Annotated in this window: 51 protein-coding genes (2 of these 51 cut by a window edge); 24 read left to right on the top strand and 27 right to left on the bottom strand. The window is 68.7% G+C overall.

The genetic code is table 11. From position 1 onward, the window contains the following. The 3 genes from DFO63_RS11065 to DFO63_RS11055 all read left to right on the top strand — a co-directional run. Positions 1-1,932: the 3' portion of a DPP IV N-terminal domain-containing protein gene (locus DFO63_RS11065; protein WP_119006909.1), read on the top strand. 294 nt of this gene lie to the left of the window's left edge; 1,932 of the gene's 2,226 nt are visible here — the last part of the coding sequence; its start codon lies beyond the left edge, outside the window; its stop codon occupies positions 1,930-1,932. A 25-nt stretch (positions 1,933-1,957) separates the two neighbouring features. After that, positions 1,958-2,473: a cytochrome c oxidase assembly factor Coa1 family protein gene (locus tag DFO63_RS11060; RefSeq protein WP_101766276.1), complete on the top strand. Its 516-nt coding sequence runs from the start codon at positions 1,958-1,960 to the stop codon at positions 2,471-2,473. 67 nt (positions 2,474-2,540) lie between these two features. Further along, positions 2,541-4,340, top strand: coding sequence for a DUF885 domain-containing protein (locus tag DFO63_RS11055; RefSeq protein ID WP_119006908.1), 1,800 nt, complete (start codon positions 2,541-2,543; stop codon positions 4,338-4,340). Between the two features lie 105 nt (positions 4,341-4,445). Here DFO63_RS11055 and DFO63_RS11050 read toward each other — a convergent pair whose 3' ends face one another. Next, entirely contained in the window at positions 4,446-4,910 is a 465-nt protein-coding gene (locus DFO63_RS11050) for a hypothetical protein (protein ID WP_014038879.1), read from the bottom strand. Between the two features lie 186 nt (positions 4,911-5,096). Here DFO63_RS11050 and DFO63_RS11045 point away from each other — a divergent pair, with 186 nt between their 5' ends. The 4 genes from DFO63_RS11045 (at position 5,097) to DFO63_RS11030 (ending at position 7,697) form a co-directional block, all read left to right on the top strand. Continuing rightward, complete coding sequence (locus DFO63_RS11045; protein WP_005420185.1) at positions 5,097-5,345, top strand: hypothetical protein; 249 nt, start codon at positions 5,097-5,099, stop codon at positions 5,343-5,345. A gap of 123 nt (positions 5,346-5,468) precedes the next feature. After that, positions 5,469-6,386, top strand: coding sequence for a bestrophin family ion channel (locus DFO63_RS11040; protein WP_049444225.1), 918 nt, complete (start codon positions 5,469-5,471; stop codon positions 6,384-6,386). Positions 6,387-6,405: 19 nt separating this feature from the next. Further along, a complete protein-coding gene (gene hemB, locus DFO63_RS11035) occupies positions 6,406-7,395 on the top strand; it encodes a porphobilinogen synthase (RefSeq protein WP_075675896.1) in 990 nt (329 codons plus the stop codon). Positions 7,396-7,427: 32 nt separating this feature from the next. Then, positions 7,428-7,697 (top strand): hypothetical protein, encoded by a 270-nt coding sequence (locus DFO63_RS11030; protein ID WP_049444222.1) that lies wholly within the window; start codon positions 7,428-7,430, stop codon positions 7,695-7,697. An 83-nt stretch (positions 7,698-7,780) separates the two neighbouring features. Here the strand turns inward: DFO63_RS11030 and DFO63_RS11025 are convergent, their stop codons facing one another. Further along, positions 7,781-8,644 carry a PD40 domain-containing protein gene (locus tag DFO63_RS11025; protein WP_119006907.1) on the bottom strand — a complete coding sequence of 288 codons (864 nt, stop codon included), beginning with the start codon at positions 8,642-8,644 and terminating at the stop codon, positions 7,781-7,783. Between the two features lie 48 nt (positions 8,645-8,692). Here DFO63_RS11025 and aroE point away from each other — a divergent pair, with 48 nt between their 5' ends. From aroE to dinG, 3 genes are all read left to right on the top strand, one after another. Further along, positions 8,693-9,538 carry a shikimate dehydrogenase gene (gene aroE, locus DFO63_RS11020; RefSeq protein ID WP_101766272.1) on the top strand — a complete coding sequence of 282 codons (846 nt, stop codon included), beginning with the start codon at positions 8,693-8,695 and terminating at the stop codon, positions 9,536-9,538. Between the two features lie 3 nt (positions 9,539-9,541). Beyond that, complete coding sequence (locus tag DFO63_RS11015) at positions 9,542-9,895, top strand: hypothetical protein (RefSeq protein ID WP_049444215.1); 354 nt, start codon at positions 9,542-9,544, stop codon at positions 9,893-9,895. Positions 9,896-10,050: 155 nt separating this feature from the next. After that, complete coding sequence (gene dinG / locus DFO63_RS11010; RefSeq protein WP_119006906.1) at positions 10,051-12,153, top strand: ATP-dependent DNA helicase DinG; 2,103 nt, start codon at positions 10,051-10,053, stop codon at positions 12,151-12,153. A gap of 67 nt (positions 12,154-12,220) precedes the next feature. On the opposite strand, the gene DFO63_RS11005 is transcribed toward dinG, so the two are convergent. Together DFO63_RS11005 and ilvD are read right to left on the bottom strand one after the other, a co-directional pair. Beyond that, positions 12,221-13,393 (bottom strand): DUF418 domain-containing protein, encoded by a 1,173-nt coding sequence (locus DFO63_RS11005; protein WP_119006905.1) that lies wholly within the window; start codon positions 13,391-13,393, stop codon positions 12,221-12,223. 108 nt (positions 13,394-13,501) lie between these two features. Next, on the bottom strand, positions 13,502-15,340 hold the full coding sequence (ilvD, locus tag DFO63_RS11000; protein ID WP_119006904.1) for a dihydroxy-acid dehydratase: 1,839 nt from the start codon (positions 15,338-15,340) through the stop codon (positions 13,502-13,504). 409 nt (positions 15,341-15,749) lie between these two features. Here ilvD and DFO63_RS10995 point away from each other — a divergent pair, with 409 nt between their 5' ends. Genes DFO63_RS10995 through DFO63_RS10985 form a run of 3 tightly spaced genes read left to right on the top strand, consistent with a single transcriptional unit; the run spans position 15,750 to position 18,167 of the window. Next, positions 15,750-16,322 (top strand): DUF1190 domain-containing protein, encoded by a 573-nt coding sequence (locus DFO63_RS10995; protein WP_014038869.1) that lies wholly within the window; start codon positions 15,750-15,752, stop codon positions 16,320-16,322. A 7-nt stretch (positions 16,323-16,329) separates the two neighbouring features. Beyond that, on the top strand, positions 16,330-17,508 hold the full coding sequence (locus DFO63_RS10990; protein ID WP_049444208.1) for a glutathionylspermidine synthase family protein: 1,179 nt from the start codon (positions 16,330-16,332) through the stop codon (positions 17,506-17,508). Next, positions 17,508-18,167: a hypothetical protein gene (locus DFO63_RS10985; protein WP_049444206.1), complete on the top strand. Its 660-nt coding sequence runs from the start codon at positions 17,508-17,510 to the stop codon at positions 18,165-18,167. Before DFO63_RS10990 ends, DFO63_RS10985 begins: the two co-directional genes overlap by 1 nt. A gap of 408 nt (positions 18,168-18,575) precedes the next feature. Here DFO63_RS10985 and DFO63_RS10980 read toward each other — a convergent pair whose 3' ends face one another. The 10 genes from DFO63_RS10980 to baeS form a co-directional block, all read right to left on the bottom strand. Next, on the bottom strand, positions 18,576-19,874 hold the full coding sequence (locus DFO63_RS10980; RefSeq protein ID WP_049444204.1) for a DUF58 domain-containing protein: 1,299 nt from the start codon (positions 19,872-19,874) through the stop codon (positions 18,576-18,578). Beyond that, complete coding sequence (locus DFO63_RS10975; protein ID WP_049444203.1) at positions 19,871-20,857, bottom strand: MoxR family ATPase; 987 nt, start codon at positions 20,855-20,857, stop codon at positions 19,871-19,873. The genes DFO63_RS10980 and DFO63_RS10975 overlap by 4 nt, the downstream gene beginning before the upstream one ends. Continuing rightward, entirely contained in the window at positions 20,854-22,038 is a 1,185-nt protein-coding gene (locus DFO63_RS10970) for a DUF4350 domain-containing protein (protein ID WP_049444200.1), read from the bottom strand. The genes DFO63_RS10975 and DFO63_RS10970 overlap by 4 nt, the downstream gene beginning before the upstream one ends. Continuing rightward, on the bottom strand, positions 22,035-23,651 hold the full coding sequence (locus DFO63_RS10965; RefSeq protein WP_049444199.1) for a DUF4129 domain-containing protein: 1,617 nt from the start codon (positions 23,649-23,651) through the stop codon (positions 22,035-22,037). The genes DFO63_RS10970 and DFO63_RS10965 overlap by 4 nt, the downstream gene beginning before the upstream one ends. Further along, positions 23,641-24,633 carry a stage II sporulation protein M gene (locus DFO63_RS10960; protein WP_049444197.1) on the bottom strand — a complete coding sequence of 331 codons (993 nt, stop codon included), beginning with the start codon at positions 24,631-24,633 and terminating at the stop codon, positions 23,641-23,643. Before DFO63_RS10960 ends, DFO63_RS10965 begins: the two co-directional genes overlap by 11 nt. Continuing rightward, the gene (locus DFO63_RS10955) at positions 24,630-25,319 is read right to left on the bottom strand and encodes an RDD family protein (protein ID WP_049444195.1); all 690 of its coding nucleotides are present in this window, start codon (positions 25,317-25,319) and stop codon (positions 24,630-24,632) included. The genes DFO63_RS10960 and DFO63_RS10955 overlap by 4 nt, the downstream gene beginning before the upstream one ends. 124 nt (positions 25,320-25,443) lie before the next feature. Continuing rightward, positions 25,444-25,974: a gamma carbonic anhydrase family protein gene (locus DFO63_RS10950; protein ID WP_014038860.1), complete on the bottom strand. Its 531-nt coding sequence runs from the start codon at positions 25,972-25,974 to the stop codon at positions 25,444-25,446. A gap of 167 nt (positions 25,975-26,141) precedes the next feature. Beyond that, positions 26,142-26,963 (bottom strand): nucleotidyltransferase domain-containing protein, encoded by an 822-nt coding sequence (locus DFO63_RS10945; RefSeq protein WP_049444193.1) that lies wholly within the window; start codon positions 26,961-26,963, stop codon positions 26,142-26,144. Between the two features lie 134 nt (positions 26,964-27,097). After that, the gene (locus DFO63_RS10940) at positions 27,098-27,787 is read right to left on the bottom strand and encodes a response regulator (protein ID WP_049444191.1); all 690 of its coding nucleotides are present in this window, start codon (positions 27,785-27,787) and stop codon (positions 27,098-27,100) included. Then, positions 27,784-29,187 carry a sensor histidine kinase efflux regulator BaeS gene (gene baeS / locus DFO63_RS10935; protein WP_049444189.1) on the bottom strand — a complete coding sequence of 468 codons (1,404 nt, stop codon included), beginning with the start codon at positions 29,185-29,187 and terminating at the stop codon, positions 27,784-27,786. Before baeS ends, DFO63_RS10940 begins: the two co-directional genes overlap by 4 nt. A 117-nt stretch (positions 29,188-29,304) precedes the next feature. On the opposite strand from baeS, the gene smeA reads away from it, so the two are divergent. Genes smeA through smeC form a run of 3 tightly spaced genes read left to right on the top strand, consistent with a single transcriptional unit; the run spans position 29,305 to position 35,075 of the window. Further along, positions 29,305-30,501, top strand: a complete 1,197-nt coding sequence (smeA, locus tag DFO63_RS10930) for a multidrug efflux RND transporter periplasmic adaptor subunit SmeA (protein ID WP_119006903.1) — start codon at positions 29,305-29,307, stop codon at positions 30,499-30,501. A gap of 12 nt (positions 30,502-30,513) precedes the next feature. Next, positions 30,514-33,663: a multidrug efflux RND transporter permease subunit SmeB gene (gene smeB, locus DFO63_RS10925; RefSeq protein WP_119006902.1), complete on the top strand. Its 3,150-nt coding sequence runs from the start codon at positions 30,514-30,516 to the stop codon at positions 33,661-33,663. Then, entirely contained in the window at positions 33,660-35,075 is a 1,416-nt protein-coding gene (gene smeC, locus DFO63_RS10920; RefSeq protein ID WP_049444184.1) for a multidrug efflux transporter outer membrane subunit SmeC, read from the top strand. The genes smeB and smeC overlap by 4 nt, the downstream gene beginning before the upstream one ends. 203 nt (positions 35,076-35,278) lie before the next feature. Here the strand turns inward: smeC and mnmG are convergent, their stop codons facing one another. Both mnmG and DFO63_RS10905 read right to left on the bottom strand, forming a co-directional pair. Beyond that, complete coding sequence (gene mnmG, locus DFO63_RS10915; protein ID WP_049444181.1) at positions 35,279-37,168, bottom strand: tRNA uridine-5-carboxymethylaminomethyl(34) synthesis enzyme MnmG; 1,890 nt, start codon at positions 37,166-37,168, stop codon at positions 35,279-35,281. Positions 37,169-37,702: 534 nt separating this feature from the next. Then, positions 37,703-38,194 carry a hypothetical protein gene (locus DFO63_RS10905; RefSeq protein ID WP_049444178.1) on the bottom strand — a complete coding sequence of 164 codons (492 nt, stop codon included), beginning with the start codon at positions 38,192-38,194 and terminating at the stop codon, positions 37,703-37,705. Positions 38,195-38,354: 160 nt separating this feature from the next. Here DFO63_RS10905 and DFO63_RS10900 point away from each other — a divergent pair, with 160 nt between their 5' ends. After that, positions 38,355-39,317 carry a pyridoxal-phosphate dependent enzyme gene (locus tag DFO63_RS10900; protein ID WP_049444176.1) on the top strand — a complete coding sequence of 321 codons (963 nt, stop codon included), beginning with the start codon at positions 38,355-38,357 and terminating at the stop codon, positions 39,315-39,317. After that, positions 39,314-39,946: a YdcF family protein gene (locus DFO63_RS10895; RefSeq protein ID WP_049444174.1), complete on the top strand. Its 633-nt coding sequence runs from the start codon at positions 39,314-39,316 to the stop codon at positions 39,944-39,946. The genes DFO63_RS10900 and DFO63_RS10895 overlap by 4 nt, the downstream gene beginning before the upstream one ends. Before the next feature lie 147 nt (positions 39,947-40,093). On the opposite strand, the gene bioC is transcribed toward DFO63_RS10895, so the two are convergent. From bioC to bioB, 5 genes are all read right to left on the bottom strand, one after another. Next, positions 40,094-40,978, bottom strand: coding sequence for a malonyl-ACP O-methyltransferase BioC (bioC, locus tag DFO63_RS10890; protein WP_049444172.1), 885 nt, complete (start codon positions 40,976-40,978; stop codon positions 40,094-40,096). Between the two features lie 12 nt (positions 40,979-40,990). After that, positions 40,991-41,770, bottom strand: a complete 780-nt coding sequence (locus DFO63_RS10885) for an SDR family oxidoreductase (RefSeq protein ID WP_119006901.1) — start codon at positions 41,768-41,770, stop codon at positions 40,991-40,993. A 29-nt stretch (positions 41,771-41,799) separates the two neighbouring features. Beyond that, a complete protein-coding gene (gene bioH, locus DFO63_RS10880) occupies positions 41,800-42,579 on the bottom strand; it encodes a pimeloyl-ACP methyl ester esterase BioH (protein ID WP_119006900.1) in 780 nt (259 codons plus the stop codon). Positions 42,580-42,597: 18 nt separating this feature from the next. Next, on the bottom strand, positions 42,598-43,821 hold the full coding sequence (bioF, locus tag DFO63_RS10875; RefSeq protein ID WP_119006899.1) for an 8-amino-7-oxononanoate synthase: 1,224 nt from the start codon (positions 43,819-43,821) through the stop codon (positions 42,598-42,600). Positions 43,822-43,888: 67 nt separating this feature from the next. Further along, positions 43,889-44,932, bottom strand: coding sequence for a biotin synthase BioB (gene bioB / locus DFO63_RS10870; RefSeq protein WP_119006898.1), 1,044 nt, complete (start codon positions 44,930-44,932; stop codon positions 43,889-43,891). A 159-nt stretch (positions 44,933-45,091) separates the two neighbouring features. Between bioB and DFO63_RS10865 the strand changes: the two genes are divergently transcribed. From DFO63_RS10865 to DFO63_RS10840, 6 genes are all read left to right on the top strand, one after another. Beyond that, positions 45,092-45,661 carry a DUF3658 domain-containing protein gene (locus DFO63_RS10865; protein ID WP_119006897.1) on the top strand — a complete coding sequence of 190 codons (570 nt, stop codon included), beginning with the start codon at positions 45,092-45,094 and terminating at the stop codon, positions 45,659-45,661. Between the two features lie 241 nt (positions 45,662-45,902). After that, positions 45,903-47,246, top strand: a complete 1,344-nt coding sequence (locus DFO63_RS10860) for a chloride channel protein (RefSeq protein WP_049444157.1) — start codon at positions 45,903-45,905, stop codon at positions 47,244-47,246. Next, entirely contained in the window at positions 47,243-47,905 is a 663-nt protein-coding gene (locus DFO63_RS10855) for a hypothetical protein (protein ID WP_119006896.1), read from the top strand. Before DFO63_RS10860 ends, DFO63_RS10855 begins: the two co-directional genes overlap by 4 nt. A 97-nt stretch (positions 47,906-48,002) precedes the next feature. After that, positions 48,003-48,698: a ComF family protein gene (locus DFO63_RS10850; RefSeq protein ID WP_049444152.1), complete on the top strand. Its 696-nt coding sequence runs from the start codon at positions 48,003-48,005 to the stop codon at positions 48,696-48,698. Positions 48,699-48,756: 58 nt separating this feature from the next. Next, on the top strand, positions 48,757-49,308 hold the full coding sequence (locus tag DFO63_RS10845; RefSeq protein ID WP_049400854.1) for an HdeD family acid-resistance protein: 552 nt from the start codon (positions 48,757-48,759) through the stop codon (positions 49,306-49,308). Further along, entirely contained in the window at positions 49,305-49,775 is a 471-nt protein-coding gene (locus DFO63_RS10840; RefSeq protein ID WP_119006895.1) for a hypothetical protein, read from the top strand. Before DFO63_RS10845 ends, DFO63_RS10840 begins: the two co-directional genes overlap by 4 nt. 52 nt (positions 49,776-49,827) lie before the next feature. Here the strand turns inward: DFO63_RS10840 and DFO63_RS10835 are convergent, their stop codons facing one another. From DFO63_RS10835 to DFO63_RS10810, 6 genes are all read right to left on the bottom strand, one after another. Then, entirely contained in the window at positions 49,828-51,606 is a 1,779-nt protein-coding gene (locus tag DFO63_RS10835) for an MFS transporter (RefSeq protein WP_119006894.1), read from the bottom strand. A 168-nt stretch (positions 51,607-51,774) separates the two neighbouring features. Further along, positions 51,775-52,902: an N-acetylglucosamine-6-phosphate deacetylase gene (nagA, locus tag DFO63_RS10830; RefSeq protein WP_119006893.1), complete on the bottom strand. Its 1,128-nt coding sequence runs from the start codon at positions 52,900-52,902 to the stop codon at positions 51,775-51,777. Beyond that, entirely contained in the window at positions 52,899-53,675 is a 777-nt protein-coding gene (locus tag DFO63_RS10825) for a DeoR family transcriptional regulator (protein WP_071227660.1), read from the bottom strand. The genes nagA and DFO63_RS10825 overlap by 4 nt, the downstream gene beginning before the upstream one ends. 33 nt (positions 53,676-53,708) lie before the next feature. Beyond that, a complete protein-coding gene (locus DFO63_RS10820; RefSeq protein WP_119006892.1) occupies positions 53,709-55,043 on the bottom strand; it encodes a D-tagatose-bisphosphate aldolase, class II, non-catalytic subunit in 1,335 nt (444 codons plus the stop codon). Positions 55,044-55,059: 16 nt separating this feature from the next. Continuing rightward, on the bottom strand, positions 55,060-55,998 hold the full coding sequence (locus DFO63_RS10815; protein ID WP_119006891.1) for an ROK family protein: 939 nt from the start codon (positions 55,996-55,998) through the stop codon (positions 55,060-55,062). Next, positions 55,991-56,474, bottom strand: the 3' end of a protein-coding gene (locus tag DFO63_RS10810) for an SIS domain-containing protein (protein WP_119006890.1). 671 nt of this gene lie beyond the right edge of the window; only the last 484 of its 1,155 coding nucleotides appear in the window; the start codon falls outside the window, past its right edge; the stop codon is at positions 55,991-55,993. The genes DFO63_RS10815 and DFO63_RS10810 overlap by 8 nt, the downstream gene beginning before the upstream one ends.

Raw genomic sequence — 56,474 nt, 5'->3', positions numbered from 1 at the left:
CGCCGCGAGCGCCAGCGCATCGCCGCGATGACCGGCATCGTCGATTACCAGTGGTCGCCGGACGCGCAGCGCCTGCTGTTCCCGTTGGGCGGCGAACTCTACCTGTACGACCTCAAGCAGCAGGGGGCGGCGGCCGTGCGCCAGCTGACCCACGGTGAAGGCTTCGCCACCGACGCCAAGCTGTCGCCGAAGGGCGGCTTCGTCAGCTTCATCCGCGGCCGCAACCTGTGGGTGATCGATCTGGCCAGCGGCAGGCAGCTGCAGCTGACCCGCGACGGCAGCACCACCATCGGCAACGGCGTGGCCGAGTTCGTCGCCGATGAAGAAATGGACCGCCACACGGGCTACTGGTGGGCGCCGGATGATTCGGCCATCGCCTTCGCCCGCATCGACGAGACACCGGTGCCGGTGCAGAAGCGCTACGAGGTCTACGCCGACCGCACCGATGTGATCGAACAGCGTTACCCGGCCGCCGGCGACGCCAACGTACGCGTGCAGCTGGGCGTGATCGCACCGGCTGCCGATGCGCAGCCGCGCTGGGTCGACCTGGGCAAGGAGCAGGACATCTACCTGGCCCGCGTCGATTGGCGCGATGCACAGCACCTGAGCTTCCAGCGCCAGTCGCGCGACCAGAAGCAGCTGGACCTGGTGGAAGTGGCACTCGATTCCAACCGCCAGCGCGTGCTCGCCCACGAGACCAGCCCGACCTGGGTGCCGCTGCACAACAGCCTGCGTTTTCTGGATGACGGCAGCGTGCTGTGGTCGTCCGAGCGCACCGGCTTCCAGCACCTGTACCGCATCGACAGCAAGGGCAAGACCACCGCGCTGACCCGCGGCAACTGGCCGGTGGACGAGCTGCTGGCGGTCGATGAAAAGGCCGGCAAGGCCTACTTCCGTGCCGGCATCGAGAGCTCGCGCGAAAGCCAGATCTACGCGGTGTCGCTACAGGGTGGCGAGCCGCAGCGCCTGTCCAAAGCGCCGGGCATGCACAGCGCCAGCTTCGCCCGCAACGCCAGCGTCTATGTGGACAGCTGGTCCAACAGCACCACGCCGCCGCAGATCGAGCTGTTCCGCGCCAATGGCGAGAAGATCGCTACCCTACTTGAGAACGATCTGGCGGACCCGAAGCATCCGTATGCGCGTTACCGCGATGCGCAGCGCCCGGTCGAGTTCGGCACGTTGATGGCTGCCGACGGCAAGACCCCGCTGAACTACAGCCTGATCAAGCCGGCCGGCTTCGATCCGTCCAAGCGCTACCCGGTGGCCGTGTACGTCTATGGCGGCCCGGCCAGCCAGACCGTCACCGACAGCTGGCCCGGCCGTGGCGACCACCTGTTCAACCAGTACCTGGCCCAGCAGGGCTACGTGGTGTTCTCGCTGGACAACCGTGGTACCCCGCGCCGTGGCCGTGACTTCGGTGGCGCGCTGTATGGCAAGCAGGGCACGGTGGAAGTGACCGACCAGCTGCGTGGCGTGACTTGGCTGAAGCAGCAGCCGTGGGTGGACCCGGCGCGCATCGGCGTGCAGGGCTGGTCCAACGGCGGCTACATGACCCTGATGCTGCTGGCCAAGGCGTCGAACCAGTACGCCTGTGGCGTGGCCGGCGCACCGGTCACCGACTGGGGCCTGTATGACAGCCACTACACCGAACGCTACATGGACCTGCCGGCGCGCAATGAAGCGGGTTACCGCGAAGCGCGCGTGCTGACCCACATCGATGGCCTGCGTTCGCCGTTGCTGCTGATCCACGGCATGGCCGACGACAACGTGCTCTTCACCAACTCGACCAGCCTGATGAGCGCGCTGCAGAAGCGTGCGCAGCCGTTCGAACTGATGACCTATCCGGGTGCCAAGCATGGTCTGTCCGGTGCCGATGCCCTGCATCGCTACCGTGTGGCCGAAGCCTTCCTGGGACGCTGCCTGAAGCCCTGATGGACAAACGGGAAGGAGCCCGCCGATGACCCTGCCACCGCCGATTCCCACCCATGGCCCGAGGCCCGCCGGCTGGTGGTGCCGTCACTGGCGCTGGGCGATGCCGCTGACCGTGCTGTTGGTGCTGGCCGGTGCGGGTGGCGTGGTGGCCTGGAGCGTGCTGCGCTGGAGCGAGGCGGCACGCGAGAGCCCGCCGATGCGCGAAGCGATGCGTCGCGCGGGGTGCAGCATCGAACTGGTGGAAGCCTTCGGCGAGCCGCTGCGCACCGAATCGATGCCGCTGGGCAGCATGCAGACCGCGCTCAACGGCCAGCGCGATGTCGGCCTGACCGTGGCCCTGGAAGGCCCCCGCGCACACGGCCGGTTGTTCGTGAAGGGCACCCGCAGTGACGACGTGTGGGACTACCCGGTGATGTACGTGCTGGGCGAGAACAAGCAGACCTTCGACCTGACCGCACTGGATGACGATGAAGCCGCGCAGGAATGCGAACTGCAGGCCTGCCGCGAACGCGGCGAATGCCCGCTGACCGCGGCGTTGTGACCTCCGGCCGATTGTCGCCACCGCGCTGAGCGCGTAGGGTGCGGGCAACCCTTTGCTGGAGTGTCCCATGAAGCCGATTGCATTGGCCGTTGCCCTGGCCCTGACCGCCGCCCCGTTGCTGTCCGCACCGCCGGCGCTGGCGGCACCCGCCGCCAAGGCCGCCACCCCGGCCAGCCCGGCCTGGGTCGCCCGCAGCAATGCACTGGCGCAGATCCTGCTGGATGCGCAGGGGCCGTTCCAGCCGGAAGAAACCGGCTTCTTCGGCGTGCCCGGCTACGACGACAAGGTGGCCGATCTCGGCCCGGACAACGGCAAGCGCTACCGCGCCGCGATGGCCAAGGCCCGCGACGAACTGAAGGCGAAGCTGGCCACCGAGCAGGATCCCAACGTCCGCCAGGACCTGGAGATCATGATCCACGCCGCCAACCAGAACATCGAAGGCAGCGAGCTCAACGAGAAGTACCTGCTGCCGTGGAGCGATGCGCCGCAGACGGTGTTCAGCGGCCTCAACCTCCTGCTGTCCGACCAGGTGCCGGCCGAGCGCCGGGCCAAGGCGATCGACCGCCTCAAGGCCTATGCCGGCCTGCAGCCGGGCGGCACCGCGTTCACCACGCTGGCCCGCCAGCGCTACGAGGAACGGCTGAAGGACAGCAGCCTGCTGCAGCCGACGAAGATCGAAGTGCAGCAGTCGCTGGACAACGTCGAGACCTATATCACCGGTATCGAGTCGCTGCTGAAGAAGTACCAGATCGCCGGTGCCGACGAGGCGATGAAGACCCTGGCCGGGCAGATGAAGGACTACGCTGCCTGGACCCGGAAGGAGGTGCTGCCGAAGGCGCGTACCGACGCACGGCTGCCGGCGCCGTTGTACGCCTACCAGCTCAAGCAGGTCGGCATCGACATCGACCCGAAGCTGCTGATGCAGCGCGCGCAGCTGGAGTTCATGGAAACCCGCTCGGCGATGCAGCAGCTGGCGCCGCTGGTGGTGAAGGACAAGGGCCTGAAGGTGGCCGACCCGAGCGACCCGGTGGCGGTGATCCGCGCGCTGAAGGCCGACAAGATCGCCGACGACCATCTGGAAGGCCACTACCGCAAGGTGATCGATGCGATCGATCCGCTGATCCGCGAGCACGCCATCGTCGATGTGCCCAAGCGCGCGATGCAGATGCGCCTGGGCTCGGCTGCCGAGAGCGCGGCCAGCCCGGCACCGCATTTCCTGCCGGCGCCGCTGGTCAACAACACCGGGCAGCAGGGCACCTTCGTACTGCCGCTGGGTAACCCGGCGGCGGGCCCGGGCGCGCAGTACGACGACTTCAACTTCGGTGCGGCGGCGTGGACGCTGAGCGCGCATGAAGGCCGCCCCGGCCACGAGCTGCAGTTCACCGCCATGGTCGAGCGCGGCGTGTCGCTGGCACGCACCATGTTCGCGTTCAATTCGGTGAACGTGGAAGGCTGGGCGCTGTATGCCGAAGCCGAGATGGTGCCGTACGAGCCGCTGGACGGGCAGATGATCGCCCTGCAGTTCCGACTGCTGCGCGCCGCACGCGCGATGCTCGACCCGATGCTCAATCTCGGCCTGACCGACCGTGCCAACGGCGAGCGCGTGCTGATGGAGCAGGTCGGCCTGTCCAAGGCGATGGCCACCCAGGAACTGGACCGCTACATGGTGCGAATGCCGGGCCAGGCCGGCAGCTACTTCTACGGCTACACCCGCATCCTGGAACTGCGCATGCAGACCGAGCTGGCACTGGGTGCGAAGTTCGATCGCCTGGCGTTCAACAACTTCCTGCTCGACCAGGGCCTGTTGCCGCCGGACCAGCTGGCCGATGCGGTGAACAAGGTGTTCGTGCCGAAGTACAAGCGCTGAGCATCATCGGGTAGTGCCGGCCGCTGGCCGGCATTCCCTTGGCGCAGGAAGCATTCCTGAGGTTGCCGGCCAGCGGCCGGCACTACCGGCGTTGACCCGGGAGGGTCAACGCTGCGGCTGCGGTGTGATCACCTGCGTCGGCAGCCGTGCCGGGGGGGCCGGGTTCGGTACCCAGATCGCGACGCCGGCGGCGCGTTTCTGCGTGGTCGGAATACCAATGCCGACGCCACCGCCGACATGCGAGCCGAACGTGCCGGCACCCACCGACATGCCCACCGGCGAACCACTGCTGCCCACGCCCATCAGCACCACGCCATTGGCGCCCAGCGCTGCGGCCTCGCGCTTCAGGCGCGCCACCGCCGCATCGGTCTGGCCCTGCGTGCCGAAGCCCACGGCAGACGCCGATTCCAGCTGGGCGATTTCCTGGGAGCCGGCCGGCGGCGTCGAATAGATCTGCACCAGTGCCGGATCGATCGGCGCGCGGGCGCGCCCCAGCATGACCTTGGAGGTGCTGGCACAGCCGGCGGCGACCAGCAGGATGGCCGCCAACGCGGCCCAACGGATGTTCATGGCACGACCCCTGTAGGACTGGTTGCGATCATCGGCGGGCCACTCTGAATCGGCGCCAACACCCGGGCCAGGGCACGCACGGCAGCACGCTAGCACGGTGCCGGTGACAGCCCCGCCAACGGCAGTAGGCGGCGACCGCGGGAACGACTATGGTGGACAGACAGGAACCAACTGCGGGAGAGCGGAATGGGTGTGATCAGTCTGTTGTGGGGCGTACTGGCGCTGTTGTGGATGATCCTGGCGCTGATTCCGCTGCTGGGCTGGGGCAACTGGTTCCTGATCCCGTTCGCCGCCGTGGGCGCGGTGATCGCCGCGCTGGGCATCCTGTTCACCCACCCGACCAAGCGCGGCCGGGCCTGGGCCGGGCTGGTGCTGAACGGCATCGTGGTGGTGGTCGGCATCCTGCGCCTGGGCCTGGGTGGCGGCGTGATCTGAGCCGCGTCGCCGGGTGCGACAGGGCGTCGCAGGTACACGGCCGCGGGCCGGGCAGGGGCGTACAATGAACGGCTGCGCGAGCCCCCCGCGTGCCTGTGAATCCGCGCCCGGCGCGGCTGCCCCATGATCATCCGACCCCGTCCCCACGGCTGGCAACTGCTGTACATCCTGCGCGGCTCGATCGTCAAAGCGATCGCGCCGAAGGTGCTGGCCATCCTGATCCTGTCCATCGCGGTGGCCGCGGTGGTGGAACTGGCGCCGCCGACCGGCATCGAACGCGTTTCCGTCACGCCGTTCACCCTGCTAGGCCTGGTCCTGTCGATCTTCCTCAGCTTCCGCAACAGCGCCTGCTATGACCGCTGGTGGGAAGGCCGCAAGCTGTGGGGCCAGCTGGTCTACGAATCGCGTTCGCTGGCCCGCCAGGTCAACCTGCTGCTGGCCGATGACGCCGGCCGCCGTCGCCGCGTCGCCTATCTCACCACCGCCTTTGCCCATGCGCTGGCCGCGCGCCTGCGGGGGCGCATCGTGGCCCTGGCGGCGTTGCCGTGGCTGGACAAGCCGCAGCGCGAGCAGCTGGGCCAGCGCGAGAACGTGCCGGACGCATTGCTGTCGATGATCGCTGCCGAGCTGGCCCAGGCCCTGCGTGCCGGTGAACTCGACCCGATCCTCTACACCCAGCTGGAAGAGCGCCTGCACGCGATGTCGTCGATCCAGGCGGGCTGCGAGCGCATCCTCACCACGCCGCTGCCGTTCGCCTACACCCTGCTGCTGCACCGCTGTGCGTGGATGTTCTGCGTGCTGCTGCCGTTCGGCCTGGCCAGTTCGCTGGGCTGGGGCACGCCGGTGCTGTCGGCGGTGCTCGCGTATGCCTTCTTCGGCCTGGACCAGCTGGGCGAAGAAATGGAAGACCCGTTCGGCCTGGAGCCGAACGACCTGCCGCTGGACGCGCTGGTGCGCACGATCGAGATCGACCAGCTCGACGCGCTCGGCGAACGCCCATTGCCCGAACCCCTGCTGCCGCAGGGTTACCTGTTGCAATAGCCACTCCTCGGAGCCTGCCATGTCCCATCCGCTTTACCGCCCGCGCCGCATGCGCCACGACGAGTTCTCGCGCCGCCTGATGCGTGAGAACACGCTGACCACCGACGACCTGATCTACCCGGTGTTCGTGCACGAACGGGCTGGCCGCACCGCAGTGCCGTCGATGCCGGGCGTGGAGCGGCTGTCGATCGAAGAACTGCTGAAGGTGGCCGAAGAGGCGCTGGAGCTGGGCATTCCGGTGATCGACCTGTTCCCGGTGATCGACCCGTCGCTGAAGTCGCTGGACGCGTCGGCGGCGTGGGCCGAGGACGGCCTGGCGCAGCGTGCGATCCGCGCGCTGAAGTCGCGCTTCCCGGAACTGGGGGTGATGACCGACGTGGCGCTGGACCCGTACACCACCCATGGCCAGGACGGCATCATCGATGACAAGGGCTATGTGCTCAACGACATCACGGTCGAAGCACTGGTCAAGCAGTCGGTATCGCACGCCGAAGCCGGCGTGGACATCGTCTCGCCGTCGGACATGATGGACGGCCGCATCGGCGCGATCCGCCGTGCACTGGATGCCGGCAATCACATCAACGTGCGCATCATGGCCTACTCGGCCAAGTACGCCTCGGCGTTCTACGGCCCGTTCCGTGATGCAGTGGGCAGCGCGGCCAGCCTCGGCAAGGCCGACAAGAAGACCTACCAGATGGACCCGGCCAACGGCGACGAGGCCCTGCGCGAGATCGCGCTGGACCTGGAAGAGGGCGCCGACATGGTGATGGTCAAGCCGGGCATGCCCTACCTGGACCTGGTGCGCCGGGTGAAGGAAAAATTCGGCGTGCCGACCTTTGCCTACCAGGTGAGTGGCGAGTACGCGATGATGAAGGCCGCCTTCGCCAACGGCTGGCTGGACGAACGCGCCTGCGTGATGGAGTCGCTGCTGGGCTTCAAGCGGGCCGGCGCCGATGGTGTGCTGACCTATTTCGCGCCGCAGGTGGCGCGATGGCTACGCGAGCGCTGACAATAGCGCCACGATAGACGGAGGAATACGCGATGGGACCCGAACTGGGATGGATGCAATGGCTGATCTGGGGCATCGGTACGCTGGTGTTCGGGGCCATCATCGTCGGTGTGTTCATCGCGGCCTGGCGGGCCGGCAAGCGCCCGCCGGAACAGCTCTCCGCCGCCCGTCACGTGGCCCGTGAGCAGGCGCTGCCGGACAGCGTGCAGGCCGAGCTGGCCGCGCTGAACCAGCGCAAGGACAACGGCCAGCTGAGCGAGATGGAGTACGAGCAGTTGCGCGCCAAGGTGCTGTCGCGCTGACGGGGCAATGCCCGGGGTCGGATCCCTTTCCGCAGGAAAGGGCTCTGACCCCTTCGCGGGCACCATCCACGCATGGCGTGGATCTACCGCACGCACCCCGGCACCGCCACCACCTTCGGCACGGCCAACCGGTACACATCCACGCCACCGGCACGCGGCGCCTTCGCCGCACTGCTGGCAACCATCATCTCGCCCGGCTTGGCGTTGTCGATCACCGGCGCGCCGGTCCAGCCGCCGGCCTGGTTGAACGACAGTCCCAGCGGCTGCAGCACCACGCCGGTCCACGCACAGCCGCTGCTCCACACCTGCGCGATCGTGCCGCTGCCGCGGCTGAACACCACGGCGCCGTCATGGCCCAGCCAGTCACCGTCGGTCTCGTCGTCGGCGCTGTTCAACGCGCTCAGTGCGCTGGCCGGGCCGCGCAGGCCCTGCGCATCCAGCGTCGCCACGAACAGGTCCCAGCCGGCGCCGCGGCCCTGCTGCCGGGCAAACAACAGCCGCTGGCCATCCGCGCTCAGGGCCGGCCCGCGCTCTTCCCGGCGACCTCCGTCACCGGCCAGCGGCTGCGCCGGGCCCAGTTGGCCGTCGGCGGCCAACGCGGCGCGGTACAGCGCCAGCGCGCCCTCGCGACCGGCCGCGAAGAGCAGCCAGCGGCCGTCACGGCTGAAGTAGGGATCGCGGGCCTCGCCAGCCACGCCCACCGGCAGCGCCTGTGCCTGCTGCCAGCGACCATCGACCACGCGTGCCTCCCACAGGCCCCAGCCGGCCTCGCCGCGGCGGGCGAAGACGATGCGCTGGCCATCGGCGCTGATCGTGGCGCGGCCCTCGTCGGCGCGGGTCGAGACCACGCCCATGCCTTCGATGCCGTACTCGTTCAACGCCATCGCCACGGGGGCAGAGAGTAGACTGGCGGCGAGCACCAGCAGGGGCGGGGTGATGCGCATCATCCGGTTCCGTGCACGAAAGAGCATCAGTCTAGCCAGCTTGAGGATTCCATGACCGACCGTTACGCCGTCTTCGGACACCCCGTTGCCCACTCGAAGTCGCCGCAGATCCACGCGACGTTCGGTCGCCAGGAAGGCATCGCCATCGACTACCGCGCGATCGACCTGGCCCCGGATGCGTTCCTGGCCGGCCTGGAGGCCTTCGCCGCCGAGGGCGGTGTCGGTGCCAACGTCACCCTGCCGCACAAGGAAGCCGCGTTCTCGGTCTGCACCACGCTGACCGCACGCGCGCGCCGCGCCGGCTCGGTCAACACGCTGCTGCGCAAGGGCGACCGCTGGCACGGCGACACCACCGATGGCATCGGCCTGGTGCGCGACCTCACCGACCGCCACGGCCTGGACCTGCGCGGCCGCCGCGTGCTGATGATCGGCGCCGGTGGCTCGGCGCGCAGCGTCGCCCCGGCACTGCTCGATGCCGGCATCACCGAACTGGTGGTGGTCAACCGCACGCCGGAGCGCGCCGATGAACTGATCGACGCGATGGGCGAGCCGGGCCGTGCGATCAGCCGCTACTGGGAGGACCTGCGCGACCTCGGCGACTTCGAACTGATCGTCAACGCCACCTCGGCTGGCCGCGACCGCGACGTCGAGTTCAAGCTGCCGCTGTCGCTGGTCAATTCGATGACCACCGCCGTCGACCTGAACTACGGCGAGGCGGCCATTGCCTTCCTGGCCTGGGCCCGTGCGGCGCAGTGCCGCAATACCGTCGACGGCCTGGGCATGCTGGTCGAGCAGGCCGCCGAGAGCTTCCTGCAGTGGCACGGCGTGCGCCCGCAGACCGGCGAGATCTACCAGGCGCTGCGCCAGGGCTCGGCCGTGCTGGCCGGCGAGGACTGACCGATGGACAGCACAACCCTGATGGTGACCGTGCTGAGCATGGTCGGCGTGCGCCTGCCGGTGCTGATCGCGCTGTGCGTCGGCCTGGTCTGGGTGGTCGGTGCGCCGCGCGATGCCACCCGCACCGGCGCGCTGGTCGGCCTGCTGTTGCTGCTGCTGTCCAGCCTGGGTGGCCTGGCGGCGGGCATGCTGCCGATGTGGCTGGTCAGCAGTGGCAACTTCAGCGCCATCTCGGGCATGAGCGCCATCTTCGGCGTGGTGCATTTCGCGCTGGCGATGGTCGAGGCCATCGGCGTGGTGCTGCTGGTGTGGGCACTGGTGCGCCTGCTGCGGCTGCGCGGCAACGCGGTGCAGTGACACCCGGGTGACGGCCCCGGGCCGTCGCCAGCAGCGTCCGGCGTGTTCATCCAGCCGCCGGGCGTCGTCGCTGCCCCGTTCAGGCAGCCAGCGGCGGCGGACATGGCCGGCCATGCGACAATGACCGGCCTGATCCAGCTACGGTAGTTCCCGGCGTGACCGAAACCGTCGCCGCTCCGCGCACGCTCGATGACACCTTGAAGGACGCGATCCGCAAGGCGTACACGACGCTGCAGGCCAACACCCCCGGCTTCTCCACCCGCCGCTCGCAGAGCCAGATGATCGGCGTGGTGTCGCGCGCGCTGTCGAAAAGCGGTGGCGTCGGCGTGGTCGAGGCGCCGACCGGCGTCGGCAAGAGCCTGGGCTACCTCACCGCGGGCGTACCGATCGCACTGGCCAGCAAGAAGAAGCTGGTGATCAGCACCGGCACCGTGGCGCTGCAGTCGCAGCTGGTCGAGCGTGACATCCCGAATTTCCTCAAGGCCACCGGCCTGGAAGCAACCGTGGCGCTGGCCAAGGGCCGTACCCGCTACCTGTGCACGCGCAATGCTGCCGAGGCGCAGGGCGAGGGCTCGCAGGGCGGCATGTTCGAGGATGACGCACCCTTGTTCGACCGGCCGCTGGCGCCGATCGAGATGGACATCGCCAAGCGCCTGACCGACGCCTTCACCGGCGGCAGCTGGGACGGCGACATCGACAACGCGCCGGAGACCATCAGCCCCGGCCTGCGCAGCCGCATCACCACGCCGGCTTCGGGCTGCGCCGGGCGCCGCTGTGCCTATTCTGCGCAATGCGCGGTGCTGCGTTCGCGCAATACGGTGCGCGACGCACAGATCGTGGTCACCAACCACGCGCTGCTGCTGTCGGCGCTGTCGATCGGTGACAGCGACAATGGCCAGCCGTTGATCGCGCCGCCCTCGGACATGCTGCTGGTGCTGGACGAAGGCCATCACATCGGCAACGTGGCGATCGACCAGGGTGCGGCCAGCCTCGCGCTGGACGAGATGGCCAAGCGCACCGGCCGTCTGCAGATCCTGATCGCCGGTGCCTACCGCGCGGTCGACAAGGACCGCCTGGGCAACCTGTTGCCGAACGAAGCGATCGAGGTGGCCAGCAGCGTGGCCAAGCAGCTGCGTGCGTTCCGCGACCACATCGAACGGGTGTGGATGCCGGCGCCGGCCGACGAGGAACCGATGTGGCGCGCGGCCAATGGTCGCCTGCCCGAGGCCTGGCGCGAGCCGATCGAAGCGCTGGCCGACGATACCCGCAGCCTCTACAACTGGGCGCATGCCGCCACCGCGCAGGTGGCCAAGGGCAAGCCGGACGATGCCGCGCGCGAGCGCCTGCAGCGCAACCTGGGCATGGCGCTGGAGATGATCGAGCAGCAGTACAACCTGTGGCAGGCGTGGCGCCGCGAAGACAAGGACGGCGCACCACCGATGGCACGCTGGGTGACTGCCACCCGCGATGGCGACCTGGTGCTGCACGGCTCGCCGGTGTCGGCCGCGCACGTGCTGCGCAAGCTGCTGTGGGACGAAGTGGATTCGGTGGTGATGACCTCGGCGACGCTGACCGGTGGTGGCGACTTCCAGTCGCTGGCGATCGACAACGGCATTCCGGAAGAGGCCGAGATGGTCTCGCTGTCGTCGCCGTTCGACCTGCCCAACCAGGCCGAGCTGATCGTGCCGAAGTTCCCGGTCACGCCGGACGACCGCGAAGGCCACCCGCGCGAAGTGGCGCGTTACCTCGACACCGAACTGGACTGGGCCAAGGGCTCGATGGTGCTGTTCACCTCGCGCTGGAAGATGGAGAAGGTGGCCGGGCTGATGTCGGCCGCGCGCCGCAAGCAGGTGCTGGTGCAGGGCGAGATGTCCAAGACCCGGCTGATCGACGAGCACCTGCGCCGCGTGGCGGCAGGCGAAGGCTCGGTGCTGTTCGGGCTGAATTCGTTCGGCGAAGGCCTCGACCTGCCCGGTGAAGCCTGCACCACGGTGGTGATCACCCAGGTGCCGTTCGCGGTGCCGACCGATCCGCAGACCGCCACCCTCAGCGAGTGGTTCGAGGGGCGCGGGCTCAACGCGTTCAACCTGATCGCCATTCCGCATGCGCTGCGCACGTTGACCCAGTTCGCCGGCCGCCTGATCCGCACCTCCACCGACACCGGCCGCGTGGTCATTCTCGATTCGCGGCTGCTGACCCGCCGCTACGGCAAGCGCATCATCGACGCGCTGCCACCGTTCAAGCGCGTGATCGGCTGAGAAAAGGGGACGGAGGGGATTAAGTCGCAAGTGGCACTAACGACCTGATCCCATCCGTCGCCGGTGGCTATCGCCGCAGCGGCAGCCATTGCCCTTCGCTGGCACTGCGCCATAGCCATTCGACCGGCCCGAAGCGATGGCCGCGCAGCCACCACGCGCTCGCCCACAGCTGCAGCGGGAACACCACCGCCGCCACCAGCAGCACTGGCCACAGCCCGTACTGCGGGCCGATAACCAGCCCGAAGCCGGCAAACAGCGGCACGCAGATCGCGCTTTGCAGCAGGTAGTTGCTCAGTGCCATGCGCCCGGCCGGCACGAACACGCGCAGCATGCGCTCGGCCCACGGGCGCAGATAGAGCAGGGTGAAGATCGCCGCCGCAGCAATGCCCAGTGCCAGCGGCGCAACGCGATAGGACACGCGCAGCAGATAGCCGGGCATGCCCGAACGCAGCGCCGGCCATGTCTGTTTGAGCGCATCGGCCTGGGCATCGATCCACAGGAATACCGCTGTCAGCAGCAGGCTGCCGATGGCGATCGAGCGCAGCAGCGGCAGATGCGCCTGCGGCTGCTGCAGCAGCCCGCGACGGCCGGCCCAGTAGCCCAGCAGGAAGCGGCCGAGCACGAAGAACAGCAGCGCCCAGTTGCTCAGCTTCAGCCATGCGGCCAGCTGCAGGTTGTGCCACCACGCCTGCGCCAGCGTGCCGTGCGCCAGAGCATCGAGCGCCATGGCGTTCATCTGCGCGCGCGGTGTGAGCAGGGCGACCCATTCGCGGATCCACGGCGACAGCAGCGGTGGCAGCAACAGGGCAATGAACACCCCGCTGAACAGCAGTGCGCGATCACCCAGGTGACGGAACAGCGGCAGCAGCAGCCCCACCAGCGCATACACCAGCAGGATGTCACCCCACCACAGCAGCACCGAATGCAGCAGGCCGATCACCAGCAGCACGCCCATGCGTCGCAGGTGCGCGGCCATGCTGCCCTGGGCATTGCCATCCATCTGCATCGCCACGCCCATGCCGAACAGCAGCGAGAACAGGGTGATCGCCTTCATGTCCACCAGCCATTCCATGCCGGTACGGATGGCGTGGTCGAGCGCCGCGCTGGGCAGTGCCTGCTGCGCGGCCTCGGTCATCAACGCATCGAGCGAGAAGAAGCGCAGGTTGACCAGGAACACGCCGAGCAGTGCGAACCCACGCAGGGCATCGATGAGGGGCTGGCGCGGCGGGCGATGGGTCATGCCGCGCAGCGTACCGGATCGGTAGTGCCGGCCGCTGGCTGGCAACCTCATTGATGTGCAGACGCATTGTGCAGATGCCGGCCAGCGGCCGGCACTACCGCACGGGGATCAATCGCCGAGCAGCGCGGTGTTGCGTACGGCGCCCTTGTCGGCGCTGGTGGCGAGCAGGGCGTAGGCCTTCAACGCGCTGGTGACCTTGCGCGGGCGCGGTGCGCGCGGCTTCCAGCCGCGGGCATCGGCGTCGGCGCGGCGCTGGGCAAGGGTGGCCTCGTCCAGCAGCAGATCGATGCGGCGGGCGGGGATGTCGATGCGGATGCGGTCGCCGTTTTCCACCAGGCCGATGACACCGCCGCTGGCGGCTTCCGGCGAGACGTGGCCGATCGACAGGCCCGAGGTGCCGCCGGAAAAGCGGCCATCGGTGAGCAGCGCGCATTGCTTGCCCAGCCCCTTCGATTTCAGGTAGCTGGTCGGGTACAGCATCTCCTGCATGCCGGGGCCGCCCTTCGGGCCTTCGTAGCGGATCACCACCACGTCACCCGGCTGCACTTCGTCGGCGAGGATGCCGGCGACGGCGGCGTCCTGGCTTTCGTAGACGCGCGCAGGGCCTTCGAACACATGGATCGACTCGTCCACGCCGGCGGTCTTCACCACGCAGCCATCCACGGCCAGGTTGCCGCGCAGCACGGCGAGGCCGCCTTCCAGTGAATACGCGTGCTGCAGCGAGCGGATGCAGCCTTCGGCGCGGTCCACGTCCAGGGTCGGCCAGCGCGTGGCCTGGCTGAAGGCCTCCTGGGTGGGGATACCGGCCGGGCCGGCCTTGAAGAAGGCATGCAGGGTGTCGTTGTCACTGCGCACCACGTCCCAGCGTTCCAGCGCGTCGGCCAGGCTGGTGCTGTGCACGGTCGGCACCGTGGTATCGAGCAGGCCGGCGCGGTCCAGCTCACCGAGGATGCCGAACACGCCGCCGGCGCGATGCACGTCTTCGATGTGGTACTTCGGCGTGTTCGGTGCCACCTTGCACAGCTGCGGGACGCGCCGCGACAGTGCATCGATGTGGGTCAGGTCGAAGTCGACTTCGGCTTCCTGCGCGGCAGCCAGCAGGTGCAGGATGGTGTTGGTGGAGCCGCCCATGGCGATGTCCAGGGTCATCGCATTGGCGAAGGCGGCCTGGGTGGCGATGCCGCGCGGCAGCGCGCTCGGGTCTTCGCCGCCATACCAGCGGTGGCAGAGTTCGACGATCAGGCGGCCGGCGCGGCGGAACAGCGCCTCGCGGTCAGCGTGGGTGGCCAGGGTGGTGCCGTTGCCGGGCAGCGACAGGCCCAGCGCTTCGGTCAGGCAGTTCATCGAGTTGGCGGTGAACATGCCCGAGCAGGAACCGCAGGTGGGGCAGGCGCTGCGCTCGAACGCGGCGACCTTCTCGTCGGAGGCGCTGTCATCGGCGGCCACCACCATCGCGTCGACCAGGTCCAGCTTGTGCTCGGACAGCTTGGTCTTGCCCGCTTCCATCGGCCCGCCGGAGACGAACACCACCGGGATGTTGAGGCGCAGCGCGGCCATCAGCATGCCGGGGGTGATCTTGTCGCAGTTGCTGATGCACACCAGCGCGTCGGCGCAGTGCGCGTTGACCATGTACTCCACGGCGTCGGCGATGATCTCGCGGCTGGGCAGCGAATACAGCATGCCGTCGTGGCCCATCGCGATGCCGTCGTCCACGGCGATGGTGTTGAATTCCTTGGCGACGCCGCCGACCTGTTCGATCTCGCGCGCGACCAGCTGGCCGAGGTCCTTCAGGTGCACGTGGCCGGGCACGAACTGGGTGAAGGAGTTGGCGATGGCGATGATCGGCTTGTGGAAGTCGCCGTCCTTCATGCCGGTGGCACGCCACAGGGCGCGGGCGCCGGCCATGTTGCGACCGGCGGTGGAGGTGCGGGAACGGTATTCGGGCATGGCTGGCGGAACGGGCGGGCCGTACGACGTGGGGGTCGCCTGATCATGGACAATTTTTTCGGTTGCTGCTGCAACCACCTTCACCGCTTGCAGCGGCTTGGTGGTCCGCGCATTTCCCCTTATCCCCGCGCCTTCGGCGCGCCCCCTTGAACAACAAGGGGGCTTCTTGCCGGAGACTTGGCTGCGCGCGCCGGGCCTAGCGGGGCGTCGCGGGGTGTGTGCCAACCAAGGTTGGCACACACCAGAGCGGTGCGCCGCCCGGGGTCGGATCCCATCGCGGCGCGATGGGCTCTGGCCCCAATAACCGACGAAAATGAAAGTCTGTTCATCTTTCCAACTTTGCCGATTCCGGTTGCTGGTCCGGATTTGGCATCATTGGGGCATTGATCCGTCGACAGGGCATGAGGCCATGAAACGTTCCCGCACCACCGCGCTGCTGCTGATGAGCGCCGCGCCGCTGCTGTTCACCGCCTGCCAGAAGGAGCCGGAGGTGAAGGTGCAGGAAGGCCTGTATACCTCGGTGGAGGCCTGCACCGAGGCCACCGGCGATCCGTCGTCGTGCCGCAATGCGTTCGCCGAAGCGCAGAAGCAGGCCGCCGATGCGGCGCCGAAGTACGCCAGCAAGGAAGCCTGCGAGAAGGACTACAAGCCGGAGCAGTGCGTGCAGCAGCACACCTCGGCCGGTACCTCGTTCATCGGCCCGATGATGATGGGCTTCTTCATGTCGCAGATGCTGAGCAACCGCGGCGGCCTCGCCCCGCAGGCGCCGGCGGCGTCGCCGGCCTACCAGGACAAGAGCGCCGGCTGGGCGCGCCCGGCCCCGGGCGGCAGCGGCGGCCTGAACACCGCCAGCGGCATCGGCGCGGGCAAGGCTGGCCTGGCCCCGGTCACCAGCGAGCCGAACCGTGCGGTCACTGCCAGCCGTGGTGGCTTCGGCAACACCAGCGCGCGCCGCAGCACCAGCGGCAGCTACGGCGGCTGATCGACCCATGCAGCGCATCCGGATTGCCGAGCGTGCCCAGTGGCGGGCACGCGCGGAAGAAGCGGGTTTCCGCTTCCACACCATCGACGGCCAGCCGTACTGGGATGAAAGCGCGTACTACGCCTTCACCCTGCGCCAGATCGAGCAGGACATCGAAGACCCCAGCGCCGAGCTGCACCAGATGGCGCTGGACCTGGTCGGTGATGTCATCGGCAGCGAACGGTTGATGGACCAGTTGGCGATTCCGTCGCACTACCGCGACTGGATCGCCGACAGCTGGCGCCAGCGCCAGCCGCATCTGTACGGTCGCCTGGATCTGGCCTACGACGGCACCGGCCCGGCCAAGCTGTACGAACTGAACTACGACACGCCGACCTCGCTGTTCGAGGCCAGCTTCTTCCAGTGGCAGTGGCTGGAAGACCAGCGCAACGCCGGTCGTCTGCCGCAGCACGCTGACCAGTTCAATGCGATCCATGAGGCGCTGGTCGAACGCTTCGGCGAACTGGCCACGCAGCTGCCGCCGCCGCTGTATTTCAGCGCCGTGGGCAGTTCGGAAGAGGACCGTGGCACCGTCGACTACCTGCGCGACTGTGCATCGCAGGCCGGCCTGCATGGCCAGGCCATCGCCATCGAGGATATCGGCCTGTCCGAGGACGGCCGCTTCACCGCGCTGGATGATTCGGTGATCGGCACGCTGTTCAAGCTGTATCCGCTGGAAGACCTGATGGCCGAAGAGTTCGGCCGCGCGCTGCCCGGTTCGGGCGTGCAGCTGCTGGAGCCGGCGTGGAAAGCGGTGCTGAGCAACAAGGGCATCCTGCCGCTGCTGTGGCAGCGCAACGTGGGTCATCCGAATCTGCTGGAAGCGCATTTCGATGACGGCAGCACGCTGGCGTCGGGCTGGGTACGCAAGCCGCTGTTCTCGCGCGAAGGTGCCAACATCGAGATGCACCTGGCCGATGGCAGCACCCAACGCAGCGACGGGCCCTACGACGGCCCGGCGATCATCCAGCGCGCGCATCCGCTGACCCGCTTCGAAGGCGGCTACCCGCTGATCGGCAGCTGGGTGGTAGGCGATCACGCCTGCGGCATCGGCATCCGCGAGGACGACAGCGCGATCACCCGCGACAGTGCGCGCTTCGTGCCGCACGCAATCGTTGATGAGGCGCCGACGCGGATCTACGTCTGATGACGGTGCGGCGCAATCGCGACCTGCGGCCTGCGCCGCTGCCGGGTCGGCATCTGGATGACGGCCACGCCCTGTGGCGCTATGCCGACCGTATCGCGGTGCGTTGCCACCGCTGCGATACCCCCGGCTGGGTGGTGGGTACGTCGGAATCGCGACGCTTCCGCTGCCTGGGCTGCAGCGAAGCACTGAACGGAGGCTGCGGCTGCAGTCGTTGTGGCCCGGGTGACTGGGTGGGACCGGTGCGCTACGGCGGCTACCGGCCTTGCGGCTACTGCGGCCACAAGTGGGTAAGCGCTGAAGTGCATCGTGCACGCGCGACGCCGCCACTGCGGACGCTGGCGGCGGACTGCAGTCAGTGCGGACGTAGCAGCGAGGTGGAGGTCACGCTGTCGCGATGGCGTGGCAATGAGGCGATCGACCCGCATTTCGGCCTGCCGCTGCGGTTGGTCGAAAAGACGGCGGCGGGCGTGCTGTGGGCCTACAACGAGGCCCATCTGCAGGCACTGCACGATTATGCCGCCGCGCCTCTGCGCGAGCGTGCGGGCGTCACCAATGGCTCCATGTTCTCGCGCCTGCCGCAGTGGATGAAGCTGGCCCGCAACCGGGTGTTGCTGCGGCGCGCGGTGGAGCGGTTGCAGCGGCGATTGCTGCAGGGGTGATGCCGGCCGCTGGCCGGCAATCGGTGTTGGTAGATGCCGACCTTGGTCGGCGCTGTGGGCTTCGTGCCAACCAAGGTAGGCACCTACCCGGGCGATGCGTCGGCTGTTGCAGGGGTAGTGCCGGCCGCTGGCCGGCAATCGGTGTTGGTAGATGCCGACCTTGGTCGGCGCTGTGGGCTTCGTGCCAACCAAGGTTGGCACCCACCAGAGCGATGCGGCGGTTGTTGCATGGGTAGTGCCGGCCGCTGGCCGGCAATCGGTGTTGGTAGATGCCGACCTTGGTCGGCGCTGTGGGTCTTGTGCCAACCAAGGTTGGCACCTACCCGGGCGATGCGCCGGTTGTTGCAGGGGTAGTGCCGGCCGCTGGCCGGCAACCGTTGCTGGCACCCACCAGAGCGATCGTTGGTATCAGAGCAGCCCTTCGCGCTTCACCGCCAGGTAGCGCTCCACCAGCGCGCCCGGCAGGGCATCGGCGGTGACGTCCAGCACCATCACCTTCTCACTGCGCAGCGCCTCATGCGCCTTCGCGCGCTGCTGCAGGTACAGCGCCGCGGCACCGGCCTGGGTCGCGTCTTCCAGCGTCTGCACTTCGCCCTCCAAGGCGCCGTCCAGCTCACGCTCGCGCAGGCTGGCCACGCACACCAGGTGGCGCCGCTGCAGCAGGCGCACCGCCGCCAGCAGGTCTTCGATGTCCTCGTCGCGCACGTTGCTGACCAGCATCACCAGCGCGCGCCGGCGCTGGCGCAGCGACACTTCGGTGGCGGCGGCCAGATAATCGGTGGCCACTGCACGTGGCTGCAGGTCGTAGCTGGCGCGCAGCAGGTGCTCGACGGTGCCCATGCCACGCTGCGGCGCCACCCAGCGGCGCTCGCCACCGGTGGCGAACAGGCCGGCGGCATCGCCCTGGCGCAACGCCAGGTAGGCCACCACCAGTGAGGCGTTCAAGGCATGGTCGAAGTGCGAGAGCCCGCCTTCGCTGGCCAGCATGCGCCGGCCACTGTCGAGCATCAGCAGCAGCTGCTGGTTCTTCTCGTCCTGGTATTCGCGCGAGATCAGCTTGCGCGCGCGTGCGGTGGCCTTCCAGTCGAGCTGGCGCAGGCTGTCGCCGATGCGGTACTCGCGCATCTGGTGGAAGTCGGTGCCTTCACCGCGGCGGCGCTTCACGTGCGCACCGACCAGCCGCGAGGCCTGGTCGGCACTGAACAGGGCGAAGCGGGTGAGCGGCACGAAGTTCGGATAGACCCGCACGTCCAGCGCCGGTGGCAGCGTGCGTTGCTGCCACCACAGGCGCCACGGCGAGCGCATGCGCAGGTGCACGCCTTCAAAGCGGAAGTGCCCACGCTGCAGCGGCTGCAGGTGGTAGTGCAACGTGGAGGCACTGCCGGCCTGCAGGCGCACGCGCTGCGGCAGCGCTTCCAGCGGCCAGCCACCGGGGACCAGATCGAACACCTGCACGGTCATCGATTGCTCGGCCTGCAGCCGCAGCGCGGCCTCGCGGCGCACGCCCAGCGCAAGTGCTTCGGGCAGCTCGCGTTGTACATGCGGCGACGGACGCCGCGACTGGCGCCACAGATCCATCAGCGCCGGCACGGCAATCGCCAGCGCCGCCAGCGCCCAGCTCCAGCGCGGCAGCAACCCGCCCAGCACCAGGCCACCCAGGGCAGCCCAGGCCAGCAGCAGCGCCAGCAGCAGCGGGGCCGGCCTCATCGGCGCGGCGCTTCCACCTTGGCCAGCAACGCGCCCAGCACATCGTCGGCGTCCTGGCCTTCGATCTGCAGTTCCGGGGCCAGTGCAATGCGGTGGCGCAGCGCGGGGCGCGCGATGTCGCGCACATCGTCCGGAGTGACGAAGTCACGGCCGGCCAGCACCGCCTGCGCGCGCGAGGCACGCACCAGCGCGATGCTGCCGCGCGGGCCAGCGCCGACCGCGATGCCCGGCCACTGCCTCGTGGCGGCCACAATCCGCACCGCGTAGTCGATCACTTCGTCATCGACGGTGATCGCCGCGGTCGCGCGCTGCAGTTCCAGCAGCTCGCCAGCCCCCAGTACACGCGGCACCCGGCTCAGGTCGAAATCGCTGGCGGCACGGCCGCTGGTGATCGCGGTCACCATGCGCTTCTCGTCCTCCAGCTGCGGGTAGTCGATCAGCACCTTCAGCAGGAAACGATCCAGCTGTGCTTCCGGCAACGGGTAGGTGCCTTCCTGTTCCAGCGGGTTCTGCGTGGCCAGCGCCATGAACGGCGGCGCCAGGGTGAAGGCCTTGCCTTCGATGGTCACCTGGCCTTCCTGCATCACTTCCAGCAGCGCGGACTGGGTCTTGGCCGGCGCACGGTTGATCTCGTCGGCCAGCAGCAGGTTGGTGAACACCGGGCCGCGGCGGATCTTGAAGCTCTCGCTCTTCGGGTCATACACCGCGTGGCCACTGACGTCGCTGGGCATCAGGTCGGGGGTGAACTGCACGCGGCCGTAATCCAGCTCCAGGGCCTGTGCCAGCGCACGCACCAGCAGGGTCTTGCCCAGCCCGGGCACGCCCTCGATCAGCACGTGGCCACCGGCCAGCAGCGCCACCAGGATCTGGTCCAGTACATCGGCCTGGCCAATGAAGGCGTGGCCGACGGCATCGCGGATGGCATCGACGCGTTCGATCAGGCGGGCGTTGGCGGCCGCCGGCAGCTCGGGGACTTCGGTCATAGCAGGGATCTCATCTGGAGCAGCAAGCGGATGCGCTCGCGCAGGGCGGAGGAATCGTGCGGCGGAGGGGGCGTGAGCGCGCTGGCAACGCGGCCCTGCGGCCACTTCAGCAGTTCGGCGATGGCCTGATCGCGCGGCGCGCCCTCCAGTGCGGCGGCCACCGGTGCGCGCAGGCGCAGGCGATGCAGGAACAGGGCGAGCACGGCGTCATACAGGCGCGCGCCGTGGCCGAAACGCAGCAGCAGCTCGCCGCTGGCACGCACGTGTTCCAGCAGCGAGCGACGCTCCAGCACCGGCGACGGCAGGCGGCTGCCGAAGCGTTGCGAACGGCCCCACAGCCAGCCCAGCAGGGCCAGCAGCAGTGGCGTCCACACCGGCCAGCCCAGGTAGAACACGCGCGCCCACAGCGACGGCGGGCGGCTGGCGTAGACCAGCCAGAAAGCGCCCTTGCCGTAGTTCGGATCGAGCAGGTAACGGGTCAGGTCGCGGTGCGAGAGATCGTGCAGGCCGTCGCTGGCCTTGCCCGCAGCCGACGCCAGGCGGGCCGCCGGCGAATCCACCTCGCCGCGCATGAATTCCATGTCGGCCAGCACGCTCACCTTGCCCTGGCCATGGCGCAGTCGCGCGAACACCAGGTTGCGCTCGTTGCCCCAGCGTCGTTCGGCCTGCGCACTGGCGGCAAAGCCCAGCGTGAAGCGACGGCCGCCGCAGAACTCCACATGGCTGGGATCGTCGATGACGTGGAACGGCTGGCAGTCGCTCTGCTGGTACAGGCTGTCCACACCCAGCTGGTCCAGCAGCGGGCCCTGCGTGCTGCTGGCGTCGTCCTCGGCCGGTGGCGGCGTGCGCACCAGCAGATGGCCACCACCATCGACCCAGGCCAGCAGGGCCCTGGCCGCCGGCGCCGGCAGCTCGCTGCTGTCCTGCAGCAGCACCACCGTATCGTGCGGGCCCAGCGCCATCTGCTGCAGGTCCAGCCGCGGCCGCGCGTGCACGTCGATGCCGTCAGCGCGCAGGGCCTGGCCGAGCACGTACAGCGGGTTGTAGCCCGCTTCGCCCTGCGGCGGCAGCTGCACGGTCTCGGTCACGCGTTCGTGCGTGCGCAGGTAAAGGATCGTCAGCGGCACGCCGAACAGCACCAGCGCGCCCAGCAGCAGCGACCAGAACAGGCGCGGGCTCATGCCAGCCACCTGTACTGCTGGCGCAGGGTATCGGCCAATGCATCGAAATCGGCGCGGCTGGGCAGGCGGCCACCGTAGGCGGCGTACTGCCACATGCGCACGATGCGCGCGAACAGGTCACGGTCGGTGGCATCGGGCATGCGCCGCGACGCGCGCAGGCATTGCGCTTCGGTGGCGCCGGGCGGAAGCGCGATGCCGCTGCGCTCGCCCACCGTGCGCACGCTGGCGCGGTACAGCAGGGCCAGCGCCTGCCGAGGCCGGCCCTGGTCCCACAGCAGGCCGGCCTGGGTGGCCACGTCCGGCGGCAGTACGACCGGCAGCTCCACCTGTTCTTCCACCACCTGCGGTGCAGCGTCGGCCTTGCGCCGGCCACTGCCGCGCAGCCACGGTAGCCACAGCCGTGCGGTCAGCAGCAGCACCAGCAGCAGGACGCCCAGCAGGCCCCACAGGCCCCACTCGGCCAGGCGCGCCAGCCAGGCGATGCCGGCCTTGCGGTTGCTGCGCTCGCCCTTGTTGCTGCTGTCGCCCTGCGGCGACGTGTCTTCCTTCTTCTTTTCCTCGGCCTGTTCGATCGGCTTCCAGCGCGTGACCTGGCGGGTCGGGCGCTGCAGCGGATCTTCATAGGCGCGGTTCACCGCCTGGCGGAAGCCGGCGGTGTCCACTGGCGCCGCACCGAAGATCATGGCCGGTGCATTGGCCGGATCGTTCGCCGCGGTGGCTGGTTCCTCCGCGCTGTCTTCGTCCTCGTCGGCATCGTCTGCCTGCTCCGTGACCGTCTGCGCGTCCTGCGCATGCGCCGGCATGGACACCAGCGGCAGCGCCAGGCACAGCAGCAGGGCCAGCGTCGACGCCGCCGGCAGCAGCCGCTCGCGCAGGCGGCGCAGGGCGATCTCCACGTCCCAGGCTTCCATCTGGGTGCGCCGGTTCAAGTACAGGCCGAAGCCGGCGCCGACGTAGAACGGCCCGATCAGCACCGACGCCAGCCAGCACGCCAGGTTGAAGCCCAGCCGCGCCCATGCAGGCGTGTCCTGGCCGATCATGTCCCATGCGGCCCGCCACGATTCGGACATCAGCTCCAGTGGCATGAACATGAACACCGCGCCGATCGCGCCGGACACCAGCACCGCTTCAAAGGCCATGCAGGCCACGGTCAGCACGACAGCGGCGCCCGCGGCACCGGCGACCACGGCGCGGCGGCGTGCACCGCGCTGGGCCGGTGCGTTGCCCTCCAGCAGGTTCACCGGCAGGCACAGGCTGCGCAGCACGCTGAAACGGCGCCAGCCCAGGTAGCCCCAGAATCCGCTGTTGCCCCAGTGACGTTGCGCGCGCAGCGCCGCCAGCGTACCGACCGGCTCGCCGAAGATGCCGCGCGACAGCACGTACAGCGGCGCACGTTCGAACAGCGGCTTGCACCACCACATCGCCAGCCAGGCCCAGCCGAACGCATCCAGCCACCAGCCCAGCGCGTTGAAGACCACGAACAGCGGCGCACTGGCCAGCAGCCAGCTGCCCCAGACCGCGCGTGCGTGACGGCGTGACAGGGCAGTGCCCAGCTCCATCGCTTCCCAGCCGCTGCGCGCGCGCAGCACCACGTCTAGGTGGTCAATGCGCATTGCCGCCTCCGCGTCCGCCGCGCCACAGCCACAGCAGCACGCCGGCCCAGAGCACACCGGCCACGCTGAACTTGCCCCACGCCGGTACTTCGGCAATCGACGACCAGAACGCTTCGATGAAGGCGGCCACCAGCAGCATGAACGCCACGCCCAGGCACAGGCGCGCACCGATGCGGCCGCCCTCGACCAGCGCATCCAGGCGGCTGCGCCGGCCGGGTGCCAGTAGTTTCATGCCCAGCTGCAGGCCGGCACCGCCGGCGATCACGATCGCGGTCAGCTCGAAGGCACCATGGCCTGCGACGAAGCGCCAGAACGGATCACCATGGCCGATGTGCTGCAGGTGGCCGGCCACCGAGCCGATGATCACGCCGTTGAACAGCAGCACCAGCAGCGTGCCCAGGCCGGCCAGCAGGCCGCTGGCGAAGGTACGCAGGGCGATGCTGATGTTGTTCAGGATGTAGTGGCCGAACATCATCCAGTCGGTGCCGCTGTCGCGCCCCAGGCGCTCGGCGGCAGGATCGTACATGCGCTCCATCTCGGCGATCTGGCGGTTGTCCATCACCATGTGGATCAGGTCCGGATAGACCTGCACCAGCACGAAGCAGGCCAGCGCCGGCAGCGCGAACATCGCCAGCGCCACCCACATGCTGCGCGCCTGGCTGCGCACCAGCAACGGGAAGTCGGCCACCAGGAATTCCAGTGCACCGCGCCAGCGCGTCGGCGGCGTGCGGTACAGCACGCTGTGGCCCTGCTGCATCAACTGCTGCAGGCGCTGCACCAGCTGCGGGCTGTAGCCGCGCTCGCGGGCCAGCGCCAATTGCTGGCACAGGCGCCGGTAGCGCTGCGGGAAGGCGGTATCGTCCAGCGCCAGCGCGCTGGCCTTGCGCCGCGTGCGGCGCGAAGCACCGGCGCGCAGCAGCAGCCAGTGTTCCAGGTCCTGCCATTCCTGCTGGTAGCGGGCGACGAACTGCTCCTGCTTCATCGTCGCCCCAGCAGCCAGTTGGCCATGGCATACAGGCGCAGCACGCCGATCTGGCCGTGGGTGCCGGTCAGCGGTTCGGCAATGCCGGCCAGTTCCTGCTGGCGCGCCGCCGACAAGCGCGGCGCGCGCTCGGCGAAGGCCATCAGCGCCGCCTGTTCTTCCGGCCGCAGCGGTTGCGGCGGGGCCAGCACGCTGTCGATGGTGGACGGAGGCGGCAGGTACAGCGCAGGCGCGTGCACCACCACGGTGCCAGCCACCAGGTCACCCAGGCGGCGGCCATGCGGGTCGAACAGACTGCTGATCAGGCCCAATGCATAGCCGAACGGCAGCATGTCCACGGTGCGCAGCAGGTTGCGGGTGATCGACGCCATCCAGCCCACCGGTGCGCCATCGCGCGACAGTACGCGCAGGCCCAGTGCGCGCTTGCCCAGGGTACGGCCCCACAGTGCCTCGCAGACGATCGGGTAGGCCCAGTAGACCAGGAACATCAGCACCAGGTAGAGGCCGGAGCCGAACTTGTCCAGCAATGCCAGCGGGATCGACATCATCACCAGCACCGCGATGCGCACGCCCAGATCCACCAGCCAGGCCATCGCCCGTGGCACCGGGCCGGCCGCCGGCAACTGCAGCGGCACACCCTCCGGCGTCACCACCTCGCGGTAGGTATCGAGCATCGGTGCGGCCATCAGTGCGATGGCCTTCGTTGTGGGCGGCGGAGTCCTCTCCGGCAGGCAGCCACAGGCATGGGGGGTCTCGACAGGTCCTGGTCGGGCCCAGACTTTAGCAGAGCCGCATGGCGGCGTTGGCCGCTCAGCCCAGGTATTCGTCCTTCAGCCGCACGTAGTGGTCGGCCGAGTAGTGCAGCGACTCGATCTCCTTGTCGCTCAGCGTGCGCGCCGGGCGGGCAGGGTTGCCGACCCAGAGCTCGCCTTCGCCGACCACCTTGCCCGGGCCGACCACCGCACCGGCACCGACGAAGCCATGGCGTTCCACGCGGGCGCCATCGAGGATGCAGGCGCCCATGCCGATCAGACTGTAATCACCGATGGTGCAGGCGTGGATGATGCAGCCATGGCCGACGGTCACGCCTTCGCCGATCAGGGTCGGGTAGCCGGCCTTGTTGTAAGGGCTGTGGTGGCTGACGTGGATGATCGTGCCGTCCTGCACATTGGTGCGCGCACCGATGCGCACGTAGTTGACGTCGCCGCGGATGATCGTGCCCGGCCACACCGACACATCCTCGGCCAGTTCCACGTCACCGATGAGGGTGCAGGCCGGATCGATGTACACGCGCTCGCCGAGGACGGGCATCTTGTCGCGGAAGGGGCGCAGCGGGTTCATCGGTGTCTCCGGAAATCAGGGCGTTCACCGCGATGATACCCGCGTGGTCCGCACGCCGCGTGCCTGCCGCGGGGTAGTGCCGGCCGCTGGCCGGGAACTACGGAAATCCAGGCGCGCCATGAGGTTGCCGGCCAGCGGCCGGCACTACCAGGCGCAGCTGCGGCGCTTCATGCAGGCGCGTGTTCGGCCAGCATCTTCCGGAACAGCGCGTCCAGCCACGCACTGTCGCCCTGTCCTGCCGGCAGCGCCGGGGCCTGCGCAGCGCGCACGGCCATTGCCTGGTCGATGTAGTCGCTGATGATGACGACGCGCGGACGGGCCGTGACTTCGGCGCTGGCTCGCTTCACCACCAGCAGGGCGTCGATGGCGTCGCGCACGGGACCGTCCGGCAGCAGCCGGTCCAGCAGGTCCTCGAAGGCCATGGGCGGCGGCGTGGGCTCGCTCTCGATCCACTGGCAGGCAAGCAGGGCACGCAGCACGTACAGGTACTTCTTGGTACTGATGGTGGGCTCGCCCAGATGGCGGTTGTACGTGGTCTTCGCCATGCTCATGTAGTGCCACCAGCTGCCCAGCGGCGAATAGAACTCCTTCGCCGCCTCCCACAGCTGCGCCACCGCAGCGTCCTCCTGCCGGTACACGATCGGCGAACGCAGCCACTCGATCAGCGTTGGATTGGATTTGGAGACCAGCCGCAGTGCCTTGCGCAGGTCCCAGCCGCTGACATCGAGCTCCTCGTCGATCGGCAGCTCGATCACATCGCGCTGTGCTTCGCCGGGGCCGGTGGATTCGTTGACGCTGAGGTACCACGACTGGCGATGCACGTAGATGAAGCGCGCATCGTAGTCGCTGTCCGGCGAAGAGAAGCCCCAGCCGCGGCTGCCCGATTCGCAGGCCAGCAGCACACGCACATCGTGGCGCTGTTCGATCCCGGCGAGGGTGGAAAGGAGGGCGGCGCGCTTGTCCGGCGCGATCGGGTGGATGTCGTCCATGCAGTCGTGATTCGTTGATGTCGAGCGTGCTCGACTGTAACGCAGTTGCGCACGGGTCGTGCCGGCCGCTGGCCGGCAACCTCATGGGCGCAGCTGGAAATCTGCGGTTGCCCGCCAGCGGCCGGCACTACCGGTTAGGGTTCGTAGCTGTAGCCCATCCCGTATACCGAACGGATCGGCTCGCCTTCCATGCCGGCGTCGGCCAGCTTGCGGCGCAGGTTGCGCACATGGCTGTCGACGGTGCGGTCGACCACCACGCGGTGGTCCAGATAGAGGCGGTCAAGCAGTTCGTCGCGTGCCCAGATCCGGCCTGGCGTGGCCAGCAGGGTGCGCAGCAGGCGGTACTCCACCGGCGTCAGGTCCAGGCCCTTGCCGTTCCAGGTGGCGCGTGCCGCCGGTTCGTCGATGTGCAGCCCGCTGTTGGCGCGTGCAGCGGGGTCCGGGCGATAGCGGCGCAGTACCGCCACCACCCGCGCGACCACTTCGCGCGGGCTGAACGGCTTGCAGATGTAGTCGTCGGCACCGATGTCCAGACCGAGCAGGCGATCGATCTCTTCCACCCGCGCGGTGACCATGATCACCGGCACGTCGCTGCTGGCGCGCAGTTCGCGGCACAGGTCCACGCCATCGCGTTGCGGCAGCATCAGGTCCAGCAGCACCAGGTCGGGCTGGTAGCGCGTGAACGCGTCGATCACCAGGCCGCCATCATCCACCCATTCGCTGGTCATGCCGGCGGCGGCCAGGTAGTCACGCAGCACCGAGGCCAGGCGTGGCTCGTCCTCGACGATCAGGATCTTCGCGGACGTGGCGGCGGACGTGCTCATGCAGACTCCGGCAGGGTGATGACCACGCGCAGCCCGCCCAGTGGCGAGGGTTCGGCGTGGATGTGGCCGTGGTGGGCGAGGATGATGTTGTGGCTGATGGCCAGGCCCAGCCCGCTGCCGCCGCTGGCACGGTTGCGCGAACTCTCCACCCGGTAGAAGCGCTCGAACAGCAGCGCGCATTTGTCGGCCGGCACGCCCGGCGCGGTGTCTTCCACGATCAGCTGCACGCCGGCAGGTACGTGTGCGGCCTGCACACGTACGCGGCCGCCGGTATGGGTGTAGCGCAGCGCGTTTTCCAGCAGGTTGGCCAGGACCTGCTGCAGGCGCCGTTCGTCGCCGGATACCTGCAGTGGCGTCGCGGGCAGCGCTTCTTCCAGGGCCAGCCCCGCCGCGGAGAAGCGTACGCGCATGCCATTGAGCTCGCTGCGCAGCAATGCCACCAGGTCCAGCGGGGCGAAGCGGTAGGCCAGGCCCCCGGACTGGGTCATCGACAGGTCGTGCAGGTCGTCGATCAGTTTGCCCAGCTGGCGGATCTCGCCCTGCAGGGCACCGAGATTGGCGCGGTCCAGCGGGCGGATGCCGTCCTCGATCGCCTCCAGTTCGGCGCGCACCACCGCCAGCGGCGTGCGCAGTTCGTGCGAGATGTCGGCGATGAAGGCGCGGCGGTTGCGCTCGGTGTCATCAAGCGCCTGCGCCATCCGGTTGAAGTCGTTGACCAGTGCATCCAGCTCGTCATCGCTGGTGCGCTCGATGCGGGTGGCGTAGTCGCCGGCGGCAAGCCGGTGGGTGGCGGCGGCCAGCTTGGCCAGGCGCTGGCGCAGCGCGCGCGACACCAGCCAGGCCAGCAGTATCGTCACCAGCAGCAGCGAGATGCCGATCACCCACCATGCGCGCATCTGGGTGTTGTAGAAATTCAGGTCATTGGTGGCGATGACGGTCTGGAAAGGCACCATGCCCAGCCAACCCACCGTGTGTCCGTCCACCTGCACAGCGTGCGGCTCGTCGTCGCTGATCGCGTCCGGGTTGCCGGCCACGAACCGATGCTGCGCATCGAACAGGCCCAGCCGCGAGGGAACGCCGGTCTGGTCGGACAGCGGCGGCACCGGGCCTTCGTGCCCATGGGCCAGGTCCGGGCGCAGCAGCCGTGCCCAGCGGTCACCGTCACCGCGCAGATGCTCCCAGCCGCCGTGTGCGCTGTACTCGCGCTGCAGGTGGGGCATCAGGCGCTGCATGCGCAGGTCGCCCTGGTCGTTGAGGTAGTCCAGGAAGCCGGTCTGGAACGCCACGCGGCTGGCAATGCCATTCACTGCCAGCACCAGCAGGCAGGCGGTGAAGATCGCGAGGAAGGTCTTCGCGGTCAGGCCGAATTTGAGTCGAATCTTCGCCATCGCGGGGGCCATTAGCGGCGCATGCGGCGCCGAAAGCAAGCGCCAGCTGAGCCGGTCGCACAATCTCCATATTCTCTGCACAGTTTCACGGCAGCGTGCGAGGGTCAACGAAAGGCCCCCACGCCCCCCATGTCACTCCTGCGTCCGCTGTCCCGCTCCCCCCGTCCGCTGTTGCTGCCCCTGCTGCTGGCCCTGGCGGCCTGCTCGGCGGGCAGGACCGAGGCCCCGGCCACCCCCGAAGTGGGCGTCATCACCGCCAGCGCGCAGCCGCTGGCACTGCAGCAGACCCTGCCCGGCCGGGCGGTACCGTACGAGGTATCCGAGGTGCGGCCGCAGATCGGTGGGCTGATCCGCCAGCGGTTGTTCACCGAAGGCCAGCAGGTCAAGGCCGGCCAGCTGCTGTACCAGGTCGATCCGGCGCCGTACCAGGCGGCCTTCGATACCGCGCGTGGCCAGCTGGCGCAGGCCGAGGCCACCGTGCTGTCGGCGCAGCCTAAGGCCGAGCGCACCCGCACGCTGCTGGGCATGGACGCAGCCAGCAAGCAGGACGCCGACGATGCCACCTCGGCACTGAAGCAGGCCCAGGCCAATGTGATCGCCGCGCGCGCTGCGCTGCAGGCCGCCCGCATCAACCTCGACTACACCCGGGTGACCGCTCCGATCGAGGGCCGCATCGGCACCTCCAGCGTCACCGCCGGCGCGCTGGTCGCCGCCGGCCAGGACGCGGCGCTGGCGACCATCCAGCGGTTGGACCCGGTCTATCTGGACGTGACCCAGTCCAGCACGCAGATGCTGGCGCTGCGCAAGCAGCTCGATGCCGGCCTGGTGAAGGCCATCGATGGCAAGGCGCAGGTGAAGGTGCTGCTGGAGGACGGCAGCACCTATGCCCATGAAGGCACGCTGGAGTTCGTAGGCAGTGCGGTCGATCCGGGCACCGGCAACGTGGTGCTGCGTGCGGTCATTCCGAACCCGGACGGCCTGCTGCTGCCGGGCATGTACCTGAAGGCGGTGCTGCCGATGGCCACCGATGCGCGCGCCCTGCTGGTGCCGCAGAAGGCGGTGGTGCGCAATGAACGTGGCGAGCCGCTGCTGCGCCTGCTCGACGCAAAGGATCGCGTGGTCGAGCGGCGGGTCAGCACCGGCCAGGTGGTGGGCAACCAGTGGCAGATCACGCAGGGCCTGAAGGCCGGTGAGCGGGTGATCGTCAGCAACGGCAGTGCGGTTTCGCTCGGCCAGCAGGTGAAGGCGGTGGCGGCCACCACCGCGCAGCTGGCAGCAATGCCGGCGGTCGACCCGAACGGCAACACCGACGAAAAGTCGCACTGAGGCCTGCCGCGCATGGTTCGTTTCTTCATCGACCGGCCGATCTTTGCCTGGGTGATCGCCATCGCGGTCAGCCTGCTCGGCCTGCTCGCGATCCTGATCCTGCCGGTGGACCGCTACCCGCAGATCGCCCCGCCCACCATCACCATCCGCGCCACCTACACCGGTGCCTCGTCGCAGACCGTGGAAAACGCGGTCACCCAGGTCATCGAGCAGTCCCAGCAGAGCCTGGACCACCTGATGTACATGACCTCCACCAGTGCCTCCGATGGCTCGGCGCAGGTCAACCTGGTGTTCGCCACCGGCACCAATCCGGACACTGCGCAGGTGCAGGTGCAGAACCAGCTGCAGGCCGCGATGGCCACGTTGCCGCAGGCGGTGCAGCAGAACGGACTGACCATCACCAAGTCCAGTGGTTCGATCTTCGAGGTGCTGTCGTTCACCAGCGAAGACGGCAGCATGGACAACTTCGATGTCGCCAACTTCATGGAAGCGCGCATCGACGACCAGATCAGCCGTGTCAGCGGCGTCGGCAACATCCAGCCGATCGGCCAGGAATACGCCATGCGTATCTGGCTGGACCCGGAAAAGATGCGCCAGTACGCACTGATGCCGTCGGACATCGAGACCGCACTGCAGGCGCAGAACACCGACGTGTCGGCCGGTGAACTCGGTGGCCAGCCGGCGCTGAAGGGCCAGCAGCTGGACGCGACCGTGACCGCGCGCAGCCGCCTGCACACCCCCGAACAGTTCGCGCAGGTGGTGCTCAAGGCCGATGCCAATGGCAGCGTGGTGCACCTGGGCGACGTGGCGACGATCGGCCTGGGGCCGGAGAGCTACGACAGCATCAGCACCTTCAACGGCAAGCCGTCGGCCTCGCTGGGCATCGAGCTCAACGCCGGTGCGAACGCCATCGCCGTGTCCAAGGCCATCGATGCACGGCTTCAGCAGCTGCAGAAGTACTGGCCGCATGGCTACACGGCCCACGTGGCATTCACCACCACGCCGTTCGTGACCATCTCGCTGAAGGAAGTAGTGATCACCCTGATCGAGGCGATCGCGCTGGTCGTGCTGGTGATGTACCTGTTCCTGCAGAACTGGCGGGCCACGTTGATCCCGACCATCGCGGTGCCGGTGGTGCTGCTGGGCACGTTCGGCGTGCTGGCGGCCTTCGGCTATTCGATCAACACGCTGACCATGTTCGCGCTGGTGCTGGCCATCGGCCTGCTGGTGGACGATGCCATCGTCGTGGTGGAGAACGTGGAGCGGGTGATGACCTTCGAAGGGCTGGCACCGAAGCCGGCCACGCTGAAGGCGATGGGCCAGATCACCGGTGCGCTGGTCGGCATCGTGCTGGTGCTGACCGCGGTGTTCCTGCCGATGGCGTTCTTCAGCGGTGTCACCGGCGTGATCTATCGCCAGTTCTCGGTGACGATTGCCGCGGCGATGATCCTGTCGGTGCTGGTGGCGATGACCATCACCCCGGCGCTGTGCGGCAGCATCCTGCACCAGATTCCCAAGGGCGGCCACCCGCATGGTGACCACGGCGGCGAGCCGAGCCTGCTGGGCAAGTTCTTCATCTGGTTCAACCACCGCTTCGAGCGCACCTCCAACGGCCTGCGCCATCGCGTGGATGGTTTCCTTGGCCGGCGCACGCTGGGCGTACTGTTCTACCTGGTGCTGAGTGTGGCCACCGGCCTGCTGCTGTGGCACCTGCCCGGCGCATTCCTGCCCGATGAGGACCAGGGCATGCTCAACGCGCTGGTGAAGCTGCCAGCCGGCTCCACCCTGGAGCAGACCCGTGCAGTGATGGATCGCCTCAGTGCCGCTGCGGTGAAGGACGACAGCGTGCTGTCGATCCAGGCCACCGCTGGTTTCAGTGTCACCGGCAGCGGCCAGAACGTCGGCCAGGCCTTCATCCGGCTGAAGGACTGGGATGACCGCAAGGACGATGCCGATACCATCGCCGCGCGCTTGACCGCGGCCATGGCCAGCGTGCCCGATGCGCAGGTGTTCATCACCTCGCCACCGGCCATTCTTGGCCTGGGCGATGCGGGCGGTTTCACCCTGGAACTGCAGGACGAAGGCGGTGCCGGCCATGCCGCCGCCGTGGCCGCGCGCAACACGCTGCTGAAGGAGGCGGCCAAGGATCCGAAGCTGGTCAACGTGCGTTATGCCAGCCTGGAAGACGCGCCGGTGTACGCGGTGAAGGTGGACGACGCGAAGGCACAGGCCATGGGCGTGAATCCGCAGGACATCAATGACACCTTGAACGCGGCGTTGGGCGGCGACTTCGTCAACAACTTCATCTACAAGGGCCGCATCAAGAAGGTGTTCATCCAGGGCACCGCTGAAGCGCGCATGCAGCCGCAGGACATCGAGCGCTGGAGCGTGCGCAACCAGGCTGGGCAGATGGTGCCGCTGTCGTCGCTGGTCAGCGCCCACTGGACCAGCGCGCCGGCCGCACTGCAGCGCTACAACGGCGTATCGGCGATGGAAATCACCGGCCAGCCGGCGCCGGGCGTCAGCTCCGGTGAAGCGATGGCCGAGATCGCGCGCCTGGCCGACACACTGCCGGAAGGCTTCAGCCATGCCTGGTCGGACATGGCCTACCAGGAACAGCTGTCGGGCAATCAGGCGCCGATGCTGTACGCCATCTCGCTGCTGTTCGTGTTCCTGTGCCTGGCCGCGCTGTATGAAAGCTGGGCGGTGCCGTTCGCGGTGATGCTGGCGGTGCCGGTGGGCGTGTTCGGTGCCGTGCTGATGATGAACCTGCGTGGCCTTAACAACGACGTGTACTTCCAGGTCGGCCTGTTGACCACGATTGGTCTGGCAGCGAAGAACGGCATCCTGATCGTCGAGTTCGCGCGCATCCTCGAACAGCAGGGCAAGAGCACCCGCGAAGCGATCCTGCAGGCGGTCTATCTGCGGCTGCGCCCGATCGTGATGACCTCGCTGGCGTTCCTGATGGGCGTGCTGCCGCTGGTGTTCGCCACCGGCGCCGGTTCGGCCGCGCGCCGTTCGCTGGGTACTGGCGTGGCCGGTGGTACGGTCGCCTCGATGGTGCTGGGCATGTTCTTCGTGCCGTTGTTCTACCTGCTGGTGCGCCGCCTGTTCCCGGGCCGCGCACCGGCCGAAGCCACTGCCACGGAGGCAAGTCCATGAAGCCGATGCTGCTGCGCGCCCTGGCGGCCGCAACGATGACCACCGTGCTGGGTGGCTGCGTGAGCATGGCACCGCACTACCAGCGCCCCGAGGCGCCAGTGCCGGCACAGTTCGGCAATGCCGCCACCGGCGAGGCCGGGCCGGCACTGGCGATGCCGGCCTGGCGCGAGGTGTTCCTGGAACCGCGCCTGCAGCAGGTGATCACGCTGGCGCTGCAGAACAACCGCGACCTGCGCGTGGCGGTGCTGCAGGTGGAGAAGGAACGCGCGCAGTACCGCATCCAGCGCGCGGCGCTGCTGCCGTCGGTGGATGCCAGCGGCAGTGTCACCCGCTCGCGGGTGAGTGATGCCAACAGCGAGATCGGCGTCAGCCAGGTGACCGAATCCGATGCCGTGCAGGTGGGCATCAGCAGCTGGGAGCTGGACCTGTTCGGGCGCATCCGCAGCCTGAAGAACGAGGCCCTGCAGAACTGGCTGGCCAGCGCCGAGAACCAGCGCGCCGCGCGCACCAGCCTGGTGGCCGAAGTGGCCACGGCGTGGCTGGCGCTGGCGGCCGACGAGCAGTCGCTGGCGTTCACCCGGCAGACCCTGGACAGCCAGCAGCAGACCCTGCAGCGCACCGAGGCCCGCCACGCACAGGGGTTGGCCTCGGGCCTGGACCTGTCGCAGGTGCAGACCAGCGTGGAAGCCGCGCGCGCTGCGCTGGCCAGGCTGCAGACCCAGCAGGCGCAGGATCGTGATGCGCTGCAGTTGCTGGTGGGCGCGCCGCTGGACGCGGCATTGCTGCCGAGCGCGCAGGCACTGGACGGCACCGTGGCGCTGGCGCCGCTGCCGGCCAACCTGCCGTCAAGCGTGCTGCTGCAGCGCCCGGACGTACTGTCTGCCGAACACGCGCTGCAGGCGGCCAATGCCGATATCGGTGCCGCGCGCGCCGCGTTCTTCCCGACGCTGACGCTGACCGCCAACTACGGCCACAGCTCCACCGCATTGTCGACGCTGTTCTCGGCCGGCACCCGCGGCTGGTCGTTCGCGCCCAGCATCACCGCGCCGATCTTCCACGCCGGTGCGCTGAAGGCCTCGCTGGATGCCTCGAAGATCGGCAAGGACATCGGCGTCGCCCAGTACGAGAAGGCGATCCAGCAGGCCTTCAGTGAAGTGGCCGATGCCCTCGCCTCGCGCGATCACCTGGCCACGCAGATGGACGCCCAGCGTGCACTGGTCGCCGCCAGCCAGCGCAGCTACACGCTGGCCGACGCGCGTTATCGCACCGGACTGGACGGCTATCTGCAGGCGCTGGATGCGCAGCGCAGCCTGTATGCCGCGCAGCAGGACCTGATCGCCCTGCAGCAGCAGGAGGCGGGCAACCGGGTGACGTTGTTCAAGGTGCTGGGCGGTGGCGCGGACGCACGGTAACGCGCCCGCCAATGTGTATATGTCTTCCGCTCCGGTGGGTGCCGACCTTGGTCGGCACAAATGCCTTCATCCACGCATGGCGTGGATCTACCGGGGGGAGGCCTTGGTAGGTGCCGACCTTGGTCGGCACAAATGCATGCAGCATCGCGATCTGATGATTCGTGCCGACCAAGGTCGGCACCCACCAGAGCAGGTGCGACCGCTTACGCCACGCGGCCGCGGCGTGCACGCTCCAGGTGCACCAGCAGCAGCGAGATCGCGGCCGGGGTCATGCCCGGGATGCGCTGCGCCTGGCCGATGGTCTGCGGGCGCACGCGCTCCAGCTTCTGCAAGGCTTCGGCCGACAGCCCGCGCACCGTCGCGTAGTCGAAGGCTTCGGCGATCGGGGTGGCTTCATGCCGCTGCTGGCGCTCGATCTCCTCGCGCTGGCGGTCCAGGTAGCCGGCGTACTTCACGCCGATCTCCACCTGCTCGGCCACCTTGGCGTCGGTCACGGCCGGGCCCAGCGATGGCACCTGCATCAGCTGCGCGTAATCCAGCTCCGGGCGCTTGATCAGGTCCAGCACGTTGGTTTCGCGGCTGACCGCCACGCCCAGCGCGTCCTGCACTTCGCGGCCGAGCGCATTGGCCGGGGTCGCCCACAGCGCGCCCAGACGTGCGCGCTCGGCGGCGACCGCGGCCTGCTTGGTCTCGAACGCGCTCCAGCGACGGTCATCCACCAGGCCCATTTCGCGGCCAGCGGGGGTCAGGCGCTGGTCGGCATTGTCCTCGCGCAGCTGCAGGCGGTACTCGGCGCGGCTGGTGAACATGCGGTACGGCTCGTTGGTGCCGTGGGTGATCAGGTCATCCACCAGCACGCCCAGGTACGCCTCGTCGCGGCGCGGGCACCAGCTGTCCAGCCCGCGCACCTGGCGCGCGGCGTTGAGGCCGGCCAGCAGGCCCTGCGCGGCGGCTTCTTCATAGCCGGTGGTGCCGTTGATCTGGCCGGCGAAGAACAGGCCGTTGACCAGCTTGGTTTCCAGCGAGGCCTTCAACCCACGCGGATCGAAGAAGTCGTACTCGATCGCATAGCCGGGACGGGTGATGTGCGCGTTGCCGAAACCGCGGATGCTGCGCACCATCTCCAGCTGCACGTCGAACGGCAGCGAGGTGGAGATGCCGTTGGGGTAGATCTCGACGATGCCCAGGCCTTCGGGTTCGACGAAGATCTGGTGGCTGGCCTTCTCGGCGAAGCGCACCACCTTGTCCTCGATGGACGGGCAGTAGCGCGGGCCGATGCCTTCGATCTGGCCGCTGTACAGCGGCGAGCGGTGCAGCGCGTCGCGGATGATCTGGTGGGTCTGTTCGGTGGTGTGGGTGATCCAGCAGCTGACCTGCTGCGGATGCTCGTCCACCGAGCCGAGGAAGGACATCACCGGCCGCGGTGTGTCGCCGGGCTGCTCGTCCATCACACTGTAGTCCAGCGAGCGGCCATCGATGCGCGGCGGCGTGCCGGTCTTCAGGCGGTCGACCTGGAACGGGCGCTCGCGCAGGCGCGCCGCCAGCGTGGTGGCCGGCGGATCGCCCATGCGGCCGGCGGCGTACTGGGTCGGGCCGACGTGGATCTTGCCGGCCAGGAACGTGCCGGCCGTCAGCACTACGGCCTCGGCGTCGAAGCGCAGCCCGGTCTGGGTGATCACCCCACGCACGGCGTCGCCTTCGATGACCAGGTCATCGACCGCCGCCTGGAACACGGTCAGGTTGGCCTGGCCTTCGACGATGGCGCGGATCGCCATGCGGTACAGGTTGCGGTCGGCCTGGCAGCGGGTGGCGCGCACAGCCGGGCCCTTGGAGGCGTTGAGCGTGCGCCACTGGATACCGGCGCGGTCGGCGGCATGCGCCATCGCACCGCCCAGGGCGTCGATTTCCTTGACCAGGTGGCCCTTGCCGATGCCGCCGATGGCCGGGTTGCAGCTCATTGCGCCCACCGTCTCGATGTTGTGGGTCAGCAGCAGGGTGCGCACGCCGGTACGGGCCGCGGCCAGCGCGGCTTCGGTGCCGGCGTGGCCACCGCCGATGACGATGACGTCGTAACGATGGAAGGACGGGTTCATGGGGGCTGTTCAGCTGGGGGCGGGCGCGGACCGGGGGCGGCGCCGGGGTGGCGATTTTAGCGCCATTCGGGGCCGGGGCGCCGGTGCCGGCCGGCCGGCGTCGAAATCAGCCCTAAAGTTGGCAGGATTTTTGCAGATAACCCAATAGCACCCACCGTGGCTGGCGCCGTAGGCGCCCGTGACCGGAATTGGAACAGGGGCCGGTACAGGCGCACGGTGGGGGAGCAGAGGGCCGGCAGTCGGGGGACTGTCCGGCCCTGTTTTTTGGGGCTGTCGGGAAGGCCCCATCCACGCATGGCGTGGATCTACTGATGCTGGGGCTCTCGCCGAAAACAAACGGCCCCGCATTGCGGGGCCGTCTGCCTTCAGAGGTGCCGACATCCGACAGGGCCGGAACAGGGGGGATCCAGATGTTCCTGTCGGATATCGACGTAGAGCTTTTTGCGGCGGCCCGTGTCGTTTTTGTCACTTTGTGACGCGGGCCGTCACTGGTCCCGTAGAGTGCGGCTTGGACCGCGTGAAATGCAAGACGGTTCAGCGCTCAACTGTGCGCTGCGTCCCACGATCCATGTTGCGCCAGGGGGAACCGTTCATCCTTGGCGCACTGGGCGCCGGGGCCGGACGGGCCTGCGGCGGAGGCGCCGACGGCTGGATGTTCGACTGCGGCGGGCGACGCATCGAGTCCATGTTCCGCCACGGCGAACCGCCGTTGTACGACGGCCGCGACGGCGGCGGCGGACGGTTCTCGCCACCATTGCCGGGCGGGCGCGGCGGCGGGCGGTGGTTGTGCGGCGGGCGGTAGACCGGGCGCGAGTAGTACGGATTGCCATAGCCGCCGTAGTAGCCGCCATAGCCGCCGTAGTACGGGTAGCCGTAGTTGTAGGGATAGCCGGCCGGGTAGCGGTATTCCACCGACGGCGCACCGTGGTAGTAGCTGCCGCTGCGGCCACCGCCGACGTAGTCGTAGGTGGTGCAGCCGGTCAGGGCCAGCAACAGGCCACCGGCAAGCATCAGGCGCGTTTTCATGGTGGGTCCCCCCAGAGGACGGGTTGTGCAGTCAGCTTCGTGCGCAGGCGTTGAATCGGCCCTTAACTTCACTGGCCAGGATGAATGGAGGTGAAGGCCCTCATGCTGGCATGACCTGTGCCGGGGTCGCCAGCGCGGAGCCATACGTTAATCTTGCGTCATGAGCGATTCACTGTTGCCCCGTGCCCACGATGTCCTGGCTGCCGCTGCGCGGATCGCGCCGCACGCCAGCGTGACCCCGGTGCTGCGCTCGCGCACGCTTGATGCGCTGGCCGGCGCGCAGCTGGCGTTCAAGGCCGAACACCTGCAGCGCGGCGGCGCATTCAAGTTCCGCGGTGCCTGCAACGCGGTGTGGTCTTTGGATGCCGATCGCGCCCGTGCCGGCGTGGTCACCCATTCCTCCGGCAACCACGGCGCTGCCCTGGCCCTGGCCGCGCGCACCCGTGGCATCCCCTGTCACGTGGTGGTGCCCGAAGGTGCGGTGGCGGCCAAGCTGGCCAACATCGCCCGGCACGGTGCCACCCTCTGGCGCTGCCCGCCGACCATCGCCGACCGTGAGGCCACCTGCGCCAAGGTGCAGGCCGATACCGGCGCGACCCTGGTTCATCCGTATGCGGACCCGGCGGTGATGGCCGGACAGGGCACCGCGGCGCTGGAACTGCTGCACAGCGACGGCCCGTTCGATGTGCTGGTGGTGCCGGTGGGCGGCGGTGGCCTGGCCAGCGGTAGCGCGCTGGCCCTGCAGCTCGCCAGCCCGCAGACCCGGCTGGTGCTGGCCGAACCGGCCGGCGCCGATGACACCGCACGCTCGCTGGCCGCAGGCGAGCGCCAGGCGGCCTTCACCCCGGACACGATCTGCGATGGCCTGCGTACCCTGATCGGCGCCCCCAACTTCGCGCTGCTGCGCGCGGCCGGCGCCGAGGTGATCGTGGTTGACGACGCTGCCACCACGGCCGCGATGCGCCTGCTCTGGGAGGTGCTCAAGCAGGTGGTCGAGCCGTCCTCGGCCACCGTGCTGGCCGCGGTGCTGGCACAGCCGCAGCGGTTCGCCGGCCTGCGCGTGGGCCTGGTGCTGTCCGGTGGCAATGTCGACCTGCCCGCGCTGCGCTGGGGGGCGCCTTGAGCCGCGACCGGCACCGGCATCGCACCGGCCTGCTGGGCTGGCTGTGGCGGCTGTTCGTGCTGCTGGTGATCTGGCTGCTGGGGGTGACCGCCTGGATCGTCTGGGTGGGTGAGCGCGACCAGGCGGCCAAGGCCGACGCGATCATCGTGCTCGGCGCGGCGGCCTATGACGCCAAGCCGTCGCCGGTGTTCGAAGAACGCATCCGCCATGGCCTGGATCTCTATGACGCACAGTACGCGCCACTGCTGATCTTCACCGGTGGCTATGGCGGCACCGGCGCGCGCTTTTCCGAATCGCAGGTGGCGCGGCGTTATGCGCTCAAGCATGGCGTGCCGGACGACGCGATCCTGATCGAGACCGCCTCGCGCAACACCGTGCAGAACCTGGTCGAAGCCAAGCGGCTGATGGACCAGCGCGACCTGCACCGGGTGATCATCGTCAGCGACCCGCTGCACATGGCGCGCGCGCTGCGCCTGAGCAAGGCGCTGGGCATCGATGCGCTGGCCTCGTCCACGCCCAGCACGCGCTTCCGCAGCTTCCACACCAGCTGGCGCTTCCTGGTGCAGGAGATCTATTTCTTCCACCGCGACCTGGTGCGCCCGCCGCTGAGTTCGCCGGCCAATACCTGATTGGTTGCAGTCGGTAGTGCCGGCCGCTGGCCGGCAACCTCATGATTCCATGGTGGACATCTGCCGGCCAGCGGCCGGCACTACCGGATGATCGGTAGAGGCCAACCAAGGTTGGCACCTACCAGAAGCAGGTGCGCGGTCGCGTGATCAGGTCTGCTTGCGCCGGATCGGAATCGCCGACACCGGTACCGAGGCCACGTCGTGCCCGCCTTCGCGGATCGGTGCGCCCGGGTCCGGTGCCCAGGCGTGGGCATAGATCACTTCCCAGCTGCTGGGCAGCTTGCCGTCGGCACGGCGCATCGGTTCATACGCCGCCGCAGCAGCGGCGAAACGGCCACGCCCGGTCAGCGTGTGGCGGCGGTCCACCCGCGCATTGGTCGCGCCCATCGCGCGCAGCTCGCGCATCAGCGAGGGCAGGTCGTCGTAGGTCAGGGTGAACAGATCGCGGTCCAGCACCGGGTCGCGGAAGCCGGCCATCATCAGCGCATCGCCGAACTGGGCGATCTGCGCGAAGCGGCTCACGTGCGGGCGGTCATCGGCGGCCGCGAAGGCTTCGTTGAGTTCGACCAGCGTGTCCGGGCCGAAAGTGGAGCACAACAGCAGGCCACCGGGCTTGAGCACGCGACGGAACCCGGCGAACACCGCCGGCAGGTCGTCCACCCACTGCAGGCACAGGTTGCTGAAGATCACGTCCACGCTGTTGTCGGCCAGCGGCAGCGCGGCGGCGTCGCCGCACAGGCGCTGGAACGGCTTCCACCAGCCAGCCTGGCGCTTGGCCTGGTCCAGCATCGGCAGCGCCACGTCCAGCGCGATCACCTGCGCCTTCGGCCAGCGCTTCTTCATCAGTGCACTGGCGTGGCCGGTGCCGGCACCGATGTCCAGCACCACTTCGGGCTTGCGTGCCTCCAGGTAGTCCAGCGATTCGATCAGCCGCGCCTGCACCTCGCGCTGCAGGGCGGCGGCGGCGTCATAGCTGTTGGCGGCGCGGGCGAACGCGCGGCGGACATGGCGGGCATCGAAGTGGGACGGCATTGCGAAAGTCTCTTAGAACGTACCGGGGTAGGCGCCGCCGTCGATCAGCAGGTTCTGCCCGGTGAGGTAACCGGCCTGTGCACTGCACAGGAAGGCGCAGGCGGCGCCGAATTCATCCGGCGTGCCGAAGCGGCCGGCGGGAATCTGCTGGCGGCGGCGTTCGGCCACTTCCGCAGCATCGCCGTCCTTGCCCGCAGAGTGGGCGAAGTTGGCGCGCAGGCGGTCGGTGTCGAACTGGCCGGGCAGCAGGTTGTTGATGGTGACGTTGTGCGCCACGGTGCGGCGCGACAGCCCGGCGACGAAGCCGGTCAGGCCGCTGCGCGCGCCGTTGGACAGCGCCAGGATGTCGATCGGGGCTTTCACTGCCGAGGACGTGATGTTGACGATGCGGCCGAAGCCGCGCGCGATCATCGCGTCCACGGTGGCGCGGATCAGCGCGATCGGCGCCAGCATGTTGGCGTCCAGTGCGGCGATCCAGTCGTCGCGCTCGAAGCTGCGGAAATCGCCAGGCGGCGGGCCACCGGCATTGGTGACCAGGATGTCCACCTGCGGGCACGCGGCGAGCGCTGTGGAGCGACCGGCCTCGGTGGTGACGTCGGCGGCGACCACGCGGACTTCGGCGGCGCCGGGCAGGGCACGCAGCTCTTCAGCGGCGGTCTGCAGGGCGGCTTCGCCCCGGGCCACGATCACCACGTTGACACCCTCGCGCACCAGTGCCCGCGCGCAGCCCAGGCCCAACCCCTTGCTTGCGCCGCAGACCAGTGCCCAGCGGCCGTTGATACCCAGATCCATGCGTCAATCCCGCGGAATGAGGAAGGCGCTCATTGTCCGCCATCGGCCGGTGACAGGCCGGCAACGAAGTGTTGCAGGGCCGCGGCGACCTCGTCGGCATGGCCGAGGAACGGCGCATGGCCGCCGTGGGCGATGGTCAGCGCCTGCCCGCCCGGGGCCAGTGCCGCAGCGGCCTGCATCGCCGTCGGCGACACCAGCCGGTCACGCTGGCCGGCGATCCACAGGCTGGGTTTGCCCAGCGTCGGCAGTGCGCCGCGCAGGTCGGTGCTTTCCAGCAGGCGCAGGCCTTCCAGCAGGGCGCGTTCGGTGGGTGCACCGCGCTCGACCAGGCGCTGGCGCAGCGTGCGCAGCTCCTCGCGGGCGTGTGCCGAGCCCATCACGTCCAGCGCCAGGAAGCGTTCCAGGGTGCCGCCGAAATCGCTGGCCAGCTCGCGCCCGAACTGTTCGAACACCGCCGGTTCCACCGCATGCGGCCAGTCTTCGCCACGCACGAAGCGCGGCGTGGCCGCGATCATTGCCAGCCCGCGCACCTTCGGCAGCGTTGCAGCGGCGTGCAGCGCAAACAGGCCGCCCAGAGACCAGCCGCACCACACCGCCGGCGGCGTGGCCGCGGCGATGGCGTTGACCACGAACGGCAGGCGCAGCGGCGTGCTGTCCTCGCGGCTGTGGCCGTGGCCCGGCAGATCAACCAGATGCAGGGTGAAGCGATCGGCCAGGCGTTGCACCAACGGCGCGAACACACCGCCCTGCAGGGCCCAGCCATGGATCAGTACCAGGTCCGGCCCCTGGCCGGTGACGTCGATATGCATGGGAAAACGGCAACAGGCTCAGGCAAAGACCGGCAGCGGCGGTGGCGCGGCCTCACGCGCGGCCAGGTCGACGCGATCGCGCGCGCTGGCAATGGCTTCGACCACGCCACGCACCTGCTCGGGGGTGTGCAACGCGGACAGGGTGACGCGCAGGCGCGCCTTGCCTTCGGGAACCGTGGGCGGGCGGATCGCGCCGACCAGCCAACCGGCCTGTTCCAATGCCTTGGACATCGCCACGGCGCGGTGGTCGTCGCCACACAGCAGCGGCTGGATCGGCGTTTCCGAGGCCATCAGGTCCAGGCCATGGCGGCGGGCTTCGCCGCGGAACAGCGCGATCAGGTCGGTCAGTTTCGAACGCCGCCAGTTGTCACGGCGTGCCAGGCGCACCGCTTCCAGTGCTGCGGCGGCCAGCGGCGGCGGCATCGCGGTGGTGTAGATGTAGGGGCGCGCGGTTTCGGCCAGGTGCTCGATCAGGTCGTCGCGGCCCAGCACCAGCGCGCCGGAACCGCCCAGTGCCTTGCCCAGCGTGACCAGCTGCAGCGGCACATCGTCCACGCCCAGTCCGGCAGCCGCGACCGCGCCACGGCCATCGCCCACCACGCCCACGCCATGCGCATCGTCCACATAGAACAGCGCCTGCTGCAGGCGTGCCACAAGCGACAATGCACGCAGCGGTGCGATGTCGCCATCCATGCTGAAGACACCATCGGTGGCCAGCATCGCCGCGCCATCGGGCGCGTGCTTGAGCTGGCGCATCGCACCTTCGGCATCAAGGTGCGGATAACGGCGCAGGCGCGCACCGGCCAGCCGCGTCGCATCGAGCAGGCTGGCGTGGTTGAGCTTGTCCTGCACGCACACATCGTTCTCTTCGCTCAGCAGCGCCTGCTGCACGGCCAGGTTGGCGGCGAAGCCGCTGCCGAACAGCAGCGCGCGCGGGTAGCCCAGCCACTCCGCCACTTCGCGCTCCAGCGCCTCATGCAGGGCGTGGTGGCCGCAGACCAGATGCGAGGCACCCGCGCCGGTGCCTTCGCGTGCGGCCGCATCCTGCAGTGCATTGACCACGCTGAACTGCTGGGCCAGGCCCAGGTAATCGTTGCTGCAGAAGCCGGTCAGCCACTGGCCGTCCACTTCCAGGCGGACGCCGTCACGACGGGTGACCGTGCGCCGCGTGCGGCGACGGCCTTGGGCATCGCGCAGGGCGCGTTGGGCGTGGAGGCGGGCGGTCAAGTCGGGGCGGGCCATGGCGGCTGAATGCGGCGACGGGGCGGCTAGGGTAGCGCGTTGCCGCGGCGCCTGCCTGCATCCCGTCTCAGGCCGCGTGAGCGCAGCCACAGGCGGGCGTATCGGCGCTGATATCGGCGTGCACGGTGCCGCCGTGGTCGTGGCCCTCGGCATCGACCTGCACCGCCATCGGTTGCAGCCCCAGCCGAGCGAACAGGGCCAGGTCGCGCTCGCTCTCCGGGTTGCCGGTGGTCAGCAGCTTGTCGCCGTAGAAGATCGAGTTGGCACCGGCCAGGAAGCACAGCGCCTGCAGTTCGTCGCTCATCGCCTCGCGCCCCGCCGACAGCCGCACCATCGAGCGTGGCATGGCGATGCGTGCCACCGCGATCATGCGCACGAACTCGAACGGGTCCAGCTCGGCGCTGCCGTGCAGCGGCGTGCCCTCCACCTGCACCAGCTTGTTGATCGGCACCGAATCGGGATGTGCCGGCAGCGTGGCCAGCGCCAGCAGCAGGCCGACGCGCTGTGCGCGTGTCTCGCCCATGCCGACGATGCCGCCGCAACAGGTCTTCAGGCCGGCATCGCGCACGTGCTCCAGCGTGTCCAGGCGGTCCTGGTACTGGCGCGTGTGGATGATCGAATCGTAGTAGTCCGGCGCTGTGTCGAGGTTGTGGTTGTAGTAGTCCAGGCCGGCGTCCTTCAGCGCACGTGCCTGTTCGCCGCTGAGCATGCCCAGCGTGGCGCAGGTCTCCAGGCCAAGCGCCTTCACCCCGGCGATCATTGCCGCCACCTTCGGAATGTCGCGGTCCTTCGGCGAACGCCACGCGGCACCCATGCAGAAGCGCGAGGCACCGGCGGCCTTGGCCTGGCGTGCCTTGGCCAGCACCGCATCGGTCTCCATCAGCTTCTGCGCGTTCACGCCGGTGCTGTAGCGCTGCGCCTGCGGGCAGTACGCGCAGTCTTCCGGGCAGCCGCCGGTCTTCACCGACAGCAACGTGGAGACCTGCACCTGCGATGGGTCGAAATGCTCGCGATGGACCGCTGCGGCGCGGAACAGCAGCTCGGGGAACGGCAGATCGAACAGCGCCTGCAGTTCGTCGTGTTGCCAGTCGTGGCGGATGGCAGCAGCCATGGCGGGACCTTGGGTACGAGTGGAGCGAGGGCGGCAGTGTGGGTGGGCTGGCGAGGCCTGTCAACTTAAATATTCTGGTGTAGTTTACAGAAATCGTCCGCCAGAAATGCGCGCTACGGTGTAAGTTCATTGCTGCATACGGACTCGCGAGCATGAGCCATGGACAGCTACCAGCCCTACCCGATCCGCCGCGATGCGGTGCTGTGCAGCCTGGCCGAACTGCCTGACGGCGGCCTGCGCGTGGTGATGGATGATCTGCGCCAGACGAGTGAACCCGGTCACTGGCAGAACCGCATCTTCGTGACCTTCAAGGACTACGCGGCGGGGCAGCTCGATCCGTCGACGCTGCCCGACGAGGAGTTGCAGGCGTTCGGTCTGTACGTGCTGGTTCGCCTGCTGGCCATCAATGGCTGCCTGCGCGACACCGAGGAGGAGCCCGACAGCGATGCCCACCTTACCGAGCAGCAGCGGCAGAACATCGCCGCGCTGACCGACGAGGACATCGCCTGGATCGATGCGCAACTGCTTTCCCACTGCGATGGGCAGTTCCGGAAAATCGCCTTCATCGTGGGCAACGCGATGTCGCTGGACCCGCAGCGCCGCCCCGGCATTGCCGATGTCTTCTACGCCCAGCGCGTGCGCAAACTGGTCGCGCGCGGCGTACTGGAAGCGCAGGGCGACCTGGCGCGCATGCGCCATGGCGAAGTGCGCATCCGGCAGCAGCCCTGACCGGTGATGCGAGCGATGATGAGTTGGCACATCTGCCGCGCTATCTGGAGTGGCTGCGGCAGCAGCCCAACGTGCGCAGCGTGGAAAAGCGCCGGTGGCGGGAGCGCCTGCCCGTCCAGCGGTGCACGCACGGGGCAGGCTGTCAGCAGGATCCATGGCCGGGCATTTCACCGCATCCTGCAAGGCCTTCAGCCACAGTAGCCGCTGTCCGCCTTCCTCCGCAGCGTCCAGACTGCCCCGCATGACCGATCTTCATCGCCTCCGCGGCCGTATCACCGCGCTGGTTCTCAGTGAGGCCTGGCGCCGCCGCGCCGCACTCTGGGGCGGCGCCGTGGCCGTGGCACTGGTGGCCATCCTGTTCGCCAAGGCCAGCGACGCGGCCTTCCACCTGTTCCAGCGCATCACCTCGCATTCGCCGTGGTGGGCCCTGCTGCTCACACCGGGCATCTTCGCGTTGTTGGCGTGGCTCACTTCTGGCGTGCTGAAGCCCACACGGGGCAGCGGCATTCCGCAGGTCATCGCCGCACTGGACAAGCCGGATGAGTCGTTCCGCAGGACCAATCTTTCGCCTGCGGTCTCGGCGGGCAAGCTGTTGCTGACGTCGTTGTCGCTGCTGGGCGGCGCGTCGGTCGGGCGCGAGGGCCCGACGGTGCATGTGGGTGCCAGCCTGATGTACCTGTTCGGCCGCTGGTTCGGCTTCAAGGACCCACGCGAGCTCTCGCACTTCCTGCTGGCGGGCGGCGCGGCGGGCATTGCGGCGGCGTTCAACACGCCGCTGGCCGGCATCGTCTTCGCCATCGAGGAGCTCAGCGGCCGTTTCGAGCATCGGTTCTCCGGCACCTTGCTGACCGCAGTGATTGTCGGTGGCGTGGTGTCGCTCGGCCTGCTCGGCAACTACACCTACTTCGGTCATGTGAGCGCGCGGCTGCCGCTGGGACAGGGCTGGCTGGCGATCCTGCTGTGCGGCGCAGTGGCCGGATTGCTGGGTGGATTGTTCGCGCGCGCGGTGCTGGCGAGTGCGGCGGGCCGCCCGCGTTGGCTGGGCCAGCTGCGGCAGCGGCATCCCGTGCTGCTGGCTGCAGGCTGCGGCCTGGTGGTGGTGGCGCTGGCGTTGACGTTCGGCGAAGGCGCGTTCGGCACCGGCTACGAGCAGGCGCGCAGCCTGGTGCAGGGGCAGGCGATGGTCGGCCATGAATTCGGTCTGATGAAGCTGCTGGCGAATCTGGCGTCCTACGTGGCGGGTATCCCCGGTGGCCTGTTCTCGCCGGCGCTGGCGGTCGGTGCCGGCCTTGGGCATAACCTGGCGGTACTGATGCCGGGCGTGGATCCGCGAGCATTTGTACTGTTAGGCATGTGCGCCTATCTGACCGGCGTCACCCAGGCACCGCTGACCTCGGCGGTGATTTCGCTGGAGCTGACCGACAGCGGCGACCTGCTGCTGCCGATCCTGGCCACGGTGCTGATCGCGCGTGGTGTGTCCGGGTTGGTGTGCCGGGTGCCAATCTATCGTGGGTTGGCGGAGTTGTTGATGATGCCCGTCGTCGCGCCACACTCGCCTTCCAGCGGAAAGGATTTCACGAAGTGAGCTACACCATCGCCCCTGAACAGGTCATCGATTACCCGCCCGAGCGCTTGCGCGAGTTCCATGGCAGCGTGGTCGAGTACATCGACAACCGGGTGTTCATGCTGGATCTGGGGCAACTGGTCGGCGAGGCTGCCGCGCAGGCCTACCGGGAGACCGCAGCCGGGATGTTCACCGCCCTGGGCTGGCAGGGAGATGGCCGCATCGAGCTGTTGTGGCTGCCCGCCTTTGTTTTCCCGCTGTCGGAGCACATGGCGGATGTCGGTGTTGGCGTCTGGCACGTCAAGCAGGAAGAAGACGGCATCTCCTACCTGTTGTCGCCGGTGCCGATGCCGTTCGAGGCACTGCACAACACGCCACACTGGAAGGAGGTCCGCCAGGCGGCAGAACGCAGGCGCGGTGCACTGGGCCGAGCGGTGGATGAAGTCCTGCACTATGTATGGGATCCAATAGGCATCCAGGCCAATCCGGACTGCCGTGGCGAGTACGCCGCCTACGCAGATCGCATCGAGTCCCAGCTGCTGCGCGGTGCAGGCGAACAGGAACTGTGTGCGGCCCTTGCCGGCATGGCGCGCAATGAAATGGGCGTCAATCCGGATGAGTACAGGACCCAGCGCGCCGCCGCCGCCCTGGTGGCCTGGCGGGCATCCCTGCGTGACTGACCCGATGAGACGACCGACGGTACTGCGTCCGCTTTCCTGACCGTCCGGTGTGGTTGCCGGTGATGGTTCCGGCATCGCTGCGCGGGCAGGTTGGGGTATGCCTCTTGCCTACCTCCCTCTACCGGCGGATTGGCCCGCAGCGCTGCTTCGCGTGCTCCTGCCACTGCGGTGTCTGGTCTGCGGCGACCCGGGCCACGATGATCTTGACCTGTGCCGCGCCTGCCTTGCCGACCTGCCGTGGTCCGGCCGTGCCTGCCTGCGCTGTGCGTTGCCGTTGCCCGACACGGCGTTGATCGTCTGCGGCAGCTGCCGCGAGGAAGCACCACCGCAGACGGCCACCCATGCCAGCCTGTTGTACCTGCCACCGGTCGACCAGCTGCTGGTGCGCTACAAGTTTCATCAGGACCTGGCGGCCGGCCGCCTGCTGGCGCAGTTGATGCGACGCGCACCGCCGCCCTGGTCATGCCCACCGCTGGTGCCGGTACCGCTGCACCGGCGCCGCCTGCGCCAGCGCGGCTACAACCAGGCCGCCGAACTGTGTCGCCTGCTGCCGATGCCGGTCTGGCACGGGCTGTACCGGCAGCGGCATACGGCGCCGCAGTCCGAACGCACGGCCGAACAGCGCCGGGAGAACCTGTTCGATGCGTTCGATGTACGCGATCCGGTGCCACCGCGACTGACCGTGGTCGACGACGTGATGACCACCGGCAGTACGGTGATGGAGATTGCCGAAACGCTGCGCTGCGTGGGCGCTGAAGAGGTGCGGGTATGGGTGTGCGCGCGGGTGCCGTGATCGTCCTCTTCATCGCCAGGGGCTAGGATGAGGCCGGTTCCGGATCGAAGGAGTGGCCATGAATTCCCCCTTGTCTCCCTTGTTGTCGGCGGTGGGTCGCAGCTGGTGGATCCTGCTGCTGTATGGGCTGGTTGCGCTGGGCTTCGGCATCATCGCCATTGGCTGGCCGCTGTCCGCCGCCATGGCACTGGCGTGGACGCTGGGCGTGATGGCCATCGTTGAAGGTGTCATCAGCCTGTTCGCACTGGTCAGCGGCGGCAGCGGTGCGTCGCGTGGCTGGCTGGCACTGTATGCCATCGCCTCGCTGGGTTTCGGCATCCTGGCGGTGATCAATCCGCTGGCCACCGCCAGCGTGCTGGTGCTGTTCCTGGCGGCATGGCTGCTGGTGGCCGGCATCTATCGCATCGTGTTCGCGATCCGCGTACGCAAGCAGATCCAGGGCGAGTGGCTGCTGATTCTCAGTGGCGTGCTGGCGGTGGTGCTGGGCCTGCTGTTCGCTGCCAATCCGTATGCAGGCGTGGCGGTGACCACGCTGTGGATCGGCATCGGCAGCCTGCTGTACGGGCTGTTGCAGGTGCTTGTGGCGTTCAAGCTGCGGAAGCTGAAGTGAGGGTTGCGCTTCCGCTTCTGCTGGGGGCGGCGCTGGTGCTGGCCGGATGCATGCCAGATGCCGCGCCCGGTGCGCTGGCAGGCAAGGAGCATGCGCCACGCCCCGGCGTGGATGTGCGCCTGAGCGCGGTCGATGCAGACGGCAAGGGTACCCAAGCGCAGTGGCAGGGCGAGACGCTGGCCCTGCGCGAGCCGCCGATTGCCGGCAGCGCGGACATCGCCGATGTGCGCTATGTGCTGGATGAAGGCAAGCAGCCGGGCCTGCAGATCCGCTATCGGCCGGAGGCGCACCAGCGCATCCACGATGGCACCGCGGCCCTGGTGGGCCAGCGGGCGGCGATCAGCGTGGACGGCCGCGTGCTGATGGTGGCGACGGTGCAGGGACCGTTCGGCGAATCGATGATGCTGAGCGGGCTGTCCAGCGTTGCCGAAGCGCAGGCGCTGGCCAGGCACATCACGGGCGAATGACGGGCGCGCCTGCAACCCCGCGCTGCGCGCGGAGGTCGACCCAGGTCGACTACTACCGCGCGAAGCGGGCCTCGATCTCTTCCAGCGACTTGCCCTTGGTCTCCGGCAGCCAGAACGCGGCTACCAGGAAGAACACGAAGGTGCACGCCGCCCAGAACACGAACATGCTGGCGTAGCCGTAGTGGCCCACCGTGGGCAGGAAGATCGCGGCGATGGTGGTCGACACGAACTGGTTGATCAGCAGTGCGATGCTCATGCCGTTGGAGCGGATGCGGTTCGGCATCAGCTCCGACAGCGCCAGCCACACGCAGACGCCGGGGCCGACCGCGAAGAACGCGACGAACACCAGGATGCAGGCGGCCACCGCCCAGCCGTGGGCCGGCGGCGGCACCGGGCCGATGCGTGCCTGCTCGATGCGCAGCGGTGCCTGCGCGGCCTTGGCCGGGTCGGCGAACGGGTTCAGATGCAGTTTGCGGAAGAACGCGCCGATCACGCTGTCCGGCTGCACGGTGCCGGCACGCTCGATGCGCAGCTCGCGGTCGGTCAGATTGTCGCTGCGCAGGGCGCGCACATTGGTGAAGTCGCCATAGGCATACGACACGGTCAGCTGCAGCGGCCTGCCTTCGCTGTCGATGCCAACACCCAAGCGCTGCCACTGCGCGTCATCCAGTACCAGTTGCAGGCCATCGCCGCTGACCGCCGCCTGCAGCTGCGGCTGCACGTCGGTACGGCCGCGCTCGGCCTGGAAGAACAGCGTGGCGGCGGCCAGCAGGGCCACGCAGATGCCGCCGCTGCCGAGCATCAGCAGGAATTTGCGGCCCTTGCGGTCGACCAGCAGCAGCGCGACCACGGTCATCACCGCATTGAGCAGCTTGATCGCCACGTCAGCGCCATTGGCCACCGCGCCGGACAGGCCCGCCTGGTTGAGGATGTTCACTGCGTAGGCCAGCACCGAGTTGATGCCAGTGGCCTGGGTGCAGGCCAGCACCACGCAGGCGAGCAGGAACGGCACCACGTAGCGGCGGCTGAGCAGCGGGTCGCGCTTGCCGCTGCTGCTGCGCGATTCCGGTGCCTGGATCTGTGCAAGCGTGGGTTCCACCTCCGCAGCCGGCAGCACGCGCTGCAGGCTGCGGCGCGCGTCATCGATGCGGCCGCGCCGCATCAGCCAGCGCGGTGACTCGGACAGCCAGAAGATGCCGGCGCAGAACAGCAGGCCCGGCGCCAGGCAGGTCCAGAAGATGGTGCGCCAGGCGTGGTCCTTCACCGCAAACAGCTCCTGCGCCTGCTGCGCGACCGGCAGTGAGCGCACGGCTTCGGCGGCGGCATCCACTGCATGGGCCTGGTACAGGCCGATCAGCGCCGCCAGCACCAGGCCGACGGTCAGCAACAGCTGGAACATCGCCGCGCCGCGCCCGCGTCGTTCGGGGCTGAGCACTTCGGCCAGGTACAGCGGAATCACCACGCCAATCAGGCCGCCACTGATGCCCTGCAGCAGCCGGCCGAGCAGCAGCGGCGTGTAGCCCGAAGCCAGCGCCATGATCGGAATCGAGGCGGTGAACAGCAGGCCGGCCAGCAGCATCGCGCCGCGGCGGCCGATCAGGTCGGCGACCATGCCGGCGAACAGCGAGGACAACACACTGCCCAGCAGCACCGCAGCCACGACAAAACCGAGCTGCTGGCTGCTGAGCTGCCAGGCGTGGCTGGCCGTTGCCTCCAGGTAGGGCAGGGCGCCGGCGATGATGCCGATGTCGATGCCGTACAGCAGGCCACCGAGGCCGCCGATGAAGAGCAGGTAGCGTACGGGCCAGCGCGGGGCGGTGCTTGCGGTCATCGGCAGTTCCTGTGGTAGCGCCGGGCCATGCCCGGCGACGGTTCGTCGCAGATTGCTTTCTGTAGAGTCGAGCCATGCTCGACTGCTCTTCGTTCCGATATCGAGGTTCCCCGCACCGCGCGCTGCGCGGTGAGTCGAGCATGGCTCGACTCTACAAAAATGCAGATATCAGGCGTTTGCGGCGTTCAAATCGACTACCCGCCCGCCCACAACCACCTGCTGCAGGCGCAGTTCGGCGTCCAGCACCACCAGGTCGGCGCGGGCGTCGGGCGCGATGCGGCCGCGATCGTCCAGGCCGAGATACGCGGCGGGGAAGGTGGAAACACGCTGCGAGGCATCGGCCAGCTCCAGGCCCACTTGCACCAGATTGCGCAGCGCCTGGTCCATGGTCAGCGCGCTGCCGGCCAGCGAACCGGTCGCCAGGCGTACGCAGCCGCCGCACTTGTGCACGCGCTGCTCGCCCAGCGCGTACTCGCCATCGGGCATGCCGGTGGCGGCGGTGGCGTCGGTCACCGCGTACAGGCGCGGGATCGCACGCGCGGCCAGGCGGATCACGCCGGGGTGGATGTGCTGCAGGTCGGGGATGATCTCGGCGTACTGTGCATGTGCCAGCGCCGCTGCGGCGATGCCCGGGCGATAGTGATCGACGCCGGTCATGCCATTGAACAGGTGGGTGAAGCCGGAGGCGCCGGCCTGCAGCGCGGCCACGCCTTCCTCGTAGGTGCCGGCGCTGTGGCCAAGCTGCACGCGGATGCCCATCGCCGAAAGCGCAGGTATCAGCGCGGTGTGCTCGCCGATTTCCGGGGCCAGCGTCATCACCCGGATCGGTGCCAGCGCATGCAGCTGTTGCACCAGCGCCAGCGTCGCCTCGATGGTGCGGTTGGGCTGCGCGCCCAGGCGCTGCGGGCTGATGAACGGGCCTTCCAGATGCACGCCGGCAATGCAGGCGGCGTCGGCATCGGGCGCCGCCATGGTGGCGGCCACACCCTGCAGCGCGTGCTCGATCTCGTCCAGCCCGGCGGTCATGGTGGTCGCCAGCAGCGTGGTGGTACCGAAGCGCAGATGGGTGCGGGCGATGGTGCGTGCCACGTCGCCGCCCTGCATCAGGTCCACGCCGGCCGCGCCGTGCACATGTAGGTCGATGAAGCCGGGCAGGATCACCGGCAGCTGCAGATCGTCAGCACCGCTGTGGTCATCCACCTGCAGCTGGCGCACGCGCGAATCGAAGTGGACGTGCCCGCGCCGCCAACCCAGCGGGGTGAGGATGCGGCCATGCAGGGTGCGGGTGTCGGTCATGCGGTGGGCTCGGCGATGATCACTTCGATGCCCAGCCGCTGCAGCCCTTCGCGGGTCGCATCGTCGATGCCGGCGTCGGTGATGATGGCGTGGATCTGATCCAGCAGTGCGATGCGGTGCAGGCTGACGCGGCCGAACTTGGAGGCGTCGGTCAGCACCACGATGCGGCGCGCGCGCTCGACCATGCGGTGGTTGAGGCGGGCTTCGGCCTCGTCGTGGGTGGTCAGGCCGAACTGCAGGTCCAGGCCGTCCACGCCCAGGAACAGGGTGTCGAAGCTGTACGAATTGAGGCTGGCCTCGGCCTGGCTGCCCTGCAGCGACAACGACTGCTGACGCAGCAGGCCGCCGGTCAGCAGCACGGTGATGCCTGCGGCATTGGCCAGTTCCCAGGCGATGTTCAGGCCGTTGGTCATCACCGTCACGTCGCGATGCGCGCGCAGGTGGCGGGCCAGGGTCATCGTGGTCGAGCCGGAGTCGATGATGATGTTGTCGCCGGGCTGCACCAGCCGCGCGGCGCGCGCACCGATCGATTCCTTCAGCGGCAGGTTCAGCGCGTCCTTTTCGTGGATGTCCTGTTCCTGCGGCGGCGTACGAACCAGCGTGGCACCGCCGTGGGTACGGGTGGCCAGGCCCTGCGACTCGAAGTGGGTCAGGTCGGCACGGATGGTCACCGCCGACACGCCAAAGCGCTCGACCAGATCGGCCACCTGCACCGAGCCGTGCTCGATCAGCAGTTGCAGGATCTGTTGCCGGCGGGAGCGGGTGTTGCGCATGGCCATTCTCGGTTTCGCGGGAAAAGGTAGAGATTAGCCGTTCACAGCAACGCCGGCAGCCGAACCTGCGCTCTGCACGCGGGCTCCGGCCTGGTTGGCGCTGCAGGCGCGGGCGTACTCGCCCAGGCACAGGCCGATGCGGTGCTGCACCAGGGCGGTGGGGGTGTTGGGCAGGCGGCCTTCGCGCACGGCGCGGTACTGCTCCGGCAGGTACTGGCTGAGCAGTACCAGCGGCGGCGCTTGCTGCTCCAGGTTGGCGAACAGGGTCTGCACCGCCTGCACCAGCGCTGGCTCGCCCCAGTAGTAGCGGCAGCGGTCGCTGAAGGAATAGTGGCGCAGCAGGCGCAGCGCGGCCTCATCGCCCTGGTAGTAGGACTGCCAGTACTTCGGCTGCGCCACCATCACCTCGTCCAGCACCTGCGGCAGGCGCGAGCACTGCGCGGCTGGCAGCAGCTCGGCCTCGATCGCGGCCAGCGCGAACAGTGCCTCGCGATAGGCGAAGGTGGCAGCCGGGCCGACCTTGAGGATGGCGAAGTGGTCACGTACCAGCGCGTGCAGGCCACTTTCGCGCTGGTAGTCGGTGGAATGCGCTTCGAACACGATGCGCGGCTGCTGTTCGAGGAAGCCGGCCAGCGTGCTGGCGGCGGCCGGGTCGTATTCGTGCACGCTGCTGTGGTCGAAGTCCACGCCCGGCTGCACCACCATCGCGATCACGCGCTGCCACGCATCGCGCAGCTGCGGCGTGTCGAACGCCTGCTGGTGGATGGCCAGGGTCTGCGCGGCTGCGGCCGGCGTGGTCACCTGCAGGCCTTCGGCCAGCGAGGCTTCGCCACCGGGAATCGGTACTTCGGTACCGATCACGTAGACCGGCGGCGGCAGGCCGTGTTCGGCGGCGGTGCGTTCGGCGATCTCGGCCAGCTCGGCCGAGCGCGCGGCAACGATGGCATCGGGCAGCGGCACCGGATCGTCGGCGCAGGACATGCTGCAGTCGAGGTGGATCTTGTGGAAACCGGCGGCGACGTAGGCTTCGATCAGCACGCGCGCGTGGGTCATCGCTTCGGCTGCCGGGCGCTTCTGCCAGGCATTCGGGCCGAGATGGTCACCGCCCAGGATCAGCCGTTCGCGCGGGAAGCCTTCTTCGTCGGCCAGGGTGCCGACGTAGTCGCGGTACTGCGGCGGGGTCATGCCGGTGTAGCCGCCGAACTGGTCGACCTGGTTGGAGGTGGCCTCGACCAGCAGCACGGTGCCATGTGCCTGCGCCACGTGCATGGCCGCGCGCAGCACCTGCTCGTTGCTGCAGCAGACGCTGTACAGGCCGACGTTGGCACCGGCGCGGTGGGAGGCAAGCAGGGTCTGCAACGGGGACATGGTCAGGCTCCGGACATCAGGAAAACGAGGGTTGGCAGGCGAGCAGGGCAGCACCACGTGCGCCGCCGGCATCGCCGAAGCGTGGCGGCACGATCGGTGGCACCTGCACGCCCTTGAACAGATGGGCGGTGATGGCGGCGGGCAGGTGCTCGTACAGCGGTGCGTACTGCGAAAGACCGCCGCCGAGCACGATCACGTGCGGGTCCAGCGCCAGCACCAGCGCGGCCAGGCTGTGGCCGAGCAGGTCGCGATGGATGTCCAGCGCCTTGCGCGCGCGCGCATCACCGGCTTCAGCCAGGGCGATCACCGCGCTGGCGTCGGCGGCGCTGCCACCGAGGTGACGCTCGATCATCGCCACGCCACTGCCGGACACATAGCGCTCCACGCAGCCCTGCAGGCCGCAGGCACAGTCGATCAGCGGCAGGCCGTGGCGTTGCAGCAGGTGGCCCGGCACGCTCCAGTGGCCCCATTCGCCGGCCAGGCCGTTGAAACCGGACAGCAGGCGGCCGTGCAGGCAGAAACCACCACCCGCACCCGTGCCGAGGATGGCGCCGAACATGCTGGGGTAGCCATCGGCGGCGCCGCCGTGCGCTTCGGAAAGGGCAAAGCACTGCAGGTCATTGCCGAAATGCAGTGGGCGCTGCAGCCGGGCCTGCAGATCGGCGGCGACGCTGTGGCCGGTCAGTGCCGGCACGTTCGCACTGAGCTGGCGACCCGTGCGGCGATCACGCACGCCGGGCAGGGCGATGCCGATGGCCGCATCACTGCGGCCAAGTGCAGCGTCTGCCTCGGCCACCAGCGCCACCACCGCCTGCAGGAAACCGTCGTAGTCGCCCTGCGGCGTGCTGACGCGACGGCGCCAGGTGACCTGCATCGCCGCATCGCACGCCACCAGCTCGATCTTGGTGCCGCCGATGTCGATGCCGTAGCAGGCGTGGGCGATCAGCTCAGCCATGGTGGATGGTGACGCCCTTGACGACGCGGTTGACGGTGCCGTCCGGGAACGGGTTGTCCGGGGTCAGCCCGAGCGCGGCCGAGCGCTGCAGCGCGAACAGCTGCGCGAAGCCCAGCCATACCGGCGCCAGCCACGGATCGTCCAGTGCCGGCACGATCAGGGGGTATTCGTCATCGGCGCCGATGTCCGAATGCGGGCCGATCGCCAGCACCTGGCCGGCCACGCCGTCGCGGCTCAGTTCTTCCAGCAGGTCCTGTTCGTAGCGGCGCGCCAGCGGCTGCACGCTGCGCAGCACCACCACCAGGGTGTTGCCGTCCAGCGTCGATTTCGGGCCATGGCGGAAGCCCAGCGGGGTGTTGGCCAGCGCCAGCACGCGGCCGGCGGTCAGCTCCAGCACCTTCAGCGCGCACTCGCGTGCCAGCGCTTCCAGCGGGCCGCTGCCGAGGTAGATCACGCGATTGAACGGGCGTTGCGCC

This window comes from Stenotrophomonas sp. AG209 (genome assembly GCF_003550055.1).
Lineage (GTDB): Bacteria > Pseudomonadota > Gammaproteobacteria > Xanthomonadales > Xanthomonadaceae > Stenotrophomonas.
Note: the sequence above shows the minus strand (reverse complement) of the source record. Positions and strands in the feature narration are given on the sequence as shown.

Coding starts and splice junctions, on each gene's coding strand:
- DFO63_RS10905 (WP_049444178.1), bottom strand. CDS start 38,194: ATGAAAACGCGCCTGATGCTTGCCGGTGGCCTGTTGCTGGCCCTGACC.
- smeA (WP_119006903.1), top strand. CDS start 29,305: ATGTCACTCCTGCGTCCGCTGTCCCGCTCCCCCCGTCCGCTGTTGCTG.
- DFO63_RS11055 (WP_119006908.1), top strand. CDS start 2,541: ATGAAGCCGATTGCATTGGCCGTTGCCCTGGCCCTGACCGCCGCCCCG.
- DFO63_RS11015 (WP_049444215.1), top strand. CDS start 9,542: ATGGACAGCACAACCCTGATGGTGACCGTGCTGAGCATGGTCGGCGTG.
- DFO63_RS11005 (WP_119006905.1), bottom strand. CDS start 13,393: ATGACCCATCGCCCGCCGCGCCAGCCCCTCATCGATGCCCTGCGTGGG.
- DFO63_RS10815 (WP_119006891.1), bottom strand. CDS start 55,998: ATGGCTGAGCTGATCGCCCACGCCTGCTACGGCATCGACATCGGCGGC.
- DFO63_RS10865 (WP_119006897.1), top strand. CDS start 45,092: ATGGACAGCTACCAGCCCTACCCGATCCGCCGCGATGCGGTGCTGTGC.
- DFO63_RS10990 (WP_049444208.1), top strand. CDS start 16,330: ATGCAGCGCATCCGGATTGCCGAGCGTGCCCAGTGGCGGGCACGCGCG.
- DFO63_RS11045 (WP_005420185.1), top strand. CDS start 5,097: ATGGGTGTGATCAGTCTGTTGTGGGGCGTACTGGCGCTGTTGTGGATG.
- DFO63_RS11060 (WP_101766276.1), top strand. CDS start 1,958: ATGACCCTGCCACCGCCGATTCCCACCCATGGCCCGAGGCCCGCCGGC.
- bioH (WP_119006900.1), bottom strand. CDS start 42,579: ATGCATATCGACGTCACCGGCCAGGGGCCGGACCTGGTACTGATCCAT.
- DFO63_RS10940 (WP_049444191.1), bottom strand. CDS start 27,787: ATGAGCACGTCCGCCGCCACGTCCGCGAAGATCCTGATCGTCGAGGAC.
- DFO63_RS10950 (WP_014038860.1), bottom strand. CDS start 25,974: ATGAACCCGCTGCGCCCCTTCCGCGACAAGATGCCCGTCCTCGGCGAG.
- ilvD (WP_119006904.1), bottom strand. CDS start 15,340: ATGCCCGAATACCGTTCCCGCACCTCCACCGCCGGTCGCAACATGGCC.
- hemB (WP_075675896.1), top strand. CDS start 6,406: ATGTCCCATCCGCTTTACCGCCCGCGCCGCATGCGCCACGACGAGTTC.
- bioB (WP_119006898.1), bottom strand. CDS start 44,932: ATGGCTGCTGCCATCCGCCACGACTGGCAACACGACGAACTGCAGGCG.
- nagA (WP_119006893.1), bottom strand. CDS start 52,902: ATGACCGACACCCGCACCCTGCATGGCCGCATCCTCACCCCGCTGGGT.
- bioF (WP_119006899.1), bottom strand. CDS start 43,821: ATGGCCCGCCCCGACTTGACCGCCCGCCTCCACGCCCAACGCGCCCTG.
- DFO63_RS10980 (WP_049444204.1), bottom strand. CDS start 19,874: ATGAGGCCGGCCCCGCTGCTGCTGGCGCTGCTGCTGGCCTGGGCTGCC.
- baeS (WP_049444189.1), bottom strand. CDS start 29,187: ATGGCCCCCGCGATGGCGAAGATTCGACTCAAATTCGGCCTGACCGCG.
- DFO63_RS10825 (WP_071227660.1), bottom strand. CDS start 53,675: ATGCGCAACACCCGCTCCCGCCGGCAACAGATCCTGCAACTGCTGATC.
- DFO63_RS10820 (WP_119006892.1), bottom strand. CDS start 55,043: ATGTCCCCGTTGCAGACCCTGCTTGCCTCCCACCGCGCCGGTGCCAAC.
- DFO63_RS10845 (WP_049400854.1), top strand. CDS start 48,757: ATGAATTCCCCCTTGTCTCCCTTGTTGTCGGCGGTGGGTCGCAGCTGG.
- mnmG (WP_049444181.1), bottom strand. CDS start 37,168: ATGAACCCGTCCTTCCATCGTTACGACGTCATCGTCATCGGCGGTGGC.
- smeB (WP_119006902.1), top strand. CDS start 30,514: ATGGTTCGTTTCTTCATCGACCGGCCGATCTTTGCCTGGGTGATCGCC.
- aroE (WP_101766272.1), top strand. CDS start 8,693: ATGACCGACCGTTACGCCGTCTTCGGACACCCCGTTGCCCACTCGAAG.
- DFO63_RS10970 (WP_049444200.1), bottom strand. CDS start 22,038: ATGAGCCCGCGCCTGTTCTGGTCGCTGCTGCTGGGCGCGCTGGTGCTG.
- DFO63_RS11025 (WP_119006907.1), bottom strand. CDS start 8,644: ATGATGCGCATCACCCCGCCCCTGCTGGTGCTCGCCGCCAGTCTACTC.
- DFO63_RS10960 (WP_049444197.1), bottom strand. CDS start 24,633: ATGAAGCAGGAGCAGTTCGTCGCCCGCTACCAGCAGGAATGGCAGGAC.
- DFO63_RS10995 (WP_014038869.1), top strand. CDS start 15,750: ATGAAACGTTCCCGCACCACCGCGCTGCTGCTGATGAGCGCCGCGCCG.
- DFO63_RS10945 (WP_049444193.1), bottom strand. CDS start 26,963: ATGGACGACATCCACCCGATCGCGCCGGACAAGCGCGCCGCCCTCCTT.
- DFO63_RS10850 (WP_049444152.1), top strand. CDS start 48,003: ATGCCTCTTGCCTACCTCCCTCTACCGGCGGATTGGCCCGCAGCGCTG.
- DFO63_RS10860 (WP_049444157.1), top strand. CDS start 45,903: ATGACCGATCTTCATCGCCTCCGCGGCCGTATCACCGCGCTGGTTCTC.
- smeC (WP_049444184.1), top strand. CDS start 33,660: ATGAAGCCGATGCTGCTGCGCGCCCTGGCGGCCGCAACGATGACCACC.
- DFO63_RS10965 (WP_049444199.1), bottom strand. CDS start 23,651: ATGCGCATTGACCACCTAGACGTGGTGCTGCGCGCGCGCAGCGGCTGG.
- DFO63_RS10835 (WP_119006894.1), bottom strand. CDS start 51,606: ATGACCGCAAGCACCGCCCCGCGCTGGCCCGTACGCTACCTGCTCTTC.
- DFO63_RS10985 (WP_049444206.1), top strand. CDS start 17,508: ATGACGGTGCGGCGCAATCGCGACCTGCGGCCTGCGCCGCTGCCGGGT.
- bioC (WP_049444172.1), bottom strand. CDS start 40,978: ATGCCGTCCCACTTCGATGCCCGCCATGTCCGCCGCGCGTTCGCCCGC.
- DFO63_RS11030 (WP_049444222.1), top strand. CDS start 7,428: ATGGGACCCGAACTGGGATGGATGCAATGGCTGATCTGGGGCATCGGT.
- DFO63_RS10955 (WP_049444195.1), bottom strand. CDS start 25,319: ATGGCCGCACCGATGCTCGATACCTACCGCGAGGTGGTGACGCCGGAG.
- DFO63_RS11050 (WP_014038879.1), bottom strand. CDS start 4,910: ATGAACATCCGTTGGGCCGCGTTGGCGGCCATCCTGCTGGTCGCCGCC.
- DFO63_RS10885 (WP_119006901.1), bottom strand. CDS start 41,770: ATGGATCTGGGTATCAACGGCCGCTGGGCACTGGTCTGCGGCGCAAGC.
- DFO63_RS11040 (WP_049444225.1), top strand. CDS start 5,469: ATGATCATCCGACCCCGTCCCCACGGCTGGCAACTGCTGTACATCCTG.
- DFO63_RS10975 (WP_049444203.1), bottom strand. CDS start 20,857: ATGACCGAAGTCCCCGAGCTGCCGGCGGCCGCCAACGCCCGCCTGATC.
- DFO63_RS10900 (WP_049444176.1), top strand. CDS start 38,355: ATGAGCGATTCACTGTTGCCCCGTGCCCACGATGTCCTGGCTGCCGCT.